Raw genomic sequence first — 57,671 nt, 5'->3', positions numbered from 1 at the left:
ACTGCAGACGACTCTTTGTCAACTGAACATTTGAAAAGTAGCAGTCAATCAGAACCAGTCGATGAAATGTCAGATAGCTTGGAACAAACGTTTCTGAAAGAGCCTGTACCTCCAAGGCAGATCAGCTTAACGGAAAAAGATGACGCTCCCAAACCTGAATCTGGCACTCCGAAAACTCTGGATGCAGCCGCGTTATTAGACGATTACAAGTCTTCTTTGGAGAGCCAACCAGGCATAGACACAGCAGCGCCAGATTTAATAACAGGCCAGCGACCTTGTTCAGCCCCCAGCAGCCTTTTAAGATCTGAAAGTCATGTAACTAACGGGACAACAACTCCCCAAACGACATCTCTGCCTATGCAGCCGTCTATGACAAGCCAAGACAGGGAGCCAAAAGGCTTAGACGAACGAAGAAGTGCTCACTCATCATTAACGATCAAGCCTGAAATGGTACCTGTTGCTACAGAACTTTCTTTCGACCAACCTACAAGCCTGCAGGAAACTGGAGCCTATGCTCTACTAAAGCCAAGTCATCATATCGGTAATGAAATGACCACATCACGGGAGCTAGATAGTCTTGATTCATTGGGAAATGCATATGACTATGGCTATGAACAAATCCCAGATTTGTATCATAAAATAAGTGATCTTGAAGAGCATTTAATGCAATGGTCAGCAAAACTGAGTCTTGATACGACTCCAAAAGAATGGGAACGTTTTGAAGAGGAGGTTAGCAATCAATGTCAGATCCTACTTGTGGGTTTGAAGGATTTAGAAAATATACCTGATTCTTGGCCTCGGGTTGTTTTCAAAAACACCAAAACAGAAGTTATTCCTTATCAGTACTATGCACGAATGGCACGAGTACTAGCAACTTTCCCTTATCATAGTGACGCACTTCGAAAACGGTATCAAGCAATACACCCTGGCGATTATAAGTTGAGAGGTAAAATCCTTGACCATCTTAACAACGTGATAAAAGATTTAAATTTAAATCACCTCTATGCTGAATCGTTTTCTGACAATGAAAAAACCGTTTCCTTTACTATTGATAAACAAGGATCAAAGGAATTAGATTTATCAGCACAGGACGTTCAAACAATCCAGCAAAGGTTAGGAGAGTATATCATCCAGACACAAGTTGCTGGTGCTGAGCAAGAAGCTGATTTCGATCCTTCGACCAATTTACCTGTACAGTTCGTAACAAACGACTTACATAGAAACGATTACTATGTCATTAATGAAGAAGGTCTAAAAATACCGCTAATGAGGCCTGATGAACCCGTATACGAAAAAAACGAAGATGAACAAAAGAAAAAAGAAAAAGACGAAGCTTACTTTAGAGCCCGTGAAGCGAGAAACAATGAAGTCATCAAGCACGTTCAAAGACTCAGCGAGGTTCAAGCTGTTCGGCAAAAAACTTGTCACTTTCTTGATCAGAATCCACTGATAGGTTTACTTCGTGGTTTTGAAATGGAAATCTTCTGGCCATTGTTTGGTGAAAGTTTCAGTTTGCCTGGAAATCATGGGTTTCATATAACGCTGACAAAAGACAGAAAAACTGGAGAAATAGTCATTCAATATGAAATTATTCGCTGCCATACAAAAATCCAAAGCACCACCCTGGAAAGGCCAGGCAGTGGCGAGGGTGTATTGATCCTGGGAGACCTTAATAAAAGGTGGGGAGAATCCTTTATGAAATGTGCAATTTCTATCGTCATAGATCCTAAAAACCCAGAAAACGTCACAACAAGAGATTTCATGGTACACGTAGAATTTCCTGAAGAGAAGAACGACAACGGCGATTCCAAATAGCCAAAAAACATCGCTGATGATATTGCAACTCAATAGCGTAAGCATAAACAATTTCTACATAGGGCTTGAATGCATTACGCTGATATAGAAGAAAAATGATAATAAAAAGGAAGAGAGTTGCACTCATCACCTCTCCATTTTGTGACACCGGAATGGTTGACCACTGAATTTTATCGCAGTGGTCTGCTGCAACAGGGGCGTGTTATCCAGGCCTGCCACACGCCTTTATCCGTTCCTGACAGCTCAGCGACACTGCAGCGCTTTCAGCTTCTCTATAGTGTAAACACCCGTCCAATACTTCCTGAACAGGTCGTTATGAAGTATCGACCGGGCCATTCAGGTATGACTGAAGTCGCCCTTTTTCAGCTACTCCAGACTCACGCCATACAATGCCCAGCCGTTATACCCGCACAGCTGTGGGGTTACCGGCCTACTGAAGGGCTCAGCTATCTGCTGATGGATGACTTAACACACAGCCATGTCGTTCTGACGACCCAACAGGAAGCCTGCTTGATGGAGCAGACGCCGACGGATACTCAAGCATGTGCAGCACTTGAGGCATTGGCCTGTTTCCATGGCGCATGCTGGAGGCAGGATGTATTGAAAGATGCTTCCCCCGTATTCGGGCGAGGTTGTTTCTGGGACCGTGAACAGCAATTTGCCACAAATCTATCCATCAGACAGCAGGAGTTTGATGCATTTCAACAAGCCGTGCAGTCCTGGTTTCCAGCCGAACTACTACAGCAACTCGCAACGATTCTGCCTCACCTACCGACACTCTGGCGTAATCATCTTCAGACAAGGCTTACAAATCTCCAGCAGGTAACGGTGGTTAATGGCGATTGTTACTTCCGGCATTTTTTCTATCCCAACACGGATGACAATAGGCCTGTGTATCTCTTTGATTTTGACCAGGCAACAATCCAGACACCGGCTTATGATCTTGTGCAGTTGTTAGTCAGCTACTGGATGCCAGAGACAAGAAGTCAGGATCAACGGGAAAAACGATTACTGCAACACTACCATGCAGCGCTAATTGACACAGGTGTGAACAACTATAGCTTTGAGCAGCTCATGGACGACTATCGCTTGATGGTCATTTTTCAGCTATTTGCAGCCATCAAGGAACAGATCAGAGGATGCGCCAAGCCATTATGGCTAAACCGCCTCATGTGCCTGCTCGGCGCCTTTGAGGATCTTGACTGCCAGCAACTGCTCAGCTGATACGGCTGATTCCCTGGAATTTGCCGCCATCGTCGTAGCGGATCTCGAATCGCCCGTAGATCCCCTGATGCGACACAAACTCCAGCAGAATATCGTAAGGCACACTGATACTCTGTCCGTCGTCCGTATACGCCTGAACCCGGTTCTTTTGCCCCATGTAATATTGTTTAACCTGCTCAGATGTCAGGTTAACGGTAATAATGGCCTTGTTTCCCATGACACTCCCTGTTATCGATCTTGCCTATCTGTTAACAAGCATAAAAACTGAAGTTCGCCTCCGCAAACAGTAATCAGAAGACTGTCTGTCTACGCAGCTGTTTATTTCGAATCGAAATAGGGCTAAAAGTTCAGATTGACGACGGTCTCTTTCTGGATGACACGAAAGGGATACTCCACTCCCGCGCCATCCATGCACAGGCTGTCAAAGAGGCTCTCGATTAGCCCAGAGGACGAATACCGACCGCCTGACGTACCTTCGCCAGACGGGCTGACGCTTCATTACGAGCCTTGTCAGCGCCCTTGCGCAGTTCCTGCTCAACATAGCCAGGATCCTGCATCAGCTCCTCGTAACGGGCACGAGGGCCAGCCAGGTGATCGTTCAGGTATTCAAACAGCTCCTGCTTCAGCTGTCCCCAGCCAGCGCCTTCTTCATATTGGCGACGCTTGGCGGCAATCTCATCGACCGTCGCGAAGGCTGACCAGATCTCGAACAGGGTGCAGCTGTCAGGGTCTTTCGGCTCACCGGGCTCCAGGCTGTTGGTCTTGATCTTCATGATCAGCTTGCGTAGCTTTTTCTCCGGCACAAACAACGGGATGGTGTTGTTGTAGCTCTTGCTCATCTTGCGGCCATCCAGGCCACTCAGGACTGCTGTCGTATCTCCCACCACGGCTTCCGGCATGGCAAACAGTTCGCCGTAATGGTGGTTGAAGCGGCCGGCAATATCACGGGCCATTTCCAGGTGCTGGATCTGGTCCTTACCGACAGGCACTTTATGGGCGTTGAACATCAGGATATCAGCGGCCATCAGCACGGGATAGCTGAACAGCCCCATGGTGATGCCCTTGTCCGGATCCTTGGCGTCGCTTTCTTCATTTTTCTGCACGGCATCCTTATAGGCATGGGCACGGTTCATCAGGCCCTTGGCGGTCATGCAGGTCAGGATCCAGCACAGTTCCGGTATTTCCGGGATATCCGACTGTCGATAAAACGTCACCCGGTCAGTATCGAGGCCCAGGGCCAGCCAGGTCGCCGCAATCTCGCGAGCGGATTCGTGCACGCGTTCGGGATCCCAGCACTTGATCAGCGCATGGTAATCCGCCAGGAAAAAGAATGATTCCGTATCATCCTGCTGGCTGGACTTGATGGCCGGGCGAATCGCCCCGACATAATTGCCGAGATGGGGCGTACCGGTCGTGGTAATACCGGTGAGGGTTCTGATCGTGCTCATGGGTGACAATAAATTCCTGTCGCCAGTCGAGAAAGGGTCGGATTATAAGAGAGAGGCCGCAACAACTCCATGCATACCCCAAAGAGGCGCTTTTTCGAAGCAACTTCGGGGTAACCGAAAAGACGTCAATAATAGTACGTTATTGCCAAATATGAGAAACACGCTATAGATACATGCGCATTCGATTTTCACTTGCAGGTAAGGCAGCCGGTTATATGATTCACCGTTCCAGATCTACCGTAAACGTTTCAAACATCACCTGTCATCGATATAGCCGTTACAGCCTCGGATTACTGGGAGCATCACAAGCAGGTGAAAAAATGGTGTTAATCCCTGTTTCTCAATGCACCAAAACAGCATCATCGTTCATTGATCGATCGCTGATTTCCGGTGATTCAGACCTCTGTATTACCATCGCACAACGCGACAACAGCAAAAAACGGTCTCGGCAGCAAAAGCGGCAATTCCCCGGCAAAATGATTCCTGAGAAAATTGTCCTGAACCGTTTCACAGGCATTGTCAGCCAATAAATGCGAGTCGCAGACTCAGCATTTTAACTACCCGGGTTGGATATCGACGCATGCAATGCACAGGCAATCTCAGCGGCAAGGCGCGCATTATCTTTTATCAGCCCGATATTGGTTGTTAAGGTCTTCCCTCCACTGCCGGCATGCAGCTTTCCCAGCAACCACGGTGTAATGGCCTTGCCAGCAACATTCTCTACCTCCATTTGTTGCAGCGCCTTTGCAATAATCCGCTCTACATCCTCAACCGGCAATGCCATGGATGCATCAACCGGTTGAGTAATCAATAAACCACCATCCAGCCCCAGAGACCAGCGCGCCTGCAGAATGTCGGCGACGGCTGACGGGCTGTCAGCCCGGCAATCAACAGAAAACGCACTTTCACGCACATAAAACGCGGGCAGGGTGTCAGTGCCATAACCAACGACTGTGACACCGTGGGTTTCCAGATATTCCCGCGTCAGACCGATATCGAGAATAATCTTGGGGCCTGAGCAGACGACAGCCACCGGGGTTCTGGCCAGTTCCTGCAGATCCGCTGAGATATCAAAGGTTTCCTGTGCTCCACGATGGACGCCCCCAATACCACCCGTCGCGAACACCCGAATCCCCGCCAATGCCGCGATAATCATGGTGGAGGCCACTGTCGTCGAGCCATTACCCCCGGTCGCCATCAGCCAGGGTAGATCCCGCCGGCTGGCCTTGTGCATTTGCTGACCATGATGGCCAATGGTATCGATCTCAGTTTTCGATAATCCCGCTTTCAAGCGCCCGTCGAGGATGGCCGTGGTCGCCGGTATGGCGCCCGCTGCACGGACACACGCCTCCACTGCATGTGCTGTTGCTGCATTCTGTGGCCAGGGCATGCCATGACTCAGGATGGTGGATTCCAGTGCAACCACGGGGTGACCAGCGTCCAGCGCATCAGCCACTTCCGGGCTGAGATCGAGGTATTGCAAAGGCATCATTGATCTCCATTCTGGCAGCCATAAACCGACTAGATAAAAAGAGAATATAACAACTGGATATTATTATTTTTATGGTTATTTTCGATCGATAAACAATTAATTTTCATCAACAAACCGGTTGCTGTAACAATTGTTAATCAACACCAGAAACTGAATACTCGCTCTTATAAACATGCAAATTCATTATTAGCACTCACAATCATAAGGGTGCTTTAATTTTCAACAGTATTAAATAAAAAAACGGAACCCCGGATAACGCTTGTTACTTCGGTCTATTTTTGCAACCTGAAAAACACGGTACACAGGGACAAGTATGCAAAAAAACACACCTCTCATTGCCGCAGCCATTGTGTTGTCGGCGGGAACAGCGGGTTATTGGCTCTATTCACAGAACGATTCATCCTCTCAAGCACTCACCCAACAAGAACAGCACCTCCCCGCTGATCAATACAATCAGTCGCCAGATGCTACAGGCGCTCAGATGGGAGATAAGGAAATCGCCGAACTCAATCAGCTGATTGACAGTTTCAACGATGAACTGGCCCAGACCGTTGATGACGAACCCCTGCAGGACTCAGAGCCATTAGCCATTACGCTCTGGGCACCTACAGACAATCTTCCGTCTGATGGCATGTTAACCCTGCCGGAAGAGGTCACGGACCGAACAGCAATCAACCTTGATGCCGACGAGCTTGACGTGGTTGCCACCGGCGACAGCGTCAGTTTTACCCTGCCAGGCAATCATCACTATGATGCCGTCATTGAAAAGACCACCTACAACGGCAATGGTGACAAGACATTGACCGGTTATCTGGCCGGCACACAAAGTCCGGATGGCGGCACCTACCCCGTCATCATCACCCAGGGTGAAAGCACCAGCTTCGCAACCATCACCAGTCCTTACGGCAGTTACTCCATGGAGACCATTAATGGTCAGGGCTGGATTTACAAGAATCCCCCTCGTTCCATGCTGGAGACTGCAGAGACCGATGCCATCGTTCCACAGGAAAGTGACCATCAGCACTGATGGTTTACGGCACTATCGGGCAGTACCCACATGATGATTCCTCAATGGATTTCCGGTTTTGATGTCAAAGGAGATGGCCATGCACAACAGACAACAACAGACTGACGGTCCGGGGTTAACCGCGCGCCTCTGGCGACGACAGCTCATGACGAGCATCGCAACCCTGGCGCTGAGCAGTACCCTCGCCACACAGACAATGGCTGAAACCTATCTCGATGCCATGATTCTGCATACCCCAGGCCTCAGTGACCGCTATAACGGTAACGCCGGTACGCGGATCAATCACCTGATCAGTGTCACCAATAAAATCTATGAAGACAGTAACCTCAACCTCACCCTGCGTCCGGTCCACATCAAGCAGGTGAGTTATTCTGATACGTCCAATGCAGGCACTGCCCTGGGTGATATGGCCTTTGGCCGTAACTCGGCGTTCTCAGACACACACGCGCTGCGTCAAAAACACCGTGCCGATGTCGTGATCCTGATGCGTCCCTACAGCAGCCAGCACAGAAGCTGCGGCGTCGCCTATGTGGGTGGCAAAGGGCGCCAGGGAGACCTGTCTGCCTACAAAAACTACATGTACAGTCACGTAACCGCCTCCGCCTGTGGTGACTATGTCACAGCGCACGAAGTCGGCCATAACCTTGGGCTCAGTCATTCCCGCGCACAAGGCAGCAAAGGCACCTGGGATTACTCTGTCGGCCACGGCGTCCATGGTGAATTCACAACGGTGATGGCTTACCAGTCGGCCTATAACGTGAATTACTGGTCTGGAAAAATCTACAAATTCTCCAGCCCCTCTCTAGACTGCCGTGGTAAACCTTGTGGTGTGGACAAAAAGGATCCGGCCAATGGCGCCGATGCGGTCTATACCCTTAAACACACAACGCCGATTGTTGAAGCCTTTTACCCAACACTCAAAGCACCTGATGAGGATCAAGCCGCAGGCCTTCAGGTTGCCGAGAACAAGTACAACGAAGCGCGACAACGTATGCAGGCTTTACGCAAAGAGCTCAAGGAAAGTCGCCAACGTTTTCGTGAACACATTCAAAGTCTGAGGAATGTCTTCACGCAATGGCGCCGTGGACAGCTATCTTATTATCAGGCCATTACCCAATGGCGTTCTGCGCTGACCAATGCCAGGGATGAACTCAAGACGTACCGACAGGTTCGCAAGGATCTAGCCCAGCAACGTCGCGTTCTTCGTGCGGCCCGTATCGCATTGGCAGAGGCTCGGAAGAACAGCAACAGCGCCTGATCCGATCAGCATATTGCCCCCTTTCAATAGCCGGCTTTCCTAGCCGGCTATTTTTTAACCAACCGGTGGCAGCCGGCCGTCCATGCCTTGTGAGAAAAGTTATCCACACCTCATCCAGAGGCTTACCCAGCCAAACTGTTTACAACCTGTCTCGTGCTGTTATTGTGCGCAGTGATTCGCCCGTTACAGGAAATTATCCACATGCCTGAGCTGCCTGAAGTTGAGACGACCCGACGGGGTATCCTGCCTCATGTCCGCCACCATCGTGTTGAACGGGTCATTGTCAGGGAGCCGAGGTTACGCTGGCCCGTGCCACCTGAATTACCTGCCATGCTGGAAGGACAGACAATCAATGACGTCCAACGCCGGGCCAAGTATCTGCTGTTGCCAACCGATAACGGCACACTGATGATTCACCTGGGCATGTCGGGGTGCCTGCGTATTCTCCCGGCCAATACCCCCGTGATGAAACACGACCATATTGACCTGTTGCTGGAGACCGGCAACCTGTTGCGCCTCACCGACCCCCGTCGTTTTGGCGCTATGTTGTGGACCAGGGAAGCGATTCATGACCACCCCCTGATCCAGGCGCTGGGTCCCGAACCCCTGTCGCCGCTATTCACCGGGGAAGCCCTGTACCAGCAGTCCCGCAACCGTAAACAGGCCATAAAAACGTTCATCATGGATAATCACATCGTGGTCGGCGTCGGGAATATCTATGCCAATGAAGCGCTCTTCAAGGCCGGGATTCGCCCGGATCGCCCCGCCGGGCGCATATCCCTAGCCCGCTACCAGCGGCTTGAGCTGGCTATCCGTGACGTTCTCAGCAGGGCGATTGAGCAGGGCGGAACCACCCTCAGGGACTTTGTCGGTGGTGATGGCAAACCGGGGTATTTTCGCATAGAACTGGCCATGTATGGCCGGGCTGGTGAACCCTGCACGACCTGCGGCACCGCCATACGAGAAGTCAGGCTCGGAAACCGTTCAACGTGCTTTTGCCCCCAATGCCAACGCTAAAAACGGGAACCTTATCGGTCTCCCAAGGTCAAACGTTATATAACATTGACCACTATTGTAGCGTGACAGGATGCAGCGATTTTTCTTATTACTAACCCTTATAACCTGCCTGTTGGGTCAGGTACACGCTAGCGAAGACTTGGCCATTCACCGGCTGGTTGTCTTTGGAGACAGTCTGTCTGATCAGGGAAAGCTCCATGACAAGGTCAATGGCGCCATGCCCATTTCCCCACCTTACTGGAAAGGGCGGTTTAGCAATGGCCCTGTCTGGACCGATATCCTGGCCGAAACCTACCCTCTCATTAACGAAGCAGAGGGCGGCGCTTCCGCCGTCAATTACCGCCGATTCAGTGGTGATATAAAATACAAAGTGGCCAATCACCTGGAAAATGAAATTGACCAGTTCCTTGAGAAGTCATCCTTTCATCCCGATGATCTGGTGATCGTCTGGATTGGTGGTAACGATTATCTCACCTATCACTGGACACGTCCTGAAGACATTGAGCGTGTCATTCTGGAGCAGGTCATTCAGATCCGGCGTATCGAACGACTGGGTGCAAAACATATCCTGGCCATTAACCTGCCAGACATGGGAAAGTCGCCCATCGCGAACAAGGAAGGTGTCGCACAACTGATGTCAGATGTCACCGAATACCATAACACGCGCATGAAGATGGTCTTTGATCAGGCATTTTCCCCCGACACGGTACAGATCTTTGATGCTGCCAGTATATTCGACCATTTCATGACATCACCTGAAGATTATGGTTTTCAGCATATCCGGGAAGCCTGTTATACCGGTGATTATTGGGGAATCCCCTGGAGTCAGTCTGATGAATTAACCAGTAGCCCTTCCGACGAAGAACAGCACTTTATACGAAGCCTGAGAGACACAACCCAACTGACGCCAACACCTTACCGGCGTTTATGGACACCCACTCCGAATTGCGATGGGTTCGTCTATATGGATGCCATTCATCCCACCCATAGTGCACATCAACAATCTGCCAAGTATCTGGATGCCTATATCCGTCTACACTACCGCCAGTAAACCGCATTCATCATCATTAATAACGATGTCGTAATCTTTTCCCATTCACGATGCACAGGCGTCATTTATTGCTCCTCATGCTTATCAACAATGCTTTATTGGGATCCACTGGCAATCTTCTGACACACGGAGCCAATTACCCCGATGATCATACGAGCCACGTTCGCTCTGTTTCTCTGTCTATTTGTATCCATTATCACAACACCAACACCCTATGCCGCGACAATCAATCGTCTGGTTATCTTTGGGGACAGCCTGTCTGATCAAGGAAGACTATATGAATTTTTCCATGATAAAGTCCCGGTTTCCCCTCCGTACTGGTATGGGCGTTTTAGCAACGGCCCTGTCTGGACCGACATCATTTCCGAGCGTTATCCCATCAAGAATCTATCAGAAGGCGGCGCAACGCTTGTTAACTACGCAACATACAGCCTTGCCATCAAGTATCTCTATATTACCTACCTGGGAGAGGAGATTACTCACTTTCTGAAACAGGATGCCTTTCGACCTTCTGACCTCGTCATTATCTGGATGGGAGGCAATGACTACATTGCCTATGACTGGCTCAGCCAGAATGATATGGAGCGGGCAGTCCGTGAACTGTATCTGCAAGTCTTGCGCCTCCGCCTGAAGGGGGCTCAACAAGTCCTGGTTATCAATTTACCCGATATGTCACAAACACCTCTGGCTAAACAGGAAAAGGATGCGGGTCGTTTACACCTGCTCACGATTAGTCATAACCAATTACTTGAAGAAACTTTACTGAGTATCCTGCCATCAGACTTCATCCAGATTTACGATGCGTATTCCGTCTTTGAGGATATTCTGACATTTCCTGATGAATATGGACTGCACGATGCAACTACACCCTGTTATACCGGTAGAATGTGGCGAAATCGCACTATCCCCTCCGAAGCCACGGCTCCCGTCAGGGAAAGCATCTTGTCGGCAAATCGAAAAGTGTCCAATGTTGCAGCCCCTATACACCATCCTCGCAACAGCCCTCAATGTGAAGGCCTGCTTTTTTTTGACAATCTACATCCAACGACCTTTGCGCATGGCATTATCGCGGACAAGCTGGACCAGTTCATACAGGAAAACTATTAACCGGTTCTCATTCAACCCTGAACCTGGCTGAGAAAACTTGACAATACATACCGTCGGCCAAGATAACTGATATAATTGAGACATAAATTAAATAACGATCACATTCGGGCCGGGGAGGCGATAATCCCATGAAAAAGCGATTTCTCGCAGTAGTGACCACACTTTTGACTACCGTCCTGCTCTTTACCTCACCGGCACAGGCCAGTGAAGGTGACGTCCAAATGCAGGAAGTGAACAAGAACACCCTCCAGGCTCGTAATGAAAATCCCGGTTTCTTCACCATGACTGCGGATCTTGTTCTGGCGCGTCCCCTTCTTCTACTCACGACCGCCGTCGGTACCGCGATCTTTATCGTCAGTTCCCCCTTCTCAGCGCTTGGCGGAAACATCAACCAGGCCGCTGACAAGCTCGTTCTGGAACCCGCCAAAGCAACCTTCGTTCGCTGTCTGGGTTGCTCTTACAATGAACATCCGGATTTATAACCTGCTTTAGGTGTCACCATAAAAAAACGGCTGCATGGCCGTTTTTTTATGGCTGAAATCATCACCGCTGATGCGTAATAGCCGCGCCCAGACCACACAATAGAAGCAGGTTTCCAATCAGGACTAAATACGCCACACTACCCAACCTCGTTTGTAACTCACAATTAATGCCTTCATGACAACACCCATTGCCCTGACAATCGCCGGCTCTGACAGTGGTGGCGGCGCCGGTATCCAGGCTGATCTCAAGGCTTTCTCTGCACTGGGCGCGTATGGCTGCTCGGTCATCACTGCGCTGACCGCCCAGAACACCCAGGGGGTGCAGGGCATTGCCGATGTAGAGCCCGCTTTCATCCGACAGCAGATGGACTCCGTGTTCTCAGACATTCCTGTACAGGCTATCAAGATCGGCATGCTGAGCCGTACCGACAGCATCAACGCGGTTGCCGACGGACTCGAAGGCCAGCGTGACAAGCATATCGTGCTGGATCCGGTCATGGTCGCCACCAGCGGTGATCGTCTGCTGCAAGATGCGGCAATCGCCACGCTCAAAGAGCGCCTGATCCCGATGGCCAGCCTGATCACGCCGAACCTGATGGAAGCCGCCGTCCTGCTCGACTGTCCAGTACCCGAAGCCTCCAGTGACATGGAAAAGATGGTGGAACCGTTAATGGCCCTGGGTTGTCAGGCGGTTCTGGTCAAAGGGGGACACCTGACAGAAGCCGAGAGCACAGACATTCTGTTCGATGGCACAGAGATCTACCATCTCCGTTCCCAGCGTATCCAGACCCAGAACACCCACGGCACCGGTTGCACTTTATCGTCAGCGATCACCGCCCTTCTGGCCCGCGGATTCTCTCTGCCCGATGCCGTCAAAACGGCCAAGGACTATATCGCCGAAGCCATTGCCCATGCAGACAATCTGACAATCGGCAAAGGCCATGGGCCAGTACACCACTTCTATCAATGGTGGAAGTGATTTAACGCCTCCCACAGTTCCTGACCACTCATTCAGGTATGGCATGGTAGCTGCTTAATCCCTACCTGCCGTGCCTGAACATTCTGTTCAACAGACACGTCTGCTGATGCCGACACTGGGCAAAACCGCTCTCCAACACGGCCTGATTTCACTGACTACACTCACTCTCCACACAAGGAACGAGCACGCTCTCAAGAACTATTGAACAAACGATGCTCTGAAGTTGTGCAGTAGAGCTGGCCGATACGACCGGCCACGCCGGACCCGCCTGAGTGATCCGGACAGTAAGGACAACATGAGGAGACCAGACCATGTCGACACTTCGCTGTGGACTCATCCAACTGGGGCTGAAGGCAGATACCCGTGAATCACCGGAGCAGATTCGTGAGGTGATGCTGGAGGCGCACATTCCCTACATAGAGCAGGCAGGCAAAGCCGGCGTCAACATACTCTGCTTTCAGGAGGTCTTTACCCAACCCTATTTCTGCCCCAGCCAGGACACCCGCTGGTACGCCGCTGCCGAAAGCATTCCCGATGGTCCTACAACCAAACTCATGCAGGAATATGCCAGAAAGCATCAAATGGTCATCATCGCTCCACTCTTTGAACAGGCGATGACGGGTGTTTACTACAACACGGCAGCCGTCATTGATGCAGATGGCAGTTACCTGGGCAAATACCGCAAAACCCATATCCCGCAGGTTGCCGGTTTCTGGGAGAAGTTCTTCTTCAAACCCGGCAGTTCCGGCTGGCCGGTGTTTGAGACCCGCTATGGGAAAATCGGCGTTTATATCTGTTACGACCGCCACTTTCCGGAAGGCTGGCGAGCTCTGGTGCTCAACGGTGCTGAAATCATTTTTAATCCGTCGGCGACCGTAAAAGGCCTCTCTCAATATCTGTGGGAACTGGAGCAGCCCGCAGCCGCTGCGGCCAATGGCTGCTTCATCGCCGCCATCAACCGTGTCGGGACTGAGTCACCCTGGGATATTGGTGAATTTTATGGTTCCTCCTATTTCGTCAATCCCCGGGGAGCCATTGAATCGCAGGCCAGTGAAACGGACGACGAGCTGCTGATTCATGATCTGGATATGCAACAGGTGCAGGATATCCGCAACCAGTGGCAATTCTTCCGTGATCGCCGTCCCGACCAGTATCACCGTCTGACCCAGCCTGAATAAGGAGACCTGTCATGACACTCTTGATTCAGGGCGGCACTGTCGCCAACCATGACCGTACGTTCCGTGCCGATGTGCTCTGTGAAGACGGCCGGATAGTCGCCGTAAAAGACTCACTGGAACCACCCACAGGTTGTGACATCGTCCATGCTGAGGGTTGCTATGTGATGCCCGGCGGCATTGATCCTCATACCCACATGCAATTGCCATTTATGGGCACAGTAGCCAGCGAGGATTTTTATACCGGCACCTGCGCGGGCCTCGCTGGTGGCACAACCAGTATTATCGATTTTGTCATCCCGGCTCCCGGCGAACGTCTGCTGGATGCCTTCCATAAATGGCGGGGATGGGCAGAAAAAGCGGCATCGGATTATTCCTTCCATGTGGCTGTCACCTGGTGGGATGACAGCGTCTATGAAGACATGGGAACCCTGGTTCATGAGCATGGCGTCAATAGCTTCAAGCATTTCATGGCCTATAAAGGTGCCATCATGGCGCCTGATGACATCCTCGTCGCCAGTTTCAGCCGTTGCCTGGAACTGGGCGCCATACCCACAGTCCATGCCGAGAATGGCGAACTGGTCTGGCATCTTCAGCAGCAACTGCTCCGGGAGGGACTGACAGGCCCGGAAGCCCATCCGCTCTCCCGTCCTCCACTGGTCGAGGGGGAAGCCGCGAGCCGTGCCATACGGATTGCCGGAACGCTGGGGGCGCCCATCTACATTGTCCACGTGTCGACCCAGGATGCTGCGGATGAGATCGCCTATGCCCGGTCAAAAGGCATGAAAGCATTTGGTGAGGTGCTGGCTGGCCACCTGATCATTGACGACAGTGTTTATCGTGACCCCGACTGGGAAAAAGCGGCAGCCCATGTGATGAGCCCCCCGTTTCGCAGCAAGGAACATCAGGACGCGTTATGGAAAGCGCTCCAGTACGGTACCCTGCAAACAACAGCGACTGACCATTGCTGTTTCTGCAACGAACAGAAAGCCATAGGCCGGGACGATTTCACCAAAATTCCCAATGGCACCGCCGGTATTGAAGACCGCATGAGCGTGTTGTGGGATGCGGGCGTGAACACGGGGCGACTGTCTGTGTCTGAGTTTGTCGCAACCACCTCTACCAACGCGGCGCAGATATTTAACATCTACCCGAAAAAAGGCCTGATAGCTCCAGAAGCCGATGCCGATGTCGTGGTCTGGGATCCTACCGCCAGTCGCACCATTTCAGCGCGTACCCATCATCAGAATGTCGATTTCAATATCTTTGAAGGCATGACGGTATCGGGTGTTGCCAATACAACTATCAGTCGGGGGGACGTTGTTTGGTCTGAAGGCGAGCTGCGCGCTGAGGCAGGCAGAGGGACTTACATAACACGTCCCGCCTACCCACCGGTCTATGACGTACTGAAGAAACGAGCTGACCAAAATCCACCACAGGCTGTCAGCCGATAGCCAGCCCAACTCCGGGCAACCATTAACAACCGGTTGCCCGACTTTAGACGGTGAAGTCAGGAATGGTCTCTGGCGCGGTTAACCCCAACCCTCGCAAGAGGATGGTTACCAGTGTGCGATGCCCATCTTGAACCTGAGATTCCCATGATTGGTCTTTATCACCCAGCAACTTGATCTGCGCGGCAAAATCCGCAAAGTGCTGGGTACTGGCCCAGATCATGTACATCAGTTGCCGGCCATCCACTGGTTCAATCAGTTTGTCCCGTTGCCACTGCTCTATCACCGCAACACACTGATCCAGCCAAGGCTTCACCTCACTGGTAATGTAGTCACTGACAAACGGTGCACCGCTAATGACTTCATTGGCCCAAAGACGGGAACCTTCGGGATTCTCCAGGCTGGCACGACATTTCTGGGTGATATAGTGCATCAGGGACTGTGCGGGATCGTGCTCTGAGAGAAAAACATCCGCATCCTGCATCCAGGCTTCTGCGGTTGTCTTAAGCACTTCCAGGTAGAGATCCTGCTTGGAGGGAAAGTAATAATGCACATTCGATTTAGGCAGGTTGACCAGTCGGGCAATGTCACCGGTACTGGTTCCCTTAAAGCCATTGATGGCAAAACAGCGGGTGGCCGCCGCTAGGATTTTCCGAACATTCGCTTCCCGGATTGCCGCCTTATGTGCCGTCTTTGGTACAGGCAGAACCCCGCTTTTTTTTGTAATGGTGCTGGTGTCCATGCTTTATGTCCTGTAACAGGATTCTTGATGCTTCGGCTGCACCGCGATTAAATAACATTGATACGACAGCAGCCATCTATATCACGTCTCTAGTATTCCCCTTTAACGATAACAGCGCAATTCAAGCGGGAAACTATATTCCTGCCCATATACGCAGGAATGGCACGCTATCTGCTTTCATGCCTTTCAAACCGTATGCGTCTATAACTGAAACACCGTGATTACACAGAAGTGTTCTGATAGCTTCTGAAGCAAAGAACAATAACACGCTGATTTGAGGAGCCTTCCCATGAAAGCCTTTGCGGACATCAGCGGTGGACGACTGGAAGCAACTGAATACGACAACAACTTTGCCGACATCAAACCACCGTTGACCACCCTGCAGGCACAGGTAGAAAGCGCACGCTGCCTGTTCTGCTACGATGCGCCCTGCATCACTGCCTGCCCGACCGGCATAGATATTCCTGGTTTTATCCGCGGCATCAATACCGGGAATATTGACGGCGCGGCCCATACGATTCTGACATCGAATATTCTGGGTGCCAGCTGTGCGCGTATCTGTCCTGTGGAAATTCTCTGCGAACAGGCCTGTGTCCGCAGCCATGAACAGGAGTGCCGACCGGTGTTGATTGGTCAACTGCAGCAGCATGCGATGGATCACCGACGCGACAAGTCCGCACAACCGGCCAGTCGAGCCCCTTCTACAGGGAAACGGATTGCCATCATTGGTTCAGGCCCCGCCGGACTGTCTGCGGCATGGCACCTCGCCATCAAGGGGCACGATGCCATCATCTTTGAAGCGGCTGACAAACCCGGCGGCCTGAATACTTATGGTATCGCTCGCTACAAGCTGTCACAGGAAACCGTCGATGAAGAGATCGAGTACCTCATGGGTATTGGGGGTATTGAACTTCATTGTGAGACTGCCATCGGACAGGATATCTCATTATCGGAACTGCGCCGGGAGTACGATGCCGTATTCATCGCCGCAGGCCTGCAGGCCGTCAACTATCTGAACATTGAGGGTGAAGACAGTGATGCCATATGCAATGCTGTCGATTACATCGCGGAACTGCGCCAAAGCCATGAGCTGGCGAAACTACCTGTCGGGCGACGTGTGGTTGTGATTGGCGCCGGCAATACCGCTGTGGATATCGCCACGCAAAGCAGGCAACTGGGCGCTGAGGAAGTGTCCATGGTCTACCGTCGTGGGCCGCAACACATGTCGGCTACTGACCATGAGCAGCATGTCGCCAAAGACCATGGTGTCACACTCCGCTATCACGCCAGACCCGCTCGCATACTGCACAACCATGATGCCATGACTGGTGTCGAATTCGAACGCACCCATACCGATGATCAGGGCAACCTCTCGGGTACCGGAGAATACTATACCCTGCCTGCTGACATGGTATTCAAGGCAACGGGACAAACATTTATTCCCGAGCCATTTACGGATGGAGAAACCCTGCAGCTCTCCAAAGGCCGAATCCATGTGGATGACCAGTTCAGGACCTCACTGACCCATGTGTATGCTGGAGGCGACTGTGTTGACCGCGATGATGACCTCGCGGTTGTGGCAGTCCAACACGGTAAACTGGCAGCCCAAGCCATTGACCTGGACCTGAAAGCACAGGAGGGTCAGTGATCATGGCCGATTTAACCACCCGCTTTCTTGGCATTGAGTCCCCCAACCCATTCTGGCTGGCTTCCGCCCCCCCCACCGACAAGGCATACAACGTCGTCCGTGCCTACGAGGCGGGCTGGGGTGGCGTCGTGTGGAAAACACTCGGTGAAGACCCGCCCATCGTCAATGTCGCCTCGCGGTATTCGGCCCATTATGGGCCGAATCGGCAGGTCATCGGCATCAACAACATCGAACTCATCACCGATCGCCCGTTGCAGGTCAACCTGGATGAGATCACCCAGGTCAAACGGGACTGGCCGGATCGTGGTCTGATCGTGTCACTGATGGTGCCCTGCGAGGAAGACGCCTGGCAGCGCATGCTCAAGCAGGTCGAAGCCACCGGCGCGGACGGTGTTGAACTCAACTTCGGCTGCCCCCATGGCATGCCCGAACGCGGCATGGGGTCTGCGGTAGGCCAGGTGCCTGATTATGTGACGATGGTGACCCAATGGGCCAAAAAACACACCCGTCTTCCCGTGGTGGTCAAGCTGACCCCCAATATCACCGATATACGACTCTCAGCCCGTGCTGCAAAAGCTGGCGGTGCAGACGCCGTTTCCCTGATCAACACCATCAATTCCATTACCCATATTGATCTGGACACCATGGTCAGTGCGCCAGCGGTAGGCGGTCAGTCGACCAACGGCGGTTACTGCGGCCCGGCCGTCAAGCCGATTGCCCTGAACATGGTGTCCCAGATTGGTCTTGATCCTGAAACGGCCGACTTGCCCGTGTCCGGTATCGGGGGCGTCAACAACTGGCGTGATGCGGCTGAATTCATTGCACTTGGCGCGGCCAATGTGCAGGTCTGTACTGCGGCCATGCTGTACGGATTCCGGATTGTTAACGACATGATTGATGGCCTGAGCCGCTGGATGGACGACAAGGGATACAAATCTATTGAAGACTTTCGTGGACAGGCCCTGCCTCATCAAACCTCCTGGCAATACCTGGATCTGAATTACAAGACCATTGCCCACATCGATCCGGCCCAGTGCATTGGTTGCGGGCGCTGCTATGCCGCCTGTGAAGATACGTCCCACCAAGCGATCCGGTATACCCGCAATGAGGGTATTCGTAACTTTTCGGTTATTGAAACTGAGTGCGTGGGTTGTAATCTGTGTCAGATGACCTGTCCGGTGGAAAACTGCATCACCATGGTTGCCCAGGATACCGGCAAGCCCTATCTTAACTGGACGCAACACCCACAGAATCCTTATGCCGGAACAGACTGACAACGGTTAACCCGCAACCCACAGAATAATGAATGACAAGGGAGGCAGTCATGAGCGAGCAGCGATCATCCATGAAAACGCGTGGTGATTTTTTTGAACTGGACGTCGGCGAGGACCTGAAACAAAGTCCGTTGTTTAATGACGATATTGCTCCAACCCGCCTTGAAGAACGCACTTGGAGAACCGGTCATGTCGCCTCCCTGTGGGTGGGCATGGCCATCTGTGTTCCGACGTATACACTGGGTGGTGTGTTAACCGCCTACTTTGGCCTGTCTGTCACCGAAGCGCTGCTGACCATCCTGCTGGCTAATATCATTGTTTTGATTCCCCTGATGCTTAATGCCTTCAGCGGCACCCGCTATGGGATTCCCTTTCCGGTTGTCCTGCGATCGTCGTTTGGCCTGCGCGGTTCCAACCTTCCCTGCCTGATCCGTGCCGTTGTCGCCTGTGGGTGGTTCGGTATCCAGACCCTGTTCGGTGGGCTGGCCATCCATCTGATGTTTTCAGCGTTGTCTGACAGCTGGGCCTCGCTTGGCGGAACAGGTGAAGTCATTGGTTTTTTCCTGTTTCTGGCTTTAAACCTTTACGTTGTTATTCGTGGCTCTGAAGCGATACGTAAGCTGGAAAGTTTTGCCGCCCCCCTGCTGCTGATCGTGGGTATTGGTCTGATGATCTGGGCACTGCCCAAAGTGGATGTTGCCGCCTTGTTCGCAACGCCTGCTAATCGCCCGGAAGGCGACAGTGTCTGGGGTTACTTCTTCGGTGGGCTGACCGCCATGGTAGGGTTCTGGGCCACCCTGTCCCTGAATATTCCTGACTTCAGTCGTTTTGTACGCTCCCAGAAAGACCAGCTGCTGGGCCAGGCGCTGGGGCTGCCATTAACCATGTTTTTCTTTGCGGCACTGGGCGTGGTACTGACAGCAGCCTCCCACACCCTGGTTGGCCAGACCATTTCCGACCCGGTCAACCTGATCGGGCAAATTGATAATAAAGCCGTCGTGGTGATTGCGATGCTTATGATCATTATCGCCACGATCTCCACCAATACCGCTGCGAATATCGTGTCACCGACCAATGATTTCCAGAACATTGCCCCGAAACTGATTGATGGGAAACGGGGCGTTCTGCTGACCGGTCTGGTGGGAATCCTGCTGATGGGATGGGAGCTTCTGCGCAAACTGGATGTGATCACATCAACCACCAGTGTTGAAGCCTTATACACTGGCTGGCTGCTGGGTTATTCCAGCCTGCTGGGACCGATCGCCGGGATCATGATCGTGGATTACTTCATTATCAAAAAACAGCAATTAAACTTGGTGGACCTGTATCGTCAGGGGGGACGCTATCCCTCAGTCAATCCGGCAGCCATGCTCGCCTTTGTCATTCCGGTCGCCCTGACCGTTACGGCAATCATCAGCCAGTCCATGATGTGGTTCTACAACTATGGCTGGTTTACCGGTTCACTGCTGGGAGGGCTGCTCTATTACGCCTTCAGTCAGACACAAACACCGTCAGAACCCACACAAGACAGTGATAATAACTACTCACGTCGAACATCAGACGACAGCCGTAGTGAAGCACTGAGCGCAGAGGTCATCTAAGTCATCCGCTGGTTTGTCATCTACGACAAACCAGCGTTTTATTCCCCTGTAATAATCCGTGCAATTCCACTGGTTCGTGGCTAGGATTTCCGACAAATCCACTGCTGGCCGTTCACTCACACCATGAACGTTTCTGACCTGATCACCGCCAATCAATCCCTCTGGCAGGATTACACCCAACACCGTTTCGTCCGACAACTGGGCGACGGTACATTGCCGGACAGCGCGTTCAGGCATTACCTGATTCAGGATTACCTATTTCTGAAACACTTTGCTCGTGCGTATGCGCTGGCGATTTATAAATGCGACAGCTTTTCTGCCATGCAACGACCATTGGCTGCACTGACCGGCCTGCTGGAACATGAAACCAGCCTGCATGTCGCCTACTGCCAGGAATGGGGTATCTCTGAACAGGACCTGGAGAACATTGAGGAAGACAGTGGCACTGTCGCCTATACCCGGCTGGTGCTGGATATAGGCCAATCCGGTAGCCTGACGGAACTCTATGTCGCGCTGGCGCCCTGCGCGCTGGGTTACGCCGAGATCGGCGCCTGGCTACCAAAACAATCGTTTACTGCCCGTGAAAATAATCCTTACATCGCCTGGATCGATATGTACGCTGGTGAAACCTTCCAGCAACTGGCTGTGGACGAAACCAAGTCATTGGACGAAATGATGAAAGAGATTCATGCAGACAGCCAGCAGGGGCGCAAACTGAACCGGATTTTCCGCGATGCCACCCGCATGGAAATTGCGTTCTGGGAGCAGGGACTGGAAAAGCAGTAAACGGCTACCTTTGTTTAAAAGAATCGATAATAAGCACCCAGACCTATCTTTTCTCCCCTGCAGCCCACGCTTTGTGGGCTGCAGGGGAGAAATATGAAATTACTGTTTAACAGGTACTTAAGCATTGGTCAGGACAAACCGTCAGACGTGACGATATTGCGCAGTTCAGGAATCGCTTTGATCATATAATCCGGGCTGATGTCGTGCGTCCAAGACTCATCCTGTGGATTAAACCAGACCGTACGGATACCCAATTGTTTGGCTGCCAGAACATCGTTCTCCGGGCTATCACCGATATGCAGCATTTCATCAGCCGTCACACCGGCCTGCTCCATGGCCAACTGATACATCAACGGGTCTGGCTTGCTGCTGTTAATTTCCTCAGCTTTCAAGACAAAATCAAAGAAGCGTTCAATCTGCAGGTTAGCCATTTCAATATTGCCATTGGTCAGCGCTGCGAGAGTGTAGTGCTCATGGAGGTATTCCAGTGTTTCCAGTACCCCAGGGTAGTAAGCGATGCGTCGCCGCCACTGACTGAAAATTTCAAACGCCGCTTCAGCCCCTGCAACAACCTCTTCCCGATCGTAGCCCGCGTCTTCCAGCGCTATCTCCATACCAATGACCCGGGCACGACTGACCTGGTGCCGGAACTCCGGGTACTGTTCACGGAAGCGGTTTTTCAGGGCATCCAGTCCTTCAAGATCGTAGTGATCCGTCAGTTTGGGGTAATTGTCCAGCAGCCAGCTATAGCATTGACGCACGGCTTCCTTGATGACGACCAGGTTATCCCACAGGGTATCGTCCAGGTCGAAGGTAATCAGCTTAAGAGTCATTCGTCGTCCTTTTTCCGTGCCCGCGGGTGTGCCCGGTCATAGACGTTGGCCAAGTGCTGGAAATCCAGGTGGGTGTAGATCTGGGTGGTGGAAATATCACTGTGCCCCAACAGTTCCTGAACCGCCCGCAACTCGCCACTGGATTCCAGCAAATGGCTGGCAAAAGAGTGCCTGAGCTTGTGCGGATGCAGGTTGCCATCCAGCCCCTGTTGTAATCCCCACGCCTTTACTCGAACCTGCACCTGTCGTCGGCTGATCCGTTGGCCCCCACGGGCAATAAATACGGCGTTTTCTCCATCCTGCGCCATGTCCCGACGCACCGTCAACCACTGCTGAATCGCGTTTCGGGCTTTACGCCCAACCGGCACGATACGCTCCTTGCTGCCTTTGCCGACGACGCGTACCACGCCCTCGTCAAGATCGAGATCCACCAGGTCCAGCGCCACGAGTTCCGCGAGCCGTAAGCCGGAGGAGTAGAACAACTCCATCATGGCATGATCCCTGAGCGACAGCGGTGAGTCCGGCGTAACATCCAGCACACCGGCAAGCTGATCGGTATCCAGGGTATCCGGCAATTTCTTCGGTCGCTTCGGCGCCTGTACCTGCAACCCGGGATTACTGTGGCAAATACCTTCACGCATCAGGAAATCAAAAAACTGTCGTACAGCTGATAACCAACGGTGCAGGCTGCGGGGGGATAAACCTTCACGGTTCAGTGTCGCCAGGCAACGACGCAGGTGTTCTGCGGTCAATGCCGGCCACTGTTCAATTGTCAGCCCGGCTGCCAACAACGAGAGTTTCTGAATATCGCGTTGATAGGCTGCACAAGTATTCGCGGCAAGGCCTTTTTCATGGCGCAGAAAACCAAGATAGGCATCAACCGCCTGGTCCATGGCCGATGACGATGTTTTGGTTTCCGATGGGTTTTCGTTATTGGTATTGTGCAAGTTTTTCTTGGGCAGGTTGTTTGAGCCCTTGTCCGACGTACTCACATCAGCCGCCCAAGAATGCGCCCCAATGCATCCGCAATAAAGCGAACAAACAGCGTATCAACACCGGCCCGGAACTGGTCGGTCTGTCGGCTACCCAACGCCAGAATACCCAGCCGCTCATGATAATGAAGAGGTGTCACGGCAGCTGAGGCGATCGTGCTGGCATGACCGTGAAAAAGGAAAGCTGCCTCATCGGCACGCAGCCGTCCACAGACCGTACGGTTGCCCTGCATATTGCGGCTTAACAGATCCCGCACATGCCTGCTGAGATCCCGCTCACGGCACAGCCGCACCCGGGTTTCCAGGGGACGATCACTGATCAGGATAAAACTGCAATAATCCATCTGAAAATCGTGCAGCAGACTGTCTTCAAGGGTATCCGCCACCTGGTCCAGGGTATCGGATTCCATGAGTGCCAGCAGTAACCGACGACACTGTTCAAACAGCTGATCATTATCACGGGCAATCGTCACCAGGCTACCGAGCCGCTGATTTAACTCGCTGTTCCGCTCACGCAACAGTGTCACCTGTCGCTCAACCAGGGAAATGGTATCGCCACGCTGATGGGGAATGGAGAGTTCGGCCAGCAGGTCATCCCGGTGATGGAAATAGTCCGGATGCTGTTTGAGGTAATCTGCCACCTCGTCAGCCGTCAGCCCCGTGGTTGACGCCTGCTGCCCCTGTTTGTCCATGATGATCCTGTGTGCCTAACCGTAATGATCAGAGAAAATCATACTGTGGATTATGGCGATGTGCACGATATTAGTATTGCCTATAAGTACAGTATCGGCATTTCAAAATGGCTGCACAATCATTCTTGATAAATTCTATTCAATACACCCTTTTTTCTTATGTATTTTCCTTTTAATCGACTGAGAGCATTACCTATAACTGCTAGCAATCCATTTCTATCGACAAATGAGCAATATTCACGATATTCAACGTATTTCCTCAAATGCCTTTCTTCTGTTTTAGCTCTAGCATAATAGATCAAATTCCACATAATTAGTGCCATAACATTAACATAAATACTGAACCAACCACCCACAGTGACAAAAGGTATAGTAATCAACCACCAATAAACATTTTTAGAAAAATAAGCCGGATGTTTCATCCATCGATATGGACCAGACGAAATAACTCCTCGATAAGTAAGATTTGAAAAACGAACCCCCATTGATAAAGTTGCCCACCAGTATATCCCCCATGAAAGGACAACAAAGATGCCCCAAACCCAGTAAATCGGCGATTCCGGTGAAAAAATATCAGTCCAGTAAAGATTATCTTGCTGATGCAGCACATTTGTTACATGCTGGTTGAAAGGAGGATAGCAGAGCAGGCAGACTAGCCAACCTGAAAGTGTAGAATCAACACTTTTAATATCAGTATTAAACAGCTTTAACGATAATACATAACCAAGAGTACCAATGAGAACATCAATTGTTAGACCTAGGACGAAAAGATATTGGAAAATTTTCGAAGACATGACATCGTCAAGGCGCCATCCTAAAAGATCATTAACAGCAATAATGTAAAAACCATACATTAAAGGTAAGAAAAATGCCTTGACCAGTAAAGCTCGATAAAAATGATTGACCCATTTTCCTGCTGTTATACCAGTCGCCAAAAATCGACCAACATAAAAATACTCATCATACGGGTCGTTTTGCCGAACGTCTGAAAAAACAATATATAATGGAACAAGAATTAATAAAAATGAAAACAACCACAAATCGTTCCAAAAACTTTGCAACCATGTAAAACCAACCATAGTTCCCAAATAACTATAAATCGGTATCACCAGCAGAATAACACTTGCGGAAAAAAACTTATACTTTATTCGCTGAGCAGAAAACTCATGCTTCCGGACCTTAAATAACTGCTTTAAACTTATTGACTCACTAACTATATAGCCAAGAAAAGCAGAAAAAAGCAAAACAACAGGTATTATTGGATGATTAACATCTAGAAGCTTAAATAAAAAGAAAAATGAAAAGAAAAAAGCAACTGCAAATAAAGAACTTTTCATGATTTCATCAAATATAGGTATATAACAAGGGAGAGGACGAAACCTCTCCCAGATACTCAATTAACCACCTGTAGTAGAACCACCTGTAGTAGAACCACCTGTAGTAGAACCACCTGTAGTAGAACCACCTGTAGTAGAACCACCTGTAGTAGAGCTGCTAGCGCTATAGCCTTGAGTACCAGTTAATACAGTGTTAGCCGCAAGATCATTAACTGTGCTATCACCAGTACAGCTTGAACAAGCCAGAGCCCAGTCAGTGCCACCAGCATCTGGAGTCATAGTGAATGTTTGAGCACCGAAAGTAGAACCTGGTTCTACTGTAATCACACCATCAGTGACAGAAGTAATTCGACCTGTTGCCGTTGGAATTCCTGCGGAACCACCATCGCAATCTGCAAGAGCTTGTGTCTGTAAACATAATGCAACAGCTGTACGATAAGAACCAGCCTCAGCAATAGACGCCTGTACAGTAGCGTTTCTTGTGTAATTCTGATACTGCGGAATCGCCACGGCAGCCAAAATACCAATGATCGCCACCACGATCATCAATTCAATCAGTGTGAAACCCTTCTGGTTCGTCATCATTATTATCCTACTTCAGTCGTTTTTATTAGGTCTTTGACCCTCTTCCCGTCCTAGGTTTAGCAAAGGGTGTGCCAGCCAGCTAAAAGGCTGGAAAGTGTGACGGAGGCCGCGTTATTTGCGTCAACAAAGTGCAAAGGATCCGTCAGCCACTGGTTTTCAACCCATGACCACTGACGTCAGTGGTCATGTACTCGGTAACAGGTGACATTCTGCGTCACTTTTTTGACGTGGGGAATACACTCATCAGATCATCGAGCGCTTATCACTGTAAACGTAAAAGGTAATAGGCTATGAAGTACGATTGCCGGAAAGGTTAGAGCAACAACAGAAAACGTATAGGGTACTTTCATCGTACCAATGTCTGGGTCAACAACTGCTCGAGCATGGCAAATCGCTGCTCTACCCGAAACAACAGTTTTTCCAACCGGTTCAGCCTCTCTGCTTGCTGATCCAGCCGGTGTTCCAACTGATCAAACCGCAGCGTTGGCTGGCTTCGCGGGTCGTCGGAAGGTGCGATGCCCTGCTCCAGCTGAATCAAACGCTGTTCAAGCTGGCGGAAATGCTTTTCCACTCGCAGGCCAAGCTGCTGCCGCTCATCCAGTAATATTCGAGCCACTTCCTGTATCAATACGACGACCTCATGGGTATCGTCACCGTTCATCCCTCTGTTACGGGCGTCAATGTCCTGAGCCATGCCATCACCTCCGTTGTAAAAACTGCGCAGTGAGCATAACAAAGCGTGGGTATCACGCACTGACGACCCGGCGAGTATCACTGACAACCACTCAACAGACCGAGTGGTTAAAAACAGCGACAGAATAATCTGTCGTTCAAAAGAAAAAAGAAGTGATACAACAGGATCCTTGGCGAAACCGGCGCTTCCCTGAAACCTTTGACTGCTTAAAATCTTCGGCCGGTTTCGACAAGGCCGTTGAATGTATACGGATCAAATCGGGATTGGCATGACGACTGTGTCAGCCGTTACAACAAAAAACCCTGCCGGGAGTGGTTGTTATTGCCCCTGCCCGGCAGTGTGCAGATACCTGTACAAAACGGCTGCATTCAGCCTAAACGCGCGTCTGGCCTTCATAGACCCGGGTAGCCGGCCCCGTCATCATGACCGGATATCCCTCGCCTTTCCAGGTAATGGACAGTGAGCCGCCGGGCAATGTGACCGTTACAGTTTCTTCCAGCATACCCCGTAACCGACCCGCCACGACGGCCGCACAGGCGCCGGTACCACAGGCCAGGGTTTCGCCAACACCGCGTTCATAGACACGCAGACGAATCTCGGAAGGATTGACGATTTTCATGAAGCCGGCATTACAGCGCTCCGGGAAACGGATATGCCGCTGGATCACTGGGCCGAGCCTTTCGACCGGTGCGCTGTCGACATCCTCGACTTGCAACACCGCATGGGGATTGCCCATGGACACCGCCGCAATCTCCAGCTCCCGTCCATCCACTTCCAGGTTGTAGGTGATCGACTGCCGGTCGGTTTTGAAGGGAATATCCCAGGGATCCAGGATCGGCTCCCCCATATTGACGGTAATATCACCATTCTTCTCAACCCGGAGTTCAATATCGCCCCTGGCGGTCTCGACCCGGATCAGTTCCTTGACGGTCAGCTTTTTATCGCGAACAAAGCGAGCAAAACAGCGAGCGCCGTTGCCACACTGTTCGACTTCGCTGCCATCAGCATTGAAGATCCGATAGCGGAAATCCATCTCTGGCCGGCCGGGCGGCTCCACCAGCAGCAGCTGGTCGAAACCGATGCCGAAGCGCCGGTCCGCCAGGTCACGGATCTGTTCAGGGGACAGACGCACGCTCTGGGTGACCATGTCGACCACCATGAAGTCATTGCCCAGCCCGTGCATCTTTGTAAACCGTAACAGCATAAGGTCCCCTTCAGGGCAGCAGAGACTCCGCCGCCAGCAGTGCTTCCAGTGTTTCCCTCTGACGCACCACGTGGTACGCCTCACCATCGACCATCACTTCCGGCGGCCGGCAGCGCACATTGTAATTGGACGTCATTCCCATACAGTAGGCGCCGGCGGAATGGATCGCCAGCAGGTCGCCTTCCGCCAGGCTGAGCATCCGCTCTTTGCCGAGGAAGTCCGTGCTTTCACAGACCGGACCAACGATGTCGTAGCACTGCGCTTCGCCATCGTTCCGTTTGACTGGCTGGATATCATGCCAGCCGCCATAGAGCGAAGGCCGGATCAGGTCATTCATCGCCGCATCGACAATGGCAAACTGCTTGTGCTCAGTATGCTTAAGCATTTCAACCTGGGTCAGCAGGATGCCCGCGTTACCGGCGATGGAACGGCCAGGTTCCAGTATCAGTTCAAGATTACGGTCGCCCAGACGCTCACGGACCGCAGCCAGATAAACGTCTGGCGCCGGTGGTTCTTCATCTTGATAGGTAATGCCGAGACCACCGCCCAGATCCAGATGTCGAATGGTGATACCCTTTTCTGCCAGGCGGTCAATCAGCCCCAACAGCAGATCCAGTGCATCCAGGAAGGGTGTGATAGTGGTGAGCTGGGAACCGATATGGCAGTCCACACCACTGACCTCAAGGTTGGGCATGGCTGCAGCCTTTTCATACACTGCCTCAGCCCGCTCAATGGCAATGCCGAACTTGTTCTCTTTCAGACCCGTGGAAATATACGGATGGGTTTTGGCATCCACATCCGGATTGACCCGCAGCGAAATGCGGGCCATTTTGCCAGCCTCTGCCGCTACCGCCTGCAGGCGCTCCAGCTCCGGTTCGGATTCCACATTGAAGCAGTACACACCGGCTTCCAGCGCCCGAGCCAGTTCATCGGCCCGCTTGCCCACACCGGAGAACACCACCCGCGCCGGATCACCACCAGCAGCGATGACTTTCTCCAGCTCACCGACCGACACGATATCAAACCCACCACCCAACCGGGCCAGCACATTCAGCACCGCCAGGTTACCATTGGCCTTGACCGCATAGCAGATCATGCCGGGCATGCCTTCCAGCGCCTGGGCGTAGGCAAGGTAACGGGCTTCCAGTTCCGCCCGTGAATAGATGTAAACCGGCGTACCCACCGCCTCGGCGATGGCACTGACCGGCACACCCTCGGCGTAGAGTTCGCCGTTCTGATAAGTAAATGGGCTCATGAAACGGCTACTCCCCCCGCAGCATCAGGTTGTCCTCCACCGACGCACCGGCCTGCAGAGACTGGGACGCTTCCGGCAGGTAAAGCGGGCCTTTCTGGCCACAGGCTGAGAGCATGAATCCCAGGATCGCCAGCACCATTACGCGTTTCATTGAGGACTCCTGTACATGAAGATCAGTATTAGCCGTGAAGTATACCTGCGACACCGCAGTGAGGACAGGCATTGCCAGCGCCCTGACAAGCGGTTAAGTTTGCCCGCTGATTCGCCGGGCAGCCGGTTTGTTATTATTCCTGTGACCGGCACCCTGCCGGACTGAGAGTGGAGCCCCCCTCACCATGATGAGCGAGAATGCCTTCAACCACCGGCTGGACGACCTGATGGTCGCCATCGAAGATGCCATTGAAGACAGCGGTCTGGATATCGACTACGAAACCAGTGCAGGCATCCTGACCCTGACTTTCGAGAACGACAGCAAGATCATCCTGAGTCGCCAGGGCGTTATGCGTCAGCTCTGGCTCGCAGCGAAAAGTGGCGGGTTTCATTTTGATTTTAGTGAAGAGAAAGATGAGTGGATCTGCGACAGCAATGGGGAAACCCTCACTCAGCTTTTGAATCGCTGCGCCAGTGAGCAGGCGGAAGAAAGCGTCAGCCTTGTCTTTTGACAGGGTTGACTCAATCTTTAATTCAATTTAACTCCGTGGAATGCAAGCCGTACTGTTTTATTTGTCATTAAAATCCCGCTATTTCAAATACATAATGCGTGCTTTTTTCATTATGGAGTGAATCATGGCGAGTTCAGCCCCCCTCTCCGCGGGGAAAAGTATCCTTAAAGACATTCAGGCAGCAGCTCCACAAACTGCATCAAATATCAATAGCGGCACCAAAAAACTTGGCGCACATCATGTAACAATAGATTTTTCTTCGGAAAGGCATATTCCATCAGAGCAGTCAGATACAATTCAACGAGAACGTGAAGTGCATACAACGCCGGAACAATCTGTTGATGTATTCACGGTATCATGCAGTAATTATCAAAGTGTGGTCAGACCTTCTAACGTTGAAGACCATCCAAAACACTTCGTAGCTGTAAACAAAAAGTTTTTACATTATGATGCAGAAGCCGAGAACTATTATTTCCTGGCAGTTAATGACGATCAGAGAGTTGAGAAAAAAGAAGTTAAAAACGTCAAAGAAGTACCCGGCAAACCAAGCATAATCAAACTTACCCAAAAGCAGATTTTAGAGGAAAAATGGCGAATTTTTGTTATTGCAGATGAGCTTGCACCTGACTCACTAGTCGCTCTTGAACCAAAGCCAATCGCTTCCCGCAAAACGACCATACAAGTTCACCCATTCTCTCCACAGGAATTAAAAGCCTGCTTTAAGGCTATAAGAATGGAACCTTGGTGTTTTTGTCTACAGCGTGATCAATGGGGTGGTACCGCATGGCGTGATGTTTTAAACATGTGGATAACTGAAATAGAATCTTTCAGAAAAAGGCCAACATCTTATTGCTCAAGCACAGGGAGTGTTAAAGCAATAATATACATGGCACTGACTTATTACGCTTGCCAAAAAGATTCATTTGGAAAAGAGCTAAGTGACACAAAGAAAAACCATTGGGATAGAATAGATAATATATATCACTGTATTTTTAAGACACTGCATCATGTTATTCAATTTCACACTTTGGAAACCAGCATTCCAGACGCAATATCGACCCCTATAACGATAAACGCATCCCTCATTGAACAAAACCTTCCTTTACAGTTCCACTATTACGCTGAATCCATAATAAACAAAATGAAAATCTACATTTCAGAAAAAAATCACAAAAATTTTCCACCGTTCCTGGAACGAGTATTAGCAGAAAATGATAGCAAAGTGTTATTTGTAGACAATGACCATAGTTCAATGGCAGATGAAACGATTGAACCACAAATGTCCTCACCTGATCATTCACCCACAAGACAAGAGACTGCTGTATAAAATACACAATCTCCAATTAACAATTACCACTAATATTGACCCTGGTGGAAATAACAGCGGTAGGATGGGCACTTCGTCATGAAGTGCGCATCCCTCAGCCGCGGCTCCACCAAACGTTTTCTGACAAACAGCACACTCATTCCTGATCGCTGATTCTATCCGCCACACGGTTTAGTAAATCTGGCGGTAAGACACTCTCCAGTTCTGCACACTGCTGTTGGAGTAGCAATGAACTTTCAATACAGACAATCACCCGCTCCCCCAGTTTGATGCTTCTAGTCGATGGAAGCGTCCTGGCTCCATCAGGCGCACGGTGCAATCTGCATAATGGCGATATCACGGCCAATGTCCGTTGATGCAGGCTGCATATCGCTTTATTACGCAGTGTGTCAGCTAACACGACGGTTGGCTCAGGCAATACCACTACATCTTCTGTCATTTCTTCAATGGACAGCTCACCCGGCGCCAGCGCCCCATGCTCAAGTTCATCAAACTGGTCAATCACAGTGGCCAGCTCAGCCACTGTCAGACTGTTATGTTCCTGCAGTAATTGAGCAACCCAACCTTCGGCGACAACGGGACGATAACCTTTCTCGATCAGTACAGGGGTCAAGACACAGACGACGACATCCCGATCTTCCCGCGCCAGCTGACAAAGGGGTTGCCGCTCCTGGAGAAGTTCGTCAAAGCGTTTATCACTCAGTCCAGCCGTTTCCTCACCGAGGAAGAACAGATCATTATCGCCAACATCCTGAAGAAAGTTGTCTGCAACAAAGTCATCCTGATGAACAAATGCCCTGTTATCACTTTCTCCTGATATACCCACTGCCCTATCACGCGGATGATCAGTGAGCGCCCTGGCTTCAGGCACCATTTTCTTGAAGAACGCAGACATCCGTTTCATGTCATCCCTGTCCGATGTGAGCTTTTTACGGTACGTATTCTTAAATCTAGTGCAGGGGCTGCCAATTGCCTTAGGAAGGTGCGAATAAGTCCACCCTCACCTTCGGTAATCCTTGGTATTACTGGTACTGTTTTGGGAAAAAGGGACTTATTCGCAGTTTCCCTTAGAAATTGGATGCCTTGATGTCTGGCAAGTTGTCAGGCCGTTCTTCTCGTATAATCAGGCCTCCATGACATAACAGAGGCCATACCATGCTCAGCGAAACGATGATCAGCCGCCTGAATGAGCAGATTAACCTGGAATTCTACTCATCCAACCTGTACCTGCAGATGAGCGCCTGGTGTGAGTTCCACGGATTCGAAGGCAGTGCTAAATTCCTTCGCTCTCACGCCGCCGAAGAAATGACTCACATGCAACGGCTGTTCAATTATGTGAACGAGACCGGTGCCATGGCCCAGGTGGGCGCAATCAGTGCACCGCCGGTAGCGTTTGAGAACATTGCAGACGTCTTCCGCAATACCTATGAGCATGAGTGCCAGGTCACCCGCAAGATCAATGAACTGGCCCATACCGCCTTTACCGAACAGGATTACTCCACGTTCAACTTCCTGCAGTGGTACGTGGGTGAGCAGCATGAAGAAGAAAAACTGTTCAAATCGATTCTCGATAAAGTGGAAATGATCGGTATGGAGGGCAAAGGCCTGTTCTTCATCGATCAGGAAGTGGGCCGTATGGATGTCACCCATCCTCACACCACGCCAGCGAACGCCTGACGGGCTGTCCCGGGCAGAGGGTAGGTGGTATTCACCCTCTGCAACCGCTCTGGTTGTATCCATTTCGCACCTTTCAACTTACACGTTCAGATAACAGCCCCTGTCTTCCAAGAGGGCGTCCTTAGCGCAAATTATTCTCATCAGGCAGTGGCAGCCTTTCTATGCTTGGAACGCGGTATCTCTCCCGCTGTTCCCTGAGCGATGACAGGTAAACAGCGTCCCTTGTTGCATAACGGCCATTGAAAAGCGTCGTTATTTTTAGAGGATCCTGACCATGAGACTAAGGTTTTGTTTCCTGCTTTTCTCGGTCTTTTGCACAGTCGCCTATTCGAATTCAGATAAACCGGTTGCCGGTACACAAATGGTCAAAATGGAAGGCCGGGGGTTTTATATCACTTCCCCTTCTGCCGTGTTTGACGGCAATAAAACCCTCACCCTGAATGCACCGGTTATCGACTGGCTGGGCGATATGAAAAAAGAACATCTAGACGTTCCGGCAGGCATTGACCTTAGTGACATACCCAGCTTTGCTGCCACCCTGGACACAGGCTTTAAAAAAAGCCGGATATTGTCGACTATCACGTTACACTTTGTGAAAAGTGGTAAACAACAAACTCTGGATATTCATGATCAGGTCATCCATGCCAGTAGTGGTAATGGCAACATCAGCTTTTCATTCAAGGAAGCTGTGGAATCGATACCTGACCAGACCATGGAACAAGTCACATTGACCTTCAAAACATGGCATCCTCCAACGGTAAGCCTGGGACGTTTTCCGATGCATGCCGCCTGCTGTAACTGCAGCGGCGGTTGTGCCGCACTATGGATTCTTTTTGGCTGGTGTAATACGTGCCTGGAACCCTCGGGCGGTGAATTTTGCTGCCAACATTGTCATATGCCGGCAGCACCCGGCGGGACATGCCCATGATGAATCCAGCCCTGAAATAGACTAAAAGCCAGCTCTAATGACAGAGCTCGCTTTTAGTAGATACCGCTCAATGCTTTTCTCTGCCTAGGCGGTTACCTTACGCTCTCTGCTTTATCTCCGGCTTCACGTCCCTTATCGTTGAAACCATCACCGTCTATTTTTCGTATCTGTCCAGACAGGTACCTGACAGGGGTAGTGTTTATGTACGACTCGGTTAAAGACTATTACGGCAAAGTGCTGCAGGGCTCCGATGACCTCAAGACCAACGCCTGCTGCACCGGTGCGGCATTGCCTGCCTATATCCGCTCGGCACTGAGCGATATCCACGATGAAGTACTGACCCGCTACTATGGCTGCGGCCTGATTGCGCCACAGCAGCTCAAGGGCTGCCACATCCTGGATCTGGGCAGCGGTTCCGGCCGGGACTGTTTTGTGCTGTCCCGACTGGTGGGAGAAGAAGGTTCTGTCGTCGGTATCGATATGACGTCGGAGCAGCTGGACGTCGCCAACCGCCATATTGATTACCATATGGATCGGTACGGTTATAAACAGCCCAATGTCCGCTTTCTGGAAGGCTACCTGGAACGGCTCCATGAACTGGATCTGCCGGATAACAGCTTCGACATTATCGTGTCCAACTGTGTCATCAACCTGTCGCCAGACAAACCGGCGGTGCTACGTGAAGCATTGCGCCTGCTCAAGCCCGGTGGCGAACTCTACTTCTCCGATGTCTACGCCAGCCGCCGTGTACCGACCGAACTGCTGGAAGACCCGGTACTCTATGGCGAATGCCTGAGCGGCGCCCTCTACTGGAATGATTTCATCCCCCTGGCGAAACAGACCGGTTTCCTGGATCCCCGTCTGGTGGAAAGCAGCCCCATTACCATCGAAAACAGCGCGATAGAAGAAAAGATCGGCCATATCGATTTCTGGTCCGCCACCTGGCGCCTGTTCAAGCTGCCGGAGCTGGAGTCTGCCTGCGAGGACTACGGGCAGGCCGTTATCTACAAAGGCACCATTGAACACTGCCCGAAGCAGTTTGTACTGGATAATCACCATGCCATCGAAACCGGCAAGGTCTTCCCGGTCTGCGGCAATACCTGGCAGATGTTGCATGAAACCCGCTTCCGGGAACATTTCAAATTTATCGGGGATATGTCCACCCATTACGGTATCTTTGCCGACTGCGGCACACCGGTCCCCTTTGAACCACAGACAACCCCCGAAAGCAGCGGCGGTTGTTGCTGACGAACGTCTGCGGGCGCGCCACGGGTGCCGCCCGCCTGCTGCTTCAGGAAACACGGAAAACGCATGGAACTGATTGCAAAAGAACAAGCCCACAGTCATCAATGGCACTACACGACAGACGGTTCTCCCAGGGGGTATATTGATCCCCACGCCCTGCGGGAGCTTTGGTTTCATACCGGCACCGCCTGCAACCTAGCCTGTCCTTTCTGCCTGGAAGGCTCCAGCCCAGGCGATAACCGCCTGCAACTGATGAAGCTGGACGACGTGCGCCCGTTCATCGATGAAGCCGTCAGCCTCGGCGTCGAACAGTTTTCCTTCACCGGTGGCGAACCCTTTGTCGCCAAAGACATGGTCAAGATTCTTGCCTATGCCAGCCGCTTTCGTCCCTGTCTGGTGCTGACTAACGGCACAGAACCGGTATTACAACGGCTGCATCAGATCGCCGCACTCACCAACAGCGTACACCCCGTCTCATTTCGGGTCAGCATTGACTACCCCGACCGTGATCGACACGACAGCGGCCGTGGAGAAGGCAGTTTTGATAATGCCATGGCAGGCATTCGGGAACTGCATACTCTGGGATTCCATGTCTCCGTGGCAAGGCAAATGGCACCGGACGAAAATACTGATGCCGTCACCGCCGAATACCGAACACTCTTCAGGCAATATGAATTGCCTGAAGAGCTGACACTGGTCGCCTTTCCCGATTTTATGCCGCCAGACAGTCACCCAGAAACACCCCAGATTACCGAACACTGCATGACTCATTACCAGACAGCAGAGAGTCGTCGGCATTTCATGTGCGCATTCAGCAAAATGATCATCAAAACCAAAGGGCTGATGAAAGTTTACGCCTGTACCCTTGTCGATGATGATCCCGAATACGACCTGGGAAGCACCCTGACCGAAAGCCTGAACCAGCGAGTCAGCATGAAGCATCATCGTTGCTTCAGCTGTTTTTCTTACGGTTCTTCCTGCAGCGAAATGACCGATTGAGGTGGCCTGTGAAAAAAATCGTTTGGGGTTTGATGCTATCGCTTATCACACTGGCCACCGGTTGCAGCTGGATGCCCTGGCAACGCACCTTTCAGCCTGCAACGTTCAGCGATCTGCCCGGCTGGGACAACGGAGAAGCCAAAGGCCTGAAAACCTCACTGATGCACAGCTGCGAGGTCTACCAAAAACGTTCCGGCCCGGTGAGTGACAATGCCCTGTTTGGCACCTACGAACAGTGGCACCCTCTCTGTGACCAGCTGTCGGAAACCGATGGCAACGCCCTGACAGCCTTCTTCCAACAGAACTTTGACGTTTACCGCGTCGCGCCCTGGGAGGACGGCCTGTTTACGGGATATTACTCCCCACTTCTCTACGGCAGCCGTCAACCCTCAGAACGCTACCATGTTCCCCTGATCGACAAACCTGCAGACCTGGTGATGTTCAACCCCAAAGACTTTGGCATGGAAAAAGATACTGTGCTGAAAGGCAAACTCAACCGGGGCTGGCTGATTCCCTACGACGACCGGGAAGGCATCAACCGCCGGTTTGCCAAGGGCCATTACCGGGATGATGTCGTCCTCTGGGTGGACGATACCGTTGATCGGTTTTTCCTGCAGATTCAGGGTTCCGGCTTTGTGCAGCTGGATACCGGCGAGCAGGTCTATGTGAGAATCTCGGGACGCAACGGGCACCCCTACTTTGCGATTGGCCGTTACCTGAAACGGGAAGGTCTGCTGGAAACGGTTACCATGCAAAGCATCCGGCAATGGCTGAAAGATAATCCGGATCGGCTGGAAGAAGTCCTCTACCAGAACCGGGATTTCATCTTTTTCAGTGAAAGGCCGGAAGGCGGCCCGATTGGCGCGCAGGGCGTTATCCTGACCCCGGACCGCAGTGCCGCGGTTGATCGCAGTATCATTCCCCTGGGAACCCCCCTGTGGCTGGAAACCACGCTCACCGCTGATGACAGCCATTGGGCGCATGCCATGACGGCACAGGATGTCGGCTCAGCGATCAAGGGCAAGGTCAGGGCGGATATTTTCTTTGGCGCCGGCAAAGAGGCCGCGGCGAACGCCGGCCACCAGAATGCCGGTGGCAAGCTGTATGTCTTTGTACCACGAACAAAGGAAAAGAACCGGTAAACACTGCAACAACAGCCTTTACCGGCTCGGTGGGTCAGGCCATTTCGAGGATTTTATCCACCAGCCGGTTAATCCCGGTTGCCGCTTCACTGATACTGCCGGCCAGCATGTAGGCCGGCGTGGTGACCAGCTTGTTCGCTTCATCCACCACGATATCGTGCACCGGGCAGTCCACATGCTCCGCCCCGGTCATCTGGATGGCCTCGGCGGTTTCACCATCATTGCCAATGGTGCAGCGGACACCGGCACCAAACAGCTTGCCGGCCATGGCCGGGGCAATGCAGATCAGGCCGACCGGCTTCTTCGCCTCGGCAAATCCCTGAACGACTTTTAGAACATCAGCCTGTACGATCATGTCCGCGCCGGTCAGGGCGAAATCCGAAAGATTCTTTGCTGCGCCAAAGCCTCCGGGAATGATCAATGCGTCATAATCAGCAGCCTCGCACTCAACCACATCACGAATGTTGCCACGGGCCAGCCGGGCGGCTTCCACCAGCACATTGCGGGATTCCGGCACTTCCTCGCCGGTCACATGGTTGATGACATGATGCTGGGTAATATCCGGCGCAAAACACTGATACTCTGCGCCATTCTGGTCGAGCCTCAGCAGGGTAATAACGGACTCATAGATTTCTGAACCATCAAAGACGCCACAACCGGAGAGAATCACTGCAATACGCTTGTTCATAGGGGCTCCTCACTTCAAGAGATTATCTTCAAGAAACGTTAGTAACCGGACCTCTGCCGACTTGGCCGCGGCCAGATCATAGGAATTCATGGCAGACGGTGCATCAAAGACATGTTCAACCGCGGGGAAAAGCCGGGTTTCCAGTGGATAGCCATTGGCCTTGTAGCGATCCAACACACCAACACACTCCGCGGTATCTATCACCGTATCCTGTCCGGCAAGAAACACTAAGGTGGGTTGTTTCATCGCCCACTCACTGCGAAACCGGGCCGGAAAACCGCAGTAAGGGTAATAGGCCGCTACCGCCCGGACGCCGTCCAGTGCCTGCGCATCCTCATCATCGGAACCGTGCACAGGATCAGCGCCATAAGCCAGGGCGTCCAGCACCGTCCAGCCCCCATGAGAGTAACCGAGCAGGGCCAGCCGGTCCGACGCCACATATGGCAGCTGCCGGACATGTGACAGCGCAGCCCGAACATCCACTACCCGTTCATTTCCCCACAACGCATGCCCCTTGCAGACCCGGCGAGCCGTCAGGTTTCGACCACTGAAACTGTCCACCAGGATCGCCACATAACCATTGTCCCGCAACCACTCGCCCCGTGGCCTTGAAATTTCAGGCTGGGGCCCACCACAACCGTGGAAGAGCAGCACTGTCGGGAATGGCCCGTCACCTTCTGGCCGGTAGATTTCATACCAGGGAGAGAGCAGGTCATTAACTGCCTCACGGGTGCGATCCTCAGGAAAAAGCGCACGAGCATAGGGCCAGAGACCGGCAACCATTCCGATGATGGCCAGCAGGACGAGTCCCACCGAGAGCCTGCGTTTTATCGGATACGTCATCTGAAGCCTGTTCCGCTATTATTCTGCCAACACCATACTAAATCCCTGCTAAAACAGCCATGTGAGGAACCGGTTATACCGGTCGATTGTCCAACACACAGACCAGCCTGATACCGCCTGTGACGCACAAAAGGTCAGTACCTCTGCTTCACGAAAGCTGGTAGGCTGTTACTCATTCAGAACAGAGGAGAGAGAGAATGGCAGCGGTACGGTGGATACTCGGACGCCTGATTTTACTGCTCAACGCCCTGATTCCGGTGGGCAGTGTGAAGCGTTCGCCAGAGGCACAAGCCATTGTTGACCAGGCAACCGCCAGCCTGGTGCTCTACCAGTTTGAAGCCTGTCCTTTCTGTGTCAAAGTCCGTCGCGGCATGAAGCGACTGAGACTGAAAATCGAAACCCGGGATGCCAAACGCTGCCAGCAGGCCCATGAAGAACTGCTGCAGGGTGGCGGCAAGGTGAAAGTCCCCTGCCTCCGCATTGAAAAAGAGAATGGTGAGGTGCGCTGGATGTACGAATCCTCCGACATCATCAGCTACCTGGAACAACGTTTTGCGCCGGGCCAGGAAACCGTGGCTCAATGCCGGGCTGCCAGCCGCTGAGAAACCGCCTCATCCAGCGCAAACCCTTTACGTGACGTCATCAAGCAGCTGCTTGCCATCGCAATGACAGCTGCGGTCACCATCAGCAGTAACGGTCCCTTGTCGTACCCCATCTGGCTGAGCAGTTCCAGCACGTAAGGGGTTCCCCCGCCAAACACACAGACACCAATATTCAGGCTGACCGCCACGCCGGTATAGCGAACCCGGGTATCAAACAGCTCGACCAACGCCGCTTCATAGCACCCATTACCGATGGCTGCAGGGAGCAACGTCAGCAGCGCCACCAGCCAGAGCTGACCATCCTGCAGAGCGCTGAACGCTGGCCAGGCGACAAGCAGCATCAACAGTCCGCCGGCAAACAACATCCGACGACGTCCCAGGTAATCGGAAAGCCAGCCTGAGAGCAGCGTCATCATGGACAATCCCAACATAATGGCTGTCGAAACCAGGTAAATTGAACCTTCAGACAAATTCAAATACCGGCTGGCATAGGGAGTAAGAAACAGATAGAACGACACCATGGTCGCCGCCGATGCAATCAACCCCACACCAACGAGAATCTCACGCGCGTGGGACTGAAACAGATCCTTGACCGGTATCCGCGCAACGGTCTGCTCCTGAAGAATCCGCGTAAATGCTGGTGATTCCACAATCCCACGTCTCAGGAAATACCCCAGAATACCGAGCAGACTTCCCAGCACAAACGGGATCCGCCAGCCCCAGTCCTGCAACTGTTCCGCCGACAACAACCCGTTCAACACAACCCCGGTTGTCGACGCCAGCACCAGCCCCAGTACTGCAGAGGCAATAATGGCGGATGTGAGCAATCCCCGCCGCTCTGGCGACACATGCTCCGCCGCAAACACCAGCGCACCGGGCAACTCCCCACCGACAGACAATCCCTGAAGTAGTCGCAGACAGGCCAGCAACACCACGGCCATCCCGCCGATGGCGGCATAACTCGGCAACAACCCGATACCCAGGGTCGCAACAGACATCATGATGATGGAAAGGCGAAACAGCTTCTTGCGTCCCAGCCGGTCACCGAAATGACTGAAGATAATCCCACCCAGGGGCCGGATGAAATTACCGCCGGAATAAATGGCAAACATCCACAAAACACCCGTGTCACTGTGCGCCGGCAGGAACACGTCGGCCAGCTGGCTGGCAAACAACAGCAGAATGGCGAAATCGAAGAATTCAAGAACAGCCCCAAGGCATGTGATAAAAACCAGTTTTTTGAGCATTACGGTACAGATAGCATCAATGAACGGAATGAAAGGCTGAAAGGGCAATGACAAATACGAAATGAATAGCGTAGTGCAATTACTCAATACAACACGGTAACGATTGGATCTATATGGAAGGGTATCCGTCGAACGACAGTCGGTATGCCATCAGCGGCGCTCAGCCGTATGGCGTATCTCATCACGGCGGTGCTTGATCAGCTCTTCCAGAATCGCGATATTGGCAGCATTTTCAAGCATGTGGATATCCTTGTCCAATACGGCCAGACGCTCCTTATCCTGAGCTGACAGAATGGCATCGCGAAACGTAATCACCGCATTAGCTTCCGCCAGCATGCTTTGCTGGTCATGATGTTCATCAGAGAGATGGGCCCAATCGCTGAACCGCTGCAAGACAGAAAAATAAAATTCATGGTGGGACAACCAGTAAAGCAGGCCATGATGCGTATCATCCGATGGCTTCCTGCCGGGTAATTTCATGGCGACTCCAACCTCATTCTTCTTCTGACAGACTGACCCGCGATGGCACTGAAGCCGCCGCACCGGTCATCAGGTGGCTTTCGATATCCAGCCGGTGCGCCTGGATCTCCCGCATCCATCCGGGCAACTGGGCAGCGTGGATGCCTTTGAGCAACCGGCGCTCCTTGTCCAGCAGTTTCTTCAGACTGAGTTCGACATCTTCCAGCGTATCCACCAGTGCATCCGCACAAGCCTTGCGCTTGGCCAGATAGACAGCCCCCAGCACCGTTGGCTTGTCAGTGGTCGGACGGCAACTGTCCCTGAGAGCCTGTTCGAATTCGGCTATCAGTTGTTTCCGCTCCCTGGCCGCTCCCTGGAATGCCTGCCAGTGTTGCTCCAGCAGCTCGTCAGCACTGACCAGCTGCTTTTTGGCGGTATCATTGATGGTGATTTCCGGCAACGAACGCGCTTCATCAAGACGCGGCAGGATCTCAGGCGCCAGTGAAGCCGCTGGCGTGACAGGCTTTGTCGCGATGTCTGTTTTTGCTATTTTTTCTGATTTTTCGGGTAACCGAGCCGGCGGCTCAGGCTGAAAGGGATTTGTGACGGTCTCGACGGGGGCTGCCGCTTCTGATACCGAAAAAAAGTCATCCTCAGGAATACTGGGATCGATATCCCCGCTGAAAGACAGGCCATTACCCGGCTCAACCCCATCTGGATGCTCGGCCCCTTCCGGCAACGAACCTTCGCGAAACCAGTTGGTCGGGGCTAATGTTTTCAGAAATTCTTTCATTGCCTCGAAATCCCTTTCTCCGGGAATACTGATCCCGCAGAGAATCTGCTCAACATGCTTACTAAGAGGTTTTCGACAGCAGGCCGTAAGGCTTCACCGATTGCTCATGATTGTGAACATTTGTTTCAAAAAGCCGGCACTTTCAGGCTGTTATCGCATTTTTTTGATGGCGTTCTGTACTTTTTCCAGTCTTGGTTCGATGCTGTTAATTCGCTTTTGCATAGCAGACAAGGATTCCTGCGAATTTTCGTCATAATTGCCTGACTCAATAGCTACAACGGCTTCCTGCCTCCGATACTCTTCAAACACCACCTCCAGATCACTGACCGCTTTCCGTAGACCTGTGACAACTTCCTGCTTCCGCTCTTGTATGGCTTCCATGGAGGCAAGCCCGGTTCTTTTGAGTACACGCTCGCGCCAGGCTTGTGGATCCGCATTCTCCATATTCTGTTCATGCAACAAACCTATAAACGCTTTATGCTCATCAGCAGCAATTGTCAGGTATTCCCAGTGAACTTCCACATCCTCACCTAAATCTTCCAGATGCTCACAGGCTGGGGGCAATGGCACATCTGAAAAGACATTACGTCGTAGATTATGTTCAGACACTAGAGGGGTGGAGACTGTCACTTTTTCCGGTTCCGGGGCTACTTTTCCTTTTCTAAACGGCTTGGTCAATCGTTCGAAAATCGCTTTGGGGGAATAACGCTTCCGCTTAGCCGTTTTTGCAGGCTCAGGCTGATCCAGCCCCGGAACATCGGCCGGTAAATCGCCGGGCAGCGAATCGTGATCATCGTGACGACTCACATCAGACAGCGTGTCATAATCCGACGTCACCTCCCGATCTCGCACCGCTGGATCTTCAAACCAGGACTCTGTGTCTTCACTTTCACTGATCGCACTGTCATGTAACGACCTCGTGTCATCTTCCGTGCCAAGGCCTGAGGTTTCAGCAAACAGACCTTCAGATGGCATGACATGATTCAGAGGTTGTTTTACTTGTGTTTCTTCATTGCTGATCCATTCCAGCAATGCCGCTTCCAGCCGTTCAAAACTGCCAATATTTTGAGTTTCCCGCAGTTGCAGCAGGATATCCATCGCTGCTTTTTCATTCGGCAAACTCAGGCCGTATTGCTCCATCTCGGGTTTAAAGATATGCGCCACATACTGCCAATCCTGTGTACTCAACGAATCAAGACGATCATGATGGGTGTGGCGCAAATACTTATAATGTTCATCCTGAACAGGCTCGGAGGATGGTGCCGTTCTCACTGCTGGACGGGATACCGTTGCTGCCTGTGGCTGCCATTGAGGCATGGCTGGACGGTAAACACCATGCTGAGGCGCTTGCGTTTCCTCGTTGCTGAGCCACTCCAGCAATGCCGCTTCCAGCCGTTCAAAACTGTCAATATTTTGAGCTTCCCGTAGTTGCAGCAAGATATCCATCGCCGCTTTTTCATTCGGCAGACTCAGGCCGCATCGCTCCATCTCAGGTTTAAGCATATGCGCCACATACTGCCAATCCTGTGTTCTCAACGAGTCAAGACGATCATGATGGGTGTGGCGCAAATAGTTATAATGTTCATCCTGAACAGGCTCGGTGGAAGGTGCCGTTCTCGCAGATGGGTGGGATACAGCTGTTGTCTGTGGCTGCCATTGAGGCATGGTTGGACGGTACGCGCCATGCGAAGGCAATGCTGTCGCATGCTGTGCATGCAACGGGACGACCGGGGCATAACCGGGCAATACATGAACCATGTGACTGGCCACTTGCTGTGGATTAATCACATACACCACCCACTGCTTATGCTGGACCGGCAACATCACGGTCGTTCTGGTCGCCATCGTTGGGTGACCTGATACCGGTACGGTCAATCCGTTAGGGGGATGATTAACACCTGATCCATTCATTGTCTGTCCATCCCTGATATTGGCTACTACTTCTGATTGTAAACCAGCCACCTATTATTCAAATACGACTAACGTATTGTTTTTACTGAATAAATAACATTTCCTGATATCAACGAACCTGTTGATTTCACTATGACATGAAAACCCGAACATTTGGCCTCCCCGGTCAACAGCTTGTCCCAAAATGTCCGGATATCTCCCCGCCCCTGTCGGTAGAATTTCCAACGAACCAATCTGCCTGCTTCCCGGGCAACGCACATACAGATAGACACACCACAACAATAACAACGGTGCCGATGTGAATAACAACAAGACCCGAATCATGCCGGGACTGACGCTGGCGGCAGTCCTGACCACGCCCCAGGGCATGGCCATTACCTTTGACGCCGCAGACGGTGAGATCACCGGCAGCCTGAACACCACCCTGAGTGCCGGCGTCAGCGTCAGCATGCAGGACCCGGACAGCAAGCTCTATACCTACGGGGAAAGCAAAAACCTCGACATCAAGCCCGGCAGCGGCACCGGCCCCAATGCGGACAATGGCCGGCTGAACTTCGGTAAAGGCGATGTCATCTCCAACCAGTACAAGGGGCTGACAGAACTGACGCTGGAATATCGCAATTACGGTTTCAAGGGCAGCGTCAAATACTGGTACGACCACTGGCTGGAAACCAAAAACGGCCGCTATACCGATTTCGATGACAGCGGGTTTGACGACCTGGCCCGTTTCAGCGGCATCGAAGTACTGGACGCCTACGGCTGGACCTACTTCGACCTGGGCGACATGCCGGTGGATATCCGCCTGGGCAAACAGGTACTCAGCTGGGGGGAGAGCACCTTCCTGCAGGGGGGCGTCAATGTTATCAATCCTCTGGATGCCGCCGCCTTTAATCGTCCCGGTGTTGAGATCAAGGAGGGCCTGCTGCCTGTCGAGATGCTATATGGCAGCATCGGCCTGACACCGGCAATGACCCTGGAGGGTTTCTACCAGTTCAACTGGCGGCCCACCGTACTGGACGGCTGTAATACCTTCTTTGCATCAACCGATGCCATCCAGCCTGGTTGTGGCCCCATCTATACCCAGGCTGCCTTGTCGAACGAGGAAGAGGAAAATATCGGTGGCACCGGGGGTAACACCATCATTGACCGCACCGCGGATGACCTGCCCGGTGACAGCGGCCAGTGGGGTGCTTCACTGAAATACTATGCAGAAGCACTCAATGGCACCGAGTTCGGCCTGTACTTTATCAATTATCACAGCCGCAACCCGTATCTGGACGCTACTAATGCGGATCCCTCGCAATACCGGCCCATCGGTATCGGACCATCCGGAGACACCGATTTTTACGCGCCGACCCATCCCGCAGGCGCCGGTTTCATCCAGGGAGCCACCTACAACGCGGTATTCCCGGACAATATTCGCCTGTACGGCCTGAGCTTCAATACCAGCCTGAACAGCGGCTGGTCACTCAGCGGTGAACTGACCTATCGCCCGAATATGCCGTTGCAAATCAACATCAACGACCTGCTCGCCGATGCTGCCGCCGGTGGCGATGGTGCAGCGGATTATGGTCAGGCTTCCCAGGGGTATGTGCGTAAACCGGTCACCCAGGTACAGATGACGGCCATCAATACCTTCCCGCAGATACTCGGTGCGTCCGAGCTCGCGCTGGTCGGTGAAGTGGGTTTCATGCATGTCGGTGCGCTGGGGGATGACAACCGCTATGGTCGCTCCGCGATCTTCGGACCCGGCGATGACGGCTCCGGCACCTGCAATACCAGTGACGATATCACCGATGACTTCTGCACCAATGAGGGCTACACGACATCCGACAGCTGGGGCTACCGCCTGAATGCGACGCTGGTCTACAGCGGCGTAATGCCCGGCGTAACCCTGAAGCCCTCTCTGTCATTCCGCCATGACGTCAACGGTTATGCCTACCAGCCCGGCGGCGCGTTTGAGGAAGGCCAGATGGCTACCACGCTGACACTCGGCGCCATCTACCGTGATGACTACAAAGCCACACTGTCGTACACCAGCTTCTTCGGCAACAACAAGTACAGCACCCTGGACGACCGTGATTACATGAGTTTCAGCGTCAGCGCCAGTTTCTGACCATGGGAGAACAAGAATAATGCAACCTGTCGATACTCTGATTCGCACCGTGACTTCTGCCAGAACCCTGGCACTGACCGCCATGCTGGCACTGACGCCATTGGCACAGGCCAGTTCAGATTCATCAGCGACTGCCCCACTGGGTCCATCACTGACACCGATCGGTGCCGAGAAAGCCGGTAACGCTGACGGCACCATCCCAGCCTGGACCGGCGGTCTGAAGCCGGAACAGGGTGCCATGCAGGCAGACGGTAATATGACCGACCCGTTTGCCGATGACCCGGTACTGTTCACCATCACGGCGGACAATATTGACCAATACCGTGACCGGCTAACCCCCGGACAGCTGGCGATGTTCAAGCGTTACCCGGGCTCCTTCCAGATGAAGGTCTACCCTACCCGACGCAGCGCCAGCTACCCGGACGCCGTCTACGAGGCGACTCGCAGTAATGCAGAAACCACGACACTGCTGGATGGGGGTAACGGGATCACCGGATTGGCGAACGGTGTCGCCTTTCCGATCCCTGAAAACGGACTGGAAGTGATCTGGAACCACATGCTGCGCTACCGTGGCGACAGCATGGACCTGACCCTGAGTCAGGTCATTGCCGAAGCGGATGGCGATTACCGGGAAATCACCAAACAAACCATCTGGAACTTCTTCCCGAGTATTACTGACCTCGAAGAAGAGTCGAACCTGTTGTTTCTCTACAAGTCTAAAGTGCTGGAACCCGTCAGGATGGCCGGTGAAGTCACCCTGGTGCACGAACCGATTGACCAGGTCGCAGAACCCCGCCGTGCCTGGAAATACCTGCCAGGCCAGCGTCGTGTACGTCGGGCACCAAACATTGCCTACGACAATCCGGCCACCAGCAGCGACAACCTGAAAACGTCTGACAACCTGGACATGTTCAACGGTGCGCCAGACAAATATGAATGGACACTGAAGGGAAAACAGGAAATTTTCATTCCCTACAACAGCTATGCGCTTTACGACAAAAACCAGAGTAATGCGGATATCATCCGCCCCGGCCACATCAATACGGAACTGGCCCGCTATGAGTTGCATCGCGTCTGGGTGGTCGAGGCTACCTTGAAAGAAGGTCAGCGCCATGTCTATGGCAAACGCACCTTCTACATTGATGAAGATACCTGGCAGGCGTCCATCATTGATCTGTATGATACTCGCGACCAGCTCTGGCGGGTGGGTATGGCCCATGCCCTGCAATTGAACCCACACCAGGTCCCCTGGCTAGCGACGGAAGTCTTCTATGACCTGCACTCCGGCCGCTACATCACCAACGGCATTGCCAACAGTTACAAGAAACCGCTGGTGTTCGGGCAGCTGGCCAGTAAATCCGATTACACGCCAGCGGCCATCCGTCGCTGGGGTCGATAAAACTATACCGTAACCACTGCCTGCAACAGGCAGTGGTTACGGTCGCTCCATGCCTTTCACAATAACCATAAAACAGGTATCCCATGGCGAAGAAACTGCTGATCTCAGGCACAGTCGTTGCTGGTCTGGCCATTGCCGGTACGCTACTGAATGACCACCTGAAAACACCAAAAACCTATGACGCCCCGCCACTGAGTGAATGGCGTCCCGACGGTCCCCGTCATGCCGCACCTGTACATCCCGTGCTTGGGATTAACGACACCTTCCGGTCACTCCATGCCAGTACCCGGAATTCGGATGAGGTTCTGACAGCCACTGCTCCCAACGTTGAACTGGACTGGGTGGTGGAAAAACACCTGTTTATTACCGAAGGTCCCTCTATCGACCGACAGGGCAATCTTTACTTCAGCCCGGTCACCCCTTCAGAGCCAGTGGTCCTAGTCAGCCTTGACGGGGAAACGGGTGAACGACGCTGGTCTATTACTGGCAAACCACTCTCACAGGGCGGCGGTACACCACTGGTGCTGGAGGATCCGGACAACCCGGGACAACAGATCATTTACCTGACACTCTACGAACGGGCACTGGCCGTGCGTCAGGATGGCAGTGTTATCTGGGATGTCCCGACCGGTCTCAGGGAACCGGCCCTGCAGCCCGGCGATGATCGTAATACCCATAACTTTGGCGCCAGCTATCACCCCCAGTCAGACAGTATTGTCGGCCTGCTGATGGACGGCTCCGTTTTTGCACTGGATCGTAAAACAGGACAACCCATTCTGGCAGAAGCCTTTACCATACCTGGCGCACCCGCCAAAGGGGCAACGACCGGCCGTCCCGGAAAGTGGGTCACCAAGCGTACCGACAAGGTCATGAAAAAAGTCTTTGGTGAAGATCCCCAGGTCGGTGGACGATTCAGCAAGGTCGCCGATGTGCTGTTTGGCGGCGGCGTTAAGATCGCCAATTATTTTTCCATTGATCCGATGACGGGTCGTTTCTTTATCGCCGCCACCGCTCCAGATGAAGCCGATGGCACGATTGATGGATTGGCAGAGAATGGCGCCCTGTACGGCATCGACATGGTACCTGCCGGTAATGGCCAATACCGCCTTGAGGTGGCGGCCAGTACCTGGTTCAAGGGAGGAACCGGTTCGACACCTGCACTCCGCGCTGATGGTACGCGTGTGTATGTTTCAGACGACAATGGTAATGTGATCGCCTTTGATCAGGCGCTGAATGAACTCTGGCGGCAATCGGTTGGTGAACAGATTCTGGCATCTATCACCGTAGCGTCGGAGAACAATGAACTCTATGCCATCACGGCCGGTGAGCTGTTCAAACTCAAGGATCGCGGTGACAAGGCTGATGTCATCTGGCGCGCCAGCCTGGACATGTACCCGGAAGTTTTCGGCCAGAAAAACCTGAATATGCTGACAGCCTCTATCACCGCCAACGGCATTGCCGTGATACTGGGCGCTGGCTTTGAGAAAGGTACAGTGCGATTACCGGTCTCCGTCGGCGTCGGTTTGCTGGATCGGGAAACCGGTGAGGTAATCTCGTATACCGAAGGCGTGGAAGAATCCGTCGCTACCACCATTACTGGCCCTGATGGCGGTTTCTACATCGCCCACTCGCCAATCCGTCGCGCCGTCAGCCGTGCACTGCTGGGACCACTGGTGAAACCGTTAACAGGTGGAATTGCCAGATACAAGCCGGTGCGTAACGACCTTCTGGTACGTGATGCGGTTTGTGCCGCCGCGATACGTCTGGAGAATGCCGCCAGGTTTCAGCAGGATAATCCGGCATCCAGTGAAGCCGATACCCTCCAAGCGGGTGTATTACTGAAACAAGCCAGTCAGGCCGCCACTGCGGCTCTGGAGGAACAAGCGCTGGACAAAAGCCTGACCAGTCATTTGAAAGCATTACAGTTATCCGTCAATGTGCAGAATCCAACCACTGCAGCAGAGCAGGCAGATTCACTTTGCACAGCGATACAAACGGCTTCACTACCACCTAACACAGAACTAGCCAGTCGATAAATAGTGTGGCCATTTGTTCAAAGAGCAAATGGCCACCTACAAAGTACCCTTTCAAACCAATACCAGATCCCCCTCTTCTTCAGCACTTTTATAAGACATCCAGATACCACACGGGATAAAGTACGCATAAGTCTCTTTGCACTGACACCTCAAAATTAAATCAACTGTTTTTATCACCTGCCCTCAAGACTTTCAGTGAATTCATCACTACAGAAGATAATAAATGATGGTAATCAGGTAACGTTATAGAAAGGATTTAACCGATACATTTCAATCCATACTATGAATAGTTTGTATACATAACACCAAGATAACACACACGAAAAATGTTACTTTTCCATCATTTTCTTAAAATATTTCAGGAACATTACACTGCAATCGCAGTCATAAGAATAACTCACAAGCTCGGAGTAATTATGTTAGCAGCGATCCCTAACCAACAAATTCCTTCTGTATCAAGCAAGACAGCTGACTATTCTAAAGCGACAAATTCAGCCTCTCCAGAACAGCCAGAAGCCTATTTATCGTCAGAGCAGCAGAAAGATGACGAAGATATCAACCAGACAAAACATTTATGTGATTATTTTATCAAAGCTGTCATTGTTACCTGTAAAGTAATCGTAACCATTATTGTTATTCCGTTAGCGGCCATTCTTGGTTTTTTTGCTGGTTTTATTCGTGTCATTGTTGAAACATTTATTAATCGTTACAAGCACTATCAAACATACCATCCCGGCGAAACCTGGGAAGATAAACTACGGATAATTGAACAACTGAAGGCATACCACATACAGATTATAGAGTACTTCCAATCTTTGAAAGATAAGCATTCTGACAGCGGCCTTACCCTCTGGAAGGAAGTCACCGATCCCTGTGAAAGACTAACCCCACCTATTCGACAACAAATTATCCGCCATGAAGAAAATCTGGCCAACAAGTTTGAAGCATTGAAAGCATTCATTAAGACACTCTATACGTCTGAATCCAGCAGAAGCCAAGCTCCAGAGGATAACAGCGAACTACAACGCATTCAGCGCGAATTCAGTGAAGAATTATCAGCACTATTAACGCTATGGAGAACGCTTGATGGAAAAGTCACCTTCTTTAATCCTGAAACCAACGAAGTAGCGGCAACAGTAACCATCAAACAAGGTAGGCCCGTTTCCCGAACGGATACCACAACGCCAGATGATGACATTGAGCCTACCACCAGCCCTGATTTTGATAAAATGGCAGAGCAGAACCAACCCCTCCCGCGTACGATTGATTCAAAGTTCTATATATGGAATGACTGGTTTGCTGATCGTCTTAGCGATTATGAAGGCGTGCCAGAGAGCCAGGATCCAGAACAGACACCGAGTACAGCAACTCAAAACCGCCCCAAAACACCACTTCTCTGTCCTGCCTGCTGTGGCATGTGCGGAACCCCTTTTGCCGAAAGCATTCCCAGAGGTTTGCGCGCATTTCTATTCACATTTGTGCATATCATTCCCATGTATTCTAAAGGGGATTGCGCCGTGGAATGTACCGCGCCCGCATCACTGATTGGTGCATATCGATCTGTCAGACTTATCGTTTCGCTGATCTGGGGACTTGAAAGACCCGTTAACTGTTTTCCATGGCTACCCGGTAAAGCCCATCGATATCCCTGTTCAGATATTCGCAAAAAACCACCTGGTATCGAGGATATATATTGTCATCCGGAAGAACACATTTACACCGCGCCAGAAGCGCCACGCTTGTTAGATAAGACCTTGAGTCAGGAAACGGTTTCACTTAATGGTTCTGATTCTTCTCAAGATGGCTCTGATTCTGACAGTGAACAAAGCGATGCAGGTAACATGTTTTGAGAGTGTTATTAACCCATGCAATACCTGCAAATACTACACAGTTTACAAGCAGAACATCAGAAGTACTTAACGTATTACAAAAAAACATTGCTTCTCGACTCTATAAGTTAAAGCAAAATTTCACTCCTTCAAAAAAAATAAAAGAAAAATGGATTAAATCAACATGTAAACTTCAGCAGGCACCCAGGCTTTATAAAACAACACCTGACGTGCCTTTATCAAACAACTATAAACTTCCAACATTTGTTTTTTTACTAAGTGGCACCTTGCTTTCAAAAACAAACACCAGTGACGACATCGATACCACGGCCGAGTTAGATGACAATACATTATTGCAAACAGAACCATACATTATTTCTGCAGGTCTGGAAGCAATGACGGATCCCGACGAGGACTTTGAGGATTTTGCCAATGGTTTTATTTTTGATAATAGTGGACATATAGTCACCTGTGCTCACGCTGCAAATAAAAGCATTATATGGTATTGCAACACTGTGGATGCACATCGTCGTTTCTATAAACGTTTGGCATCCGATGATTATTCAGATACAGCCATTTTAGAAGCTGTACTCCCTGAAAATATCAATTTAAATTTCTCCAAAAGCCAGTTAAAAGCAAATAATAAAACACTGTCTCTACTTTCACGATTTACAGTACCATTCTTCGATAAACAATCAGATTGTCCATCATTTATAGAAAGATACTTTACAGTATCAACTAAATGTTCTAGGTACGGCGTTATCTGGCCACTTTGGTATGCACCGGATATGCCGTGCTCTGGTGGGATGATTCTGTCCAACCAAGGCTTTGAAGGTATGTCTATAGGTCTAGGTGGTTGTAGAATACCATGCACAGGGGCTGCTGAGCGACGCCGCGCGTGTACTCTCCCCCTATGCTCCAGTGTCTTATTTACACCCGCACAAACCGTTATATTCTCAGCACACAGTCTGATTCAATATGGCTGTGTCGTACATCATTTGTTAGGTTTTAACGTTGCCACTTCAAAAGAAGGCAACCGTTTATATGTTGAAAATGGAATTTTTCCTGCCTCTGACCAAACATTAATGACCCATGATATTATCCTCAATATAAGCGGTGAAAACATTACATCTATACAGCAATTCGCACATATTTTATCCAAAAAATCTATAGCATCACTGAATCGCTGGCTAGCATGGCGACACACTCAGTTAGCCATTGATGTCATGCGTGGAGGAAAGAAAAAAACGGTTCATCTGGTATTTGCCCAAAAGCGTGACTACAGCGAACCCTTCAGATTTGGCCATTTTTAGTGATTTATAATGAGCTGATTTTTGTAACCGGGAAAAACAATAGTATCAAAATCAATTGGACATCCCAGTTAAAATCTGACACATCATATAAGCCATCAATACAACGTACTCTCCTGTCCTGTGACCATTTTTTTTTCAAAATTTCATTTTAATAACCAGAAAAAAACGGGCTCCAAAAGGAGCCCGGTTTCAATGTCCGGTCAGACCGGAGAAAGGTAGCCTGACCAACATTTCCGGTTAGATGCGGCTCAGCAGGGTGCCGATCTTGTCTGCGTGGTAAGCCAGGGTTTCTTCGCTGGGCTTCTTGATGCTCTTGTGCGTCAGGTAAACCAGCAGGGCCATCTGCGCAGTTAGGCGGTTTTCGGCTTCGTCGAAGATCAGGGAGCTTGCGCCGTCCATGACTTCACGGGTGCACTCGCGCTGATCGTTGGCAGGCAGACAGTGCATGAACAGGCAGTCTTCGCCGGCTTTCTTCATCATTTCTTCGGTAATCACAAACTTCGGCATGAAGGCTGCCAGACGCTCTTCCTTCTCCGCTTCCTGACCGAACCAGTAGAAGCTGTCCGCGATCAGGATGTCGCAGCCTTCCACTTCATCAATATTGTCAGTCACAGTCAGGCGGCCGCCGGACGTCTTGATGTTTTCGTTAGCGATGTCCTGCCACATCTGGGGTGCCTGGTACTTCTTGGGTCCGATGTGTTTGAAGTGCATGCCGAACTTGGTGCAGGCAAACATCAGGGAAGAGCAGACGTTGGTGGCATCACCCACAAAAGCCACGGTCAGGTCTTCCAGCTTACGGCCTTCCGGCAGGTGTTCCATCATGGTGAACAGGTCCGCCATGATCTGGGTTGGGTGCAGCCAGTCGCAGAGGCCGTTGATGACCGGAACGGTAGAGTATTCCGCCAGACCGGCAACGGTCTTGTGATCGTCAACACGGGCCATGATCACGTCGCACATCCGGGACAGGACGCGGCCGGTATCCGCCAGGCATTCCTTGGCGCCCAGGTGGATATCTTTCGGAGACAGGAACAGACCGTGACCACCCAGAATCGTCGCAGCAGTCTCAAAGGACACACGGGTACGGGTGGAAGGCTGTTCGAAGATCATGGCAACAGACTTGCCGGCAAACAGCTGGGGAACCGCGTTGGCCTTGCGGGCTTCTTTCAGCATGCCCATCAGTTCCAGGATGTCGGTCAATTCCTGGCGGGTGAAGTCCTGGGTCTTGAGGAAGTGCTTAAGTTCAGGCTTGTGCAGTTCAGTGGCGCTGGAAGATGGCAGTTTCATGGTGATGCTCCTACTTCTATGGTCTTTAAAGCCGGGATTGTTCACTCATCAATGACCCGCGCTGGCACCGAAGGCCGCCGCTGCCGGTCGTTGTTTGTTCTGTTGGTTTGCATCATAAGCTTTCGATAAAAGTCGATATTGACCGAGATCAAAAGTCGATATTTATTTCAACAAATCTGATAAAACCCCATACTTACAAAAACAAAAACCGTAAAAACCCACCGAAACACATATAAAAAGCAAAATAACGATCAATAAATATCCATGCCAATTACACGAATAGAAATTAAACCGATATTTATTGGAATAATATCGAAGTATGACCTGCATCAAGATTCGATATTTATGGACATTTATCATGAACGCCATCAACAAAGAGGCGGCGGCCCGAACAGACGGACTTCTTCCTCTGATAACAGTTTGTCCGGCGCCGGCCACCAGAAAGGGATTCAGGGTAGACCAGGCCCGCGCCAGCAGCTTACTGAAGACTGTTCACCTGACTGGAGTTGCATGATGAGTACGGAGTCCACGGGAAAAATGGGGCTTTCCAGCCTTACCCTGTTCAGTGTCTGTGCGGTGCTGGTCGTTGACGGCCTCACCGCCTCAGCGTCGATTGGCCCTTCCTCTATTACCTGGTGGTTGATCACCCTGGTGCTGTTTGTCATTCCTTATGGCCTGATTTCCTCCGAACTGGGAACCACCTATCCCGGTGAAGGAGGCATTTATGACTGGGTCAAGCGGGCATTTGGTTACAAGTGGGCGGTACGCACTACTTGGTTTTACTGGATTAACGTCGGGCTGTGGATGCCGGCGGTTTACATCATGTTTGCCGGCATGTTCGCCGAGATGTTCTTCCCGACCATGAGCCTGTCGATACAGATCATCATTTGTATCGCCCTGACCTGGCTAACCATCTGGATCTGCAATATCTCGGTGGATGCCGGTGTCTGGGTCACCAACCTCGGCGCACTGTTCAAGGTCGCGGTCATTGTTGTATTAGGTGTCGGTGGTTTCTGGTATGCCAGCCAGCACGGCGTTGCAAACGAATTCACCCTCAGCAGCATGACCCCCTCCATCGACTCCGGCCTGGGCTTCCTGCCGGTCATCATCTTCAACCTGATGGGCTTTGAGCTGATCGCCTGCATGGGCAGCGAAATCCGCGATCCCCGCCGGGATATTCCCAAGTCCATCCTGATCTCTGCCGCAATTGTCACAGGCCTGTATGTCTTCGGCACCATCGGCATCCTGATGGCTCTGCCGGTGGAAGAAATCGGCCTGGTTGCCGGCATCATCTCCACTCTGCGCACCCTGTTCGGTGACGGCGCCTTCGGCCAGTTCATGGTTTACGGCATCGGTATCCTCGCCCTGCTGACCTTTATTGCAAACATGGTGACCTGGACCATGGGCGCCAGCCGCGCCGCCATGGAAGCCGCACAGGCCGGCGAACTGCCCGCCATCGTAGGCAAGGAAGATCCAAAGCACCGCACCCCGATCGGCGCCAACACCATTACCGGCATTGTCTCCACCGTGGTCATCATCCTCTACGGCCTGAGCTCCGGTGAAAGCGACGAGCTGTTCTGGTCTGTCTTTGCCTTCTCTTCCTGCGTCTTCCTGCTGCCTTACCTGTTCATGTTCCCGGCTTACCTAAAGCTGCGTATGGCCGACCCGGATGCCGAACGCCCCTACAAGGTACCCGGTGGCATGAAGACCCAGATTGCCCTGAGCGTCATCTGCTTCCTGTTCATTGTCCAGGCCGTCGTCCTGTTCATCTTCCCTGACATTGCCAACGGCAACATCGACTGGGCCTACAGTGCACCGGTGGCTATCGGTATCATCGCCACTATCGCCATCGGTGAATGGATTCTGGCGGGCGCCGTCAAACGCATGATTCACGCCCCGGCATAAGTCCGGGGTCGTATGACCGAAAACGAAAAATAGTCACGTATTAAGGAACATCGCCATGACCACGACTTACAAAACCACACCACGCGAAGACGGCTTCCGGATGCCCGGCGAACACGAACCCCATGCTGGCATGTGGATGGCCTGGCCGGAACGGACCGACAACTGGCGCTATGGCGGCAAACCTGCGCAGCTGGCGTTCGTCAACGTTGCCAAGGCCATCGCCGAAGTGACCCCGCTCACCATGGCTGTGTCCGCCGGACAGTACGACAATGCCCGCAACCTGCTGCCTGACCACATCCGTGTGGTGGAAATCACCACCAACGATTCCTGGATGCGGGATATCGGCCCCAGCTATGTGGTCAACGACAAGGGTGAGCGCCGTGGTGTCGACTGGGAATTCAATGCCTGGGGTGGGCTGGTCGATGGCCTCTACTTCCCCTGGGACCGTGATGACCAGGTAGCCCACAAAATCTGTGAAATGGAAGGCGACAGCCACTACCGGGCGCCCATCATCCTGGAAGGCGGTTCCATCCATGTGGATGGTGACGGTACCCTTTACACCACTGAAGAGTGCCTGCTGCACCCGAGTCGCAACCCTGACCTGAGCAAAGAAGACATTGAACAGGTACTGAAAGATTACCTGAGCATTGAGAAAGTCATCTGGATTCCGCAGGGGCTGTACAACGATGAAACCAACGGCCATGTGGATAACCTGATCCACGTCGTTCGTCCCGGCGAAGTGATTCTGTCCTGGTGCGACGATGAAAATGATCCACAGTATGAAATCTCCCAGAACGCGTATGAAGCCCTGAGCAGCACTACCGACGCCCGCGGTCGCACGCTGGTTATCCACAAGATGCACGTCCCCGGCCCGCTGTTCATCCGTGAAGACGAAGCCGGCGGTATTGATGCCTGCGAAGGTATGGAGCGCAGCGCCGGTGAACGCCTGGCCGGATCCTATGCCAACTTTCTGATCACCAACCAGCGGATCATCCTGCCCCTGCTGGATCCGGCCCGTGACGACGATGCCCGCGCCCTGCTTGCGGATCTGTTCTCGGGTTATGACATTGTCGGTGTAGATGCCCGTGAAATCCTGCTAGGCGGCGGCAACGTGCACTGTATCACCCAGCAGGTCCCTGCCGTGTAAACCCGGATACGGAACCGGACTGCCCGGTTCCGCCAGCTCAACGTTATGGACCTTTGTCGTCAACTGGGAGACCGCCATGTCTGCAGCCCGCCGCCTGACCCGTCGTGATATCACGCTGTTTACCATCAGCGCCATCCTCACTATCGACGGCTTGGCAGCGGCTGCGGCCATCGGCATACAGTCACTGACCTGGTGGCTGCTCTCCTTTCTCTGTTTTGCTATTCCCTATGCCCTGATCAGCGTGGAACTGGGCACCTGTCGCCCCTCCCGGGGCGGCATTGTCCATTGGGTGAAACAGGCCTTTGGTCACCGCTGGGCGGCCCGCACCAGCTGGCTGTACTGGATCAACGTTGCCCTGTGGATGCCCGCTGTCTTTATCATGATGACCGGTGTTTTTGCCCAACTGTTCTGGCCCAACATGCCACTCAGCGTGCAGATCATTTTTGCACTGGTTGCGACCTGGGTCGCTGTGGCAATCTGCTGCCTGTCGATGGATACCGGCAAATGGGTGCCCAATATCGGCGCCTGCTGCAAAATTCTGATTGTGCTGTTACTCGGCATTGGCGGTGTTGTCACTGCTCTGCGCGACGGCATTGCCAACGCGATTACCCTCTCCGCCCTGGTGCCCCAATGGGATGAAGGACTACAGTTCTTTCCTGTGATTATTTTCTCCATGATAGGCTTTGACCTGGTCTGCTGTGCTGGCGACGAAATGGACGACCCCCGTCGGGATCTGCCCGTGTCCATGCTGGCCGCCGGTGTCCTTATTACGGTTTTATACCTGTTTGCCGTTTTCGGTATGCTGGTTGCTCTTCCTGTGGATGAGATCGGCCTGATCTCCGGTCTGCTGGCCACGCTGGAACGGTTGCTTGCACCGTTGCCCGGCAGTGACGGGCTGATCATCCTGCTTGGCCTGCTCGCACTGTTCAGTTTCGTCTCCAATATTGTCA

The 57,671-nt window shown here is 52.0% G+C and carries 54 protein-coding genes (2 of these 54 cut by a window edge); 33 read left to right on the top strand and 21 right to left on the bottom strand.

Annotated elements, in window-relative coordinates; genetic code table 11:
- Both KHS78_RS17205 and KHS78_RS17200 read left to right on the top strand, forming a co-directional pair.
- Positions 1-1,815 carry the 3' portion of a hypothetical protein gene (locus KHS78_RS17205; RefSeq protein ID WP_211829787.1) on the top strand. The gene continues 399 nt to the left of window position 1, outside the view, so only the last 1,815 of its 2,214 coding nucleotides appear in the window; its start codon lies off the left edge, out of view; its stop codon occupies positions 1,813-1,815.
- Positions 1,816-1,932: 117 nt separating this feature from the next.
- The gene (locus tag KHS78_RS17200; protein WP_211829786.1) at positions 1,933-3,039 is read left to right on the top strand and encodes a phosphotransferase; all 1,107 of its coding nucleotides are present in this window, start codon (positions 1,933-1,935) and stop codon (positions 3,037-3,039) included.
- Here KHS78_RS17200 and KHS78_RS17195 read toward each other — a convergent pair.
- Both KHS78_RS17195 and KHS78_RS17190 read right to left on the bottom strand, forming a co-directional pair.
- Positions 3,032-3,256, bottom strand: a complete 225-nt coding sequence (locus tag KHS78_RS17195; protein ID WP_211829785.1) for a DUF2835 family protein — start codon at positions 3,254-3,256, stop codon at positions 3,032-3,034. The genes KHS78_RS17200 and KHS78_RS17195 overlap by 8 nt on opposite strands.
- Positions 3,257-3,476: 220 nt before the next feature.
- Positions 3,477-4,487, bottom strand: coding sequence for a tryptophan--tRNA ligase (locus KHS78_RS17190; RefSeq protein WP_211829783.1), 1,011 nt, complete (start codon positions 4,485-4,487; stop codon positions 3,477-3,479).
- 320 nt (positions 4,488-4,807) lie between these two features.
- Between KHS78_RS17190 and KHS78_RS17185 the strand changes: the two genes are divergently transcribed.
- On the top strand, positions 4,808-5,017 hold the full coding sequence (locus tag KHS78_RS17185; RefSeq protein WP_211829782.1) for a hypothetical protein: 210 nt from the start codon (positions 4,808-4,810) through the stop codon (positions 5,015-5,017).
- Positions 5,018-5,040: 23 nt separating this feature from the next.
- Here the strand turns inward: KHS78_RS17185 and KHS78_RS17180 are convergent, their stop codons facing one another.
- Positions 5,041-5,979, bottom strand: a complete 939-nt coding sequence (locus tag KHS78_RS17180) for a pseudouridine-5'-phosphate glycosidase (protein WP_425513974.1) — start codon at positions 5,977-5,979, stop codon at positions 5,041-5,043.
- A gap of 313 nt (positions 5,980-6,292) precedes the next feature.
- Between KHS78_RS17180 and KHS78_RS17175 the strand changes: the two genes are divergently transcribed.
- The 9 genes from KHS78_RS17175 to hydA all read left to right on the top strand — a co-directional run bounded on the left by KHS78_RS17175 (position 6,293) and on the right by hydA (position 15,529).
- Positions 6,293-7,006: a hypothetical protein gene (locus KHS78_RS17175; RefSeq protein WP_211829781.1), complete on the top strand. Its 714-nt coding sequence runs from the start codon at positions 6,293-6,295 to the stop codon at positions 7,004-7,006.
- Between the two features lie 79 nt (positions 7,007-7,085).
- Positions 7,086-8,264: a reprolysin-like metallopeptidase gene (locus tag KHS78_RS17170; RefSeq protein ID WP_211829780.1), complete on the top strand. Its 1,179-nt coding sequence runs from the start codon at positions 7,086-7,088 to the stop codon at positions 8,262-8,264.
- Positions 8,265-8,465: 201 nt separating this feature from the next.
- Positions 8,466-9,281 (top strand): bifunctional DNA-formamidopyrimidine glycosylase/DNA-(apurinic or apyrimidinic site) lyase, encoded by an 816-nt coding sequence (gene mutM, locus KHS78_RS17165; RefSeq protein ID WP_211829779.1) that lies wholly within the window; start codon positions 8,466-8,468, stop codon positions 9,279-9,281.
- A gap of 70 nt (positions 9,282-9,351) precedes the next feature.
- A complete protein-coding gene (locus KHS78_RS17160) occupies positions 9,352-10,332 on the top strand; it encodes an SGNH/GDSL hydrolase family protein (protein WP_211829778.1) in 981 nt (326 codons plus the stop codon).
- 144 nt (positions 10,333-10,476) lie between these two features.
- Positions 10,477-11,439 (top strand): SGNH/GDSL hydrolase family protein, encoded by a 963-nt coding sequence (locus tag KHS78_RS17155; RefSeq protein ID WP_211829777.1) that lies wholly within the window; start codon positions 10,477-10,479, stop codon positions 11,437-11,439.
- A gap of 128 nt (positions 11,440-11,567) precedes the next feature.
- Complete coding sequence (locus KHS78_RS17150; RefSeq protein WP_246506637.1) at positions 11,568-11,921, top strand: hypothetical protein; 354 nt, start codon at positions 11,568-11,570, stop codon at positions 11,919-11,921.
- Between the two features lie 175 nt (positions 11,922-12,096).
- Positions 12,097-12,900: a bifunctional hydroxymethylpyrimidine kinase/phosphomethylpyrimidine kinase gene (thiD, locus tag KHS78_RS17145; protein ID WP_211829776.1), complete on the top strand. Its 804-nt coding sequence runs from the start codon at positions 12,097-12,099 to the stop codon at positions 12,898-12,900.
- A gap of 311 nt (positions 12,901-13,211) precedes the next feature.
- A complete protein-coding gene (locus KHS78_RS17140; RefSeq protein ID WP_211829774.1) occupies positions 13,212-14,078 on the top strand; it encodes a nitrilase-related carbon-nitrogen hydrolase in 867 nt (288 codons plus the stop codon).
- 11 nt (positions 14,079-14,089) lie between these two features.
- Entirely contained in the window at positions 14,090-15,529 is a 1,440-nt protein-coding gene (hydA, locus tag KHS78_RS17135) for a dihydropyrimidinase (RefSeq protein ID WP_211829773.1), read from the top strand.
- Between the two features lie 43 nt (positions 15,530-15,572).
- Here hydA and KHS78_RS17130 read toward each other — a convergent pair whose 3' ends face one another.
- Entirely contained in the window at positions 15,573-16,268 is a 696-nt protein-coding gene (locus KHS78_RS17130) for a TetR/AcrR family transcriptional regulator (protein WP_211829771.1), read from the bottom strand.
- 289 nt (positions 16,269-16,557) lie between these two features.
- Between KHS78_RS17130 and KHS78_RS17125 the strand changes: the two genes are divergently transcribed.
- From KHS78_RS17125 to tenA, 4 genes are all read left to right on the top strand, one after another.
- A complete protein-coding gene (locus KHS78_RS17125; protein WP_211829770.1) occupies positions 16,558-17,916 on the top strand; it encodes an NAD(P)-dependent oxidoreductase in 1,359 nt (452 codons plus the stop codon).
- A 2-nt stretch (positions 17,917-17,918) separates the two neighbouring features.
- Complete coding sequence (gene preA / locus KHS78_RS17120) at positions 17,919-19,190, top strand: NAD-dependent dihydropyrimidine dehydrogenase subunit PreA (protein ID WP_211829769.1); 1,272 nt, start codon at positions 17,919-17,921, stop codon at positions 19,188-19,190.
- 50 nt (positions 19,191-19,240) lie between these two features.
- Positions 19,241-20,791 (top strand): NCS1 family nucleobase:cation symporter-1, encoded by a 1,551-nt coding sequence (locus KHS78_RS17115; RefSeq protein ID WP_211829768.1) that lies wholly within the window; start codon positions 19,241-19,243, stop codon positions 20,789-20,791.
- Between the two features lie 123 nt (positions 20,792-20,914).
- Complete coding sequence (gene tenA, locus KHS78_RS17110) at positions 20,915-21,577, top strand: thiaminase II (RefSeq protein WP_211829767.1); 663 nt, start codon at positions 20,915-20,917, stop codon at positions 21,575-21,577.
- 128 nt (positions 21,578-21,705) lie between these two features.
- Here tenA and KHS78_RS17105 read toward each other — a convergent pair whose 3' ends face one another.
- The 9 genes from KHS78_RS17105 to lptM all read right to left on the bottom strand — a co-directional run bounded on the left by KHS78_RS17105 (position 21,706) and on the right by lptM (position 29,320).
- Positions 21,706-22,410, bottom strand: a complete 705-nt coding sequence (locus KHS78_RS17105) for an HAD family hydrolase (protein WP_211829766.1) — start codon at positions 22,408-22,410, stop codon at positions 21,706-21,708.
- A complete protein-coding gene (gene xerC / locus KHS78_RS17100; protein WP_425513973.1) occupies positions 22,407-23,402 on the bottom strand; it encodes a tyrosine recombinase XerC in 996 nt (331 codons plus the stop codon). Before xerC ends, KHS78_RS17105 begins: the two co-directional genes overlap by 4 nt.
- Positions 23,399-24,094, bottom strand: a complete 696-nt coding sequence (locus tag KHS78_RS17095) for a DUF484 family protein (RefSeq protein ID WP_211829764.1) — start codon at positions 24,092-24,094, stop codon at positions 23,399-23,401. Before KHS78_RS17095 ends, xerC begins: the two co-directional genes overlap by 4 nt.
- 119 nt (positions 24,095-24,213) lie before the next feature.
- The gene (locus KHS78_RS17090) at positions 24,214-25,431 is read right to left on the bottom strand and encodes a methyltransferase family protein (protein WP_211829761.1); all 1,218 of its coding nucleotides are present in this window, start codon (positions 25,429-25,431) and stop codon (positions 24,214-24,216) included.
- 60 nt (positions 25,432-25,491) lie between these two features.
- Entirely contained in the window at positions 25,492-26,013 is a 522-nt protein-coding gene (locus KHS78_RS22695; protein WP_425513975.1) for a pilin, read from the bottom strand.
- Positions 26,014-26,362: 349 nt separating this feature from the next.
- Positions 26,363-26,710: a hypothetical protein gene (locus tag KHS78_RS17080; protein WP_211829760.1), complete on the bottom strand. Its 348-nt coding sequence runs from the start codon at positions 26,708-26,710 to the stop codon at positions 26,363-26,365.
- Between the two features lie 373 nt (positions 26,711-27,083).
- Entirely contained in the window at positions 27,084-27,914 is an 831-nt protein-coding gene (gene dapF / locus KHS78_RS17075) for a diaminopimelate epimerase (protein ID WP_211829758.1), read from the bottom strand.
- Between the two features lie 10 nt (positions 27,915-27,924).
- Positions 27,925-29,169: a diaminopimelate decarboxylase gene (gene lysA / locus KHS78_RS17070; RefSeq protein ID WP_211829756.1), complete on the bottom strand. Its 1,245-nt coding sequence runs from the start codon at positions 29,167-29,169 to the stop codon at positions 27,925-27,927.
- A gap of 7 nt (positions 29,170-29,176) precedes the next feature.
- Positions 29,177-29,320 carry an LPS translocon maturation chaperone LptM gene (gene lptM / locus KHS78_RS17065; protein ID WP_211829754.1) on the bottom strand — a complete coding sequence of 48 codons (144 nt, stop codon included), beginning with the start codon at positions 29,318-29,320 and terminating at the stop codon, positions 29,177-29,179.
- Between the two features lie 15 nt (positions 29,321-29,335).
- Here lptM and KHS78_RS17060 point away from each other — a divergent pair, with 15 nt between their 5' ends.
- The 3 genes from KHS78_RS17060 to KHS78_RS17050 all read left to right on the top strand — a co-directional run bounded on the left by KHS78_RS17060 (position 29,336) and on the right by KHS78_RS17050 (position 31,158).
- Entirely contained in the window at positions 29,336-29,485 is a 150-nt protein-coding gene (locus KHS78_RS17060; RefSeq protein WP_211829752.1) for a hypothetical protein, read from the top strand.
- Between the two features lie 19 nt (positions 29,486-29,504).
- A complete protein-coding gene (gene cyaY / locus KHS78_RS17055; RefSeq protein ID WP_246506635.1) occupies positions 29,505-29,831 on the top strand; it encodes an iron donor protein CyaY in 327 nt (108 codons plus the stop codon).
- 124 nt (positions 29,832-29,955) lie between these two features.
- Entirely contained in the window at positions 29,956-31,158 is a 1,203-nt protein-coding gene (locus KHS78_RS17050; RefSeq protein ID WP_211829750.1) for a hypothetical protein, read from the top strand.
- A gap of 136 nt (positions 31,159-31,294) precedes the next feature.
- Here KHS78_RS17050 and KHS78_RS17045 read toward each other — a convergent pair whose 3' ends face one another.
- A complete protein-coding gene (locus KHS78_RS17045) occupies positions 31,295-32,062 on the bottom strand; it encodes a hypothetical protein (RefSeq protein ID WP_211829748.1) in 768 nt (255 codons plus the stop codon).
- 251 nt (positions 32,063-32,313) lie between these two features.
- Between KHS78_RS17045 and ftnA the strand changes: the two genes are divergently transcribed.
- The 5 genes from ftnA (at position 32,314) to mltA (ending at position 37,149) form a co-directional block, all read left to right on the top strand.
- Complete coding sequence (ftnA, locus tag KHS78_RS17040) at positions 32,314-32,835, top strand: non-heme ferritin (protein WP_211829746.1); 522 nt, start codon at positions 32,314-32,316, stop codon at positions 32,833-32,835.
- Between the two features lie 274 nt (positions 32,836-33,109).
- Complete coding sequence (locus KHS78_RS17035; protein ID WP_211829745.1) at positions 33,110-33,763, top strand: hypothetical protein; 654 nt, start codon at positions 33,110-33,112, stop codon at positions 33,761-33,763.
- A 201-nt stretch (positions 33,764-33,964) separates the two neighbouring features.
- Positions 33,965-35,011, top strand: coding sequence for a methyltransferase domain-containing protein (locus KHS78_RS17030; RefSeq protein WP_211829744.1), 1,047 nt, complete (start codon positions 33,965-33,967; stop codon positions 35,009-35,011).
- A gap of 63 nt (positions 35,012-35,074) precedes the next feature.
- Positions 35,075-36,007: a radical SAM protein gene (locus KHS78_RS17025; protein ID WP_211829743.1), complete on the top strand. Its 933-nt coding sequence runs from the start codon at positions 35,075-35,077 to the stop codon at positions 36,005-36,007.
- 8 nt (positions 36,008-36,015) lie between these two features.
- On the top strand, positions 36,016-37,149 hold the full coding sequence (gene mltA / locus KHS78_RS17020) for a murein transglycosylase A (protein ID WP_211829742.1): 1,134 nt from the start codon (positions 36,016-36,018) through the stop codon (positions 37,147-37,149).
- A gap of 34 nt (positions 37,150-37,183) precedes the next feature.
- Here the strand turns inward: mltA and elbB are convergent, their stop codons facing one another.
- On the bottom strand, positions 37,184-37,837 hold the full coding sequence (elbB, locus tag KHS78_RS17015; protein ID WP_211829741.1) for an isoprenoid biosynthesis glyoxalase ElbB: 654 nt from the start codon (positions 37,835-37,837) through the stop codon (positions 37,184-37,186).
- 9 nt (positions 37,838-37,846) lie between these two features.
- Entirely contained in the window at positions 37,847-38,680 is an 834-nt protein-coding gene (locus KHS78_RS17010) for a dienelactone hydrolase family protein (protein ID WP_211829740.1), read from the bottom strand.
- A gap of 197 nt (positions 38,681-38,877) precedes the next feature.
- Between KHS78_RS17010 and KHS78_RS17005 the strand changes: the two genes are divergently transcribed.
- Complete coding sequence (locus tag KHS78_RS17005; protein ID WP_211829737.1) at positions 38,878-39,282, top strand: glutathione S-transferase N-terminal domain-containing protein; 405 nt, start codon at positions 38,878-38,880, stop codon at positions 39,280-39,282.
- Here KHS78_RS17005 and KHS78_RS17000 read toward each other — a convergent pair.
- From KHS78_RS17000 to KHS78_RS16985, 4 genes are all read right to left on the bottom strand, one after another.
- A complete protein-coding gene (locus KHS78_RS17000; RefSeq protein ID WP_211829735.1) occupies positions 39,258-40,529 on the bottom strand; it encodes an MFS transporter in 1,272 nt (423 codons plus the stop codon). The two genes, KHS78_RS17005 and KHS78_RS17000, sit on opposite strands and share 25 nt — an antisense overlap.
- A 150-nt stretch (positions 40,530-40,679) precedes the next feature.
- Positions 40,680-41,009, bottom strand: coding sequence for a hypothetical protein (locus KHS78_RS16995; protein ID WP_211829733.1), 330 nt, complete (start codon positions 41,007-41,009; stop codon positions 40,680-40,682).
- A 13-nt stretch (positions 41,010-41,022) separates the two neighbouring features.
- On the bottom strand, positions 41,023-41,781 hold the full coding sequence (locus tag KHS78_RS16990; RefSeq protein WP_211829732.1) for a hypothetical protein: 759 nt from the start codon (positions 41,779-41,781) through the stop codon (positions 41,023-41,025).
- A gap of 150 nt (positions 41,782-41,931) precedes the next feature.
- Positions 41,932-43,626, bottom strand: coding sequence for a hypothetical protein (locus KHS78_RS16985; RefSeq protein WP_211829730.1), 1,695 nt, complete (start codon positions 43,624-43,626; stop codon positions 41,932-41,934).
- Positions 43,627-43,990: 364 nt separating this feature from the next.
- Between KHS78_RS16985 and KHS78_RS16980 the strand changes: the two genes are divergently transcribed.
- The 5 genes from KHS78_RS16980 (at position 43,991) to KHS78_RS16960 (ending at position 52,385) form a co-directional block, all read left to right on the top strand.
- On the top strand, positions 43,991-45,808 hold the full coding sequence (locus KHS78_RS16980) for a DUF1302 domain-containing protein (RefSeq protein ID WP_211829728.1): 1,818 nt from the start codon (positions 43,991-43,993) through the stop codon (positions 45,806-45,808).
- 19 nt (positions 45,809-45,827) lie between these two features.
- Positions 45,828-47,207 carry a DUF1329 domain-containing protein gene (locus KHS78_RS16975; RefSeq protein ID WP_211829725.1) on the top strand — a complete coding sequence of 460 codons (1,380 nt, stop codon included), beginning with the start codon at positions 45,828-45,830 and terminating at the stop codon, positions 47,205-47,207.
- Positions 47,208-47,290: 83 nt separating this feature from the next.
- Complete coding sequence (locus KHS78_RS16970; protein ID WP_211829723.1) at positions 47,291-49,243, top strand: PQQ-binding-like beta-propeller repeat protein; 1,953 nt, start codon at positions 47,291-47,293, stop codon at positions 49,241-49,243.
- A 416-nt stretch (positions 49,244-49,659) separates the two neighbouring features.
- Complete coding sequence (locus KHS78_RS16965; protein WP_211829721.1) at positions 49,660-51,093, top strand: hypothetical protein; 1,434 nt, start codon at positions 49,660-49,662, stop codon at positions 51,091-51,093.
- Positions 51,090-52,385: a S1C family serine protease gene (locus tag KHS78_RS16960; RefSeq protein WP_211829719.1), complete on the top strand. Its 1,296-nt coding sequence runs from the start codon at positions 51,090-51,092 to the stop codon at positions 52,383-52,385. The genes KHS78_RS16965 and KHS78_RS16960 overlap by 4 nt, the downstream gene beginning before the upstream one ends.
- Before the next feature lie 237 nt (positions 52,386-52,622).
- Here KHS78_RS16960 and ptcA read toward each other — a convergent pair whose 3' ends face one another.
- Positions 52,623-53,669, bottom strand: coding sequence for a putrescine carbamoyltransferase (ptcA, locus tag KHS78_RS16955; RefSeq protein WP_211829717.1), 1,047 nt, complete (start codon positions 53,667-53,669; stop codon positions 52,623-52,625).
- A gap of 513 nt (positions 53,670-54,182) precedes the next feature.
- Here ptcA and KHS78_RS16950 point away from each other — a divergent pair.
- The 3 genes from KHS78_RS16950 to KHS78_RS16940 all read left to right on the top strand — a co-directional run.
- Complete coding sequence (locus KHS78_RS16950; protein ID WP_211829716.1) at positions 54,183-55,574, top strand: APC family permease; 1,392 nt, start codon at positions 54,183-54,185, stop codon at positions 55,572-55,574.
- 55 nt (positions 55,575-55,629) lie between these two features.
- The gene (gene aguA / locus KHS78_RS16945) at positions 55,630-56,721 is read left to right on the top strand and encodes an agmatine deiminase (protein WP_211829715.1); all 1,092 of its coding nucleotides are present in this window, start codon (positions 55,630-55,632) and stop codon (positions 56,719-56,721) included.
- Positions 56,722-56,797: 76 nt separating this feature from the next.
- On the top strand, positions 56,798-57,671 hold the 5' portion of the coding sequence (locus KHS78_RS16940; RefSeq protein WP_211829714.1) for an APC family permease. 518 nt of this gene lie beyond the right edge of the window; 874 of the gene's 1,392 nt are visible here — the first part of the coding sequence; its start codon is at positions 56,798-56,800; its stop codon lies off the right edge, out of view.

Origin of the sequence: Kistimonas asteriae (assembly GCF_018263925.1) — a bacterium.
GTDB classification, from domain to species: Bacteria; Pseudomonadota; Gammaproteobacteria; order Pseudomonadales; family Endozoicomonadaceae; genus Kistimonas; species Kistimonas asteriae.
The sequence above is the reverse complement of the archived record's forward strand: the minus strand, read 5'-3'. Positions and strand labels throughout refer to the sequence as shown.

Coding starts and splice junctions, on each gene's coding strand:
- KHS78_RS17195 (WP_211829785.1), bottom strand. CDS start 3,256: ATGGGAAACAAGGCCATTATTACCGTTAACCTGACATCTGAGCAGGTT.
- KHS78_RS17190 (WP_211829783.1), bottom strand. CDS start 4,487: ATGAGCACGATCAGAACCCTCACCGGTATTACCACGACCGGTACGCCC.
- KHS78_RS17185 (WP_211829782.1), top strand. CDS start 4,808: ATGGTGTTAATCCCTGTTTCTCAATGCACCAAAACAGCATCATCGTTC.
- KHS78_RS17180 (WP_425513974.1), bottom strand. CDS start 5,979: ATGATGCCTTTGCAATACCTCGATCTCAGCCCGGAAGTGGCTGATGCG.
- KHS78_RS17175 (WP_211829781.1), top strand. CDS start 6,293: ATGCAAAAAAACACACCTCTCATTGCCGCAGCCATTGTGTTGTCGGCG.
- KHS78_RS17170 (WP_211829780.1), top strand. CDS start 7,086: ATGCACAACAGACAACAACAGACTGACGGTCCGGGGTTAACCGCGCGC.
- mutM (WP_211829779.1), top strand. CDS start 8,466: ATGCCTGAGCTGCCTGAAGTTGAGACGACCCGACGGGGTATCCTGCCT.
- KHS78_RS17160 (WP_211829778.1), top strand. CDS start 9,352: ATGCAGCGATTTTTCTTATTACTAACCCTTATAACCTGCCTGTTGGGT.
- KHS78_RS17155 (WP_211829777.1), top strand. CDS start 10,477: ATGATCATACGAGCCACGTTCGCTCTGTTTCTCTGTCTATTTGTATCC.
- KHS78_RS17150 (WP_246506637.1), top strand. CDS start 11,568: ATGAAAAAGCGATTTCTCGCAGTAGTGACCACACTTTTGACTACCGTC.
- thiD (WP_211829776.1), top strand. CDS start 12,097: ATGACAACACCCATTGCCCTGACAATCGCCGGCTCTGACAGTGGTGGC.
- KHS78_RS17140 (WP_211829774.1), top strand. CDS start 13,212: ATGTCGACACTTCGCTGTGGACTCATCCAACTGGGGCTGAAGGCAGAT.
- hydA (WP_211829773.1), top strand. CDS start 14,090: ATGACACTCTTGATTCAGGGCGGCACTGTCGCCAACCATGACCGTACG.
- KHS78_RS17130 (WP_211829771.1), bottom strand. CDS start 16,268: ATGGACACCAGCACCATTACAAAAAAAAGCGGGGTTCTGCCTGTACCA.
- KHS78_RS17125 (WP_211829770.1), top strand. CDS start 16,558: ATGAAAGCCTTTGCGGACATCAGCGGTGGACGACTGGAAGCAACTGAA.
- preA (WP_211829769.1), top strand. CDS start 17,919: ATGGCCGATTTAACCACCCGCTTTCTTGGCATTGAGTCCCCCAACCCA.
- KHS78_RS17115 (WP_211829768.1), top strand. CDS start 19,241: ATGAGCGAGCAGCGATCATCCATGAAAACGCGTGGTGATTTTTTTGAA.
- tenA (WP_211829767.1), top strand. CDS start 20,915: ATGAACGTTTCTGACCTGATCACCGCCAATCAATCCCTCTGGCAGGAT.
- KHS78_RS17105 (WP_211829766.1), bottom strand. CDS start 22,410: ATGACTCTTAAGCTGATTACCTTCGACCTGGACGATACCCTGTGGGAT.
- KHS78_RS17095 (WP_211829764.1), bottom strand. CDS start 24,094: ATGGACAAACAGGGGCAGCAGGCGTCAACCACGGGGCTGACGGCTGAC.
- KHS78_RS17090 (WP_211829761.1), bottom strand. CDS start 25,431: ATGAAAAGTTCTTTATTTGCAGTTGCTTTTTTCTTTTCATTTTTCTTT.
- KHS78_RS22695 (WP_425513975.1), bottom strand. CDS start 26,013: ATGACGAACCAGAAGGGTTTCACACTGATTGAATTGATGATCGTGGTG.
- KHS78_RS17080 (WP_211829760.1), bottom strand. CDS start 26,710: ATGGCTCAGGACATTGACGCCCGTAACAGAGGGATGAACGGTGACGAT.
- dapF (WP_211829758.1), bottom strand. CDS start 27,914: ATGCTGTTACGGTTTACAAAGATGCACGGGCTGGGCAATGACTTCATG.
- lysA (WP_211829756.1), bottom strand. CDS start 29,169: ATGAGCCCATTTACTTATCAGAACGGCGAACTCTACGCCGAGGGTGTG.
- lptM (WP_211829754.1), bottom strand. CDS start 29,320: ATGAAACGCGTAATGGTGCTGGCGATCCTGGGATTCATGCTCTCAGCC.
- KHS78_RS17060 (WP_211829752.1), top strand. CDS start 29,336: ATGAAGATCAGTATTAGCCGTGAAGTATACCTGCGACACCGCAGTGAG.
- cyaY (WP_246506635.1), top strand. CDS start 29,505: ATGATGAGCGAGAATGCCTTCAACCACCGGCTGGACGACCTGATGGTC.
- KHS78_RS17050 (WP_211829750.1), top strand. CDS start 29,956: ATGGCGAGTTCAGCCCCCCTCTCCGCGGGGAAAAGTATCCTTAAAGAC.
- KHS78_RS17045 (WP_211829748.1), bottom strand. CDS start 32,062: ATGAAACGGATGTCTGCGTTCTTCAAGAAAATGGTGCCTGAAGCCAGG.
- ftnA (WP_211829746.1), top strand. CDS start 32,314: ATGCTCAGCGAAACGATGATCAGCCGCCTGAATGAGCAGATTAACCTG.
- KHS78_RS17035 (WP_211829745.1), top strand. CDS start 33,110: ATGAGACTAAGGTTTTGTTTCCTGCTTTTCTCGGTCTTTTGCACAGTC.
- KHS78_RS17030 (WP_211829744.1), top strand. CDS start 33,965: ATGTACGACTCGGTTAAAGACTATTACGGCAAAGTGCTGCAGGGCTCC.
- KHS78_RS17025 (WP_211829743.1), top strand. CDS start 35,075: ATGGAACTGATTGCAAAAGAACAAGCCCACAGTCATCAATGGCACTAC.
- elbB (WP_211829741.1), bottom strand. CDS start 37,837: ATGAACAAGCGTATTGCAGTGATTCTCTCCGGTTGTGGCGTCTTTGAT.
- KHS78_RS17010 (WP_211829740.1), bottom strand. CDS start 38,680: ATGACGTATCCGATAAAACGCAGGCTCTCGGTGGGACTCGTCCTGCTG.
- KHS78_RS17005 (WP_211829737.1), top strand. CDS start 38,878: ATGGCAGCGGTACGGTGGATACTCGGACGCCTGATTTTACTGCTCAAC.
- KHS78_RS17000 (WP_211829735.1), bottom strand. CDS start 40,529: ATGCTCAAAAAACTGGTTTTTATCACATGCCTTGGGGCTGTTCTTGAA.
- KHS78_RS16995 (WP_211829733.1), bottom strand. CDS start 41,009: ATGAAATTACCCGGCAGGAAGCCATCGGATGATACGCATCATGGCCTG.
- KHS78_RS16990 (WP_211829732.1), bottom strand. CDS start 41,781: ATGAAAGAATTTCTGAAAACATTAGCCCCGACCAACTGGTTTCGCGAA.
- KHS78_RS16985 (WP_211829730.1), bottom strand. CDS start 43,626: ATGGCGACCAGAACGACCGTGATGTTGCCGGTCCAGCATAAGCAGTGG.
- KHS78_RS16975 (WP_211829725.1), top strand. CDS start 45,828: ATGCAACCTGTCGATACTCTGATTCGCACCGTGACTTCTGCCAGAACC.
- KHS78_RS16970 (WP_211829723.1), top strand. CDS start 47,291: ATGGCGAAGAAACTGCTGATCTCAGGCACAGTCGTTGCTGGTCTGGCC.
- KHS78_RS16965 (WP_211829721.1), top strand. CDS start 49,660: ATGTTAGCAGCGATCCCTAACCAACAAATTCCTTCTGTATCAAGCAAG.
- ptcA (WP_211829717.1), bottom strand. CDS start 53,669: ATGAAACTGCCATCTTCCAGCGCCACTGAACTGCACAAGCCTGAACTT.
- KHS78_RS16950 (WP_211829716.1), top strand. CDS start 54,183: ATGAGTACGGAGTCCACGGGAAAAATGGGGCTTTCCAGCCTTACCCTG.
- aguA (WP_211829715.1), top strand. CDS start 55,630: ATGACCACGACTTACAAAACCACACCACGCGAAGACGGCTTCCGGATG.